The sequence below is a fragment of the Polyangium sp. y55x31 genome (assembly GCF_029946505.1).
Classification (GTDB): domain Bacteria; phylum Myxococcota_A; class Polyangia; order Polyangiales; family Polyangiaceae; genus Polyangium.
In genome coordinates this window covers 1-57,509 of sequence record NZ_JARZHG010000051.1, presented here as the reverse complement: position 1 = coordinate 57,509, position 57,509 = coordinate 1, and the positions used below count along the sequence as shown (strand labels likewise).

Here is a 57,509-nt window from a genome sequence, read left to right as displayed (position 1 = left end):
GCGGAGCATGCCACAGGCTTGACGCCGCGGAAACTACGCTGCCACGCTCCGTGCGGGGGTGCGTTCCGCGATCGCGACGGCGGGCGAGCCCGGCATCTGATCCACGAGGTTGCCTTGTCTTCTTCCGATCGCTTCGAGAGGCCCACCGGGCGCAGCTCCACGACGTTCGCGCCCCCCGCTCCCCCGGTGGGCACGCGGTTCTCCGTTTGTCAGGAGATCACCGTGCTCTGGGGTGATCTCGACGTGCTCGGGCACGTCAACAACACGCGCTACTTCGCCTGGTTCGAGGAGGCGCGGCTCGCCTACCTGCGCCTGATCGGCGTCGACATGTCGAGCGGCGCGCCGCAGAAGCCCGTGCTCGCCTCGACGACCGCCGACTTCCTCCGCCCCGTCTTCTGGCCCGACACGGTGCGCGTCGAGGGCAAGACGACCCGCCTCGGCCGCACGAGCCTGACCATGGATTACCGCGTGACCTCGACGTCCCAGCAGGCCGTCGTCGCGACCGGGAGCGCCGTCGTCGTGCTACTCGCCTCGAGCACGAACCGGCCGGCCCCGATCCCGGACGTGCTCCGCGACGCGATCCGCAGGATCGATCCGGACGCGCGCGACACGCTCTGATCGCTTGGTGCTCGGAAGGTTGGGCGTCCCAGGATCTCCCGTCCGACGATCAGAGGCACTTCCGGAACGGCATCCCCTCCACGTTCGGCGAAGCGCCCCCGGCGGCGGTGCACGTCGTTCCATTCGGACACACGCCGTCGGCCGTGCAATCGCGGCTGCATTTGCCGTTATTGCAATACCCGAACACACATTGCGTGTCGTTCGCGCAAGCCGCGCCCACCTCGCCCGAGCCCGCGGGCAGGCAGAGGCCGATGCGCCCGCCCTGGATGTTGCCCACGGCCGTACAGGAAAAACCAAAGCCGCAGCCGCCCTGGTACCGGCACGAATTCACGCACGCGTCCCCGGCCTGGCCCTGGAACGTGACGGACGAGGCGCAGTTCACGGCCGGAGGCGGCGGGATCGAGAACGCCTGGAAGTTCATGTGCTGGGCGTCGTTGCAGAGGTTCACGGCGTTGCCGAACGGATCACAATGCCACTCCGTGGGCGCGCTCCCGCCGGGCATCGGGCCGTACACGTCCGGCGGCCGCGTGCAGAGGCCATTCGAGCAGGTCCAGGGCGCGAGCAGCGAGGCCCGCTGCGGGCAATCGGCGTTCGTCGTGCACGCGAGCGTGCAGGCCCCGACGAGCAGCGAGCTCGTGTCACACGCGGCCGGAACGATACACGCGGACGTGTTGCCCGATTCGCAGTAGGCCTCGGCTTTCACGCAGACCTTCGTGGGCGGGCTGCCGACGGGCATGCACCCGTATCCGTTCGGGCAATCCGATCCGGTGGCGCATGCCACCGTGCAATACCCCGGGCCTTCGAGGCAGCCGAAATTGCAGGTCGCGGCATTCGCGCACGCCTTCCCGACGTCGCTCATCGCGCAATATTTCTCGGCGCCCGCCGCGCTGCAGCGCAATCCACTCGGGCAGCCCCCGTCCGAGACGCAGGCGCGCGTGCAGCGCTTCGGCCCGTTTTTCCACATCGGCTCGCACGTGAGCCCCGCCTCGCATTCGCCGTCGGCCGCGCAAAGATCGAGCTCGCCCTTCGTCGGCCCGCCGCCCCCGCCACCGGAGCCGCTCGAAGCGCTGCTGCTCGACGAAGCGCTGCTGCTCGACGAAGCGCTGCTGCTGCTCGACGAAGCGCTCGAGCTCGTCGCGCCGCCCATTCCGCCGATGCCGCCGGTCCCGCCCATGCCGCCGCTACCGCCCATGCCGCCTGCGCCGGGCCCGGCGCCGCCTTGGCCGTCGTCGGGCAAACACTGGCCGGCATAACACCGGAATCCGGGCTGGCAGTCGCGCTCGGAGTCGGCGCACTCGCGCTTGCACTCGCCGTCGACGCACGCGCCCTCGATGCAGTCGCTGTTGATCTCGCAGGGCGTCGCGCTGGCGCATCCGGACTCCGTGGTCGCGACCCCGAAGATCGAAGCGGCGAGCGTGAAGATGGACAGGAGGGCAAACGAGGTCGTCCGGGCGTGACGCATGATGGCCGACGTTATCACGAGACGAGCCCGTGCTACAAAGCGGGCATGCCGGATCTCCGAGGGCTCGCCCGCGTCGCGTTTGCCGCCCTCTTGCCGCTCGTGCTCCCCGCCTCCGCGTCCGCGGGCTTCGAGGATCTCGCGGGCACGAAGCCCGGAGAGCTCGGCCCGGGAAGCCTGTTCGAGGGGGCCGACGGCTGCGCGTTATGCCATGGCGGTGGTCACGAGGGCGACCGCACGTACCTCCCGCACGACGGGTGGGCCGGCACCATGATGGGAAACGCCGCGCGGGATCCCGTCTTTCGCGCGGCGCTCACGATTGCGAACCAGGACGAACCCGGCGTGGGCACGTTTTGCTTGCGTTGTCATTCGCCGATCGCGTTCGTCCGGGGACACGCGACCCCGCCCGACGGCAGCGCATTCGACGCCGTCGACATGCAAGGCGTCGGCTGCGACACCTGCCACCGCGCCGTGACCTCGGGTCCGCCCGACGCGCCGTATTACCGCGGTGATGCGCAGATCGTGTACGACGACGACCTCGACAAACGGGGCCCGTATGCCGACAGCGTGGCGCAGGTGCACGGGACGGCCGCGGCCGAGGCGCTCGCGAGCTCGGCATTTTGCGGGCAATGCCACCAGGTGACGAACCCCGGGAGGCGATTGCGTGACGCGGACGGCGTGGAGACGGCCCTCGCATTTCCGCTCGACACCACCTACGAAGAATGGGCGCAGAGCGCCTACGCCGAGGAGGGCGGGCAAAGCTGCGTCGATTGCCATACCCGCCGCAAGCCGGGACAATTCCCCGTCGCGACCGTCCCCGTCGCGCCGCTTCGCCCGGATCCACGTGATCACGTGTTTGCCGGCGGAAACCTTTTCGGCATCCGCGCCGTCATGGCCAAGGACCCCGCGCGCGCCGCGGCGTTCCCGGATGCCTTCGCGCTGGCCCTCGCGCGCACGGAGGAGACGCTCTCCGCGGCCGCGAAGATCGAAATCACGAGCGCGCCCGCCTCGGCTGCGCCCGGTGAGCCATTTACGATCACGGTGCGCGTGGAAAACCTCAGCGGGCACAAGTTCCCCACGGGGTATGCCGAGGGCCGGCGCGCGTGGATTGCGCTCGCGCTGATCGATTCGACGGGAGAAGAGACGTTTCTCGTGGGCGGGTACGACGCGGCGAAAGGCGAGATCGAGGCGTCGCCGCCGACGCGGGTGTACCGCGCGCAGCATGGACGCTGGAATGGAGCGGCGGCCGAGCCGGGAGAGGATCTCGCGCGGCACGACATGATCCTTTCGGATACACGGATCCCGCCGAAGGGGTTCGTCCCGACGACCACGACGCGTCCGACGGGGGAAATCGATTACGGGGACGGCGCAGGAGGCGTGCGCTCCTTTGACGAGGCGACGTTCACGGTGGCGGCGCCGGCGGGCGTGACGGGGGAGAGGACCGTTTCCGCGCGGGTCTTGTATCAACCGATCACACGGAAATACGTCGAGCATCTCGCGGCAGCCAACGTCACGGATTCGAGCGGGCAGGAGCTTCTCGCAATTTATGAATCGGTGGGCGCCTCGCCGCCGTTCGTCGTCGCGAAGGCCGAAGTCGTGATCGATTTCGGAGGCGGAAGCGGAAGCGGCGGCGGAGGCGGAGGCGGAAGCGGCGGCGGAAGCAGCAGCGGAAGCGGCGGCGGACGTGATCCCGGGGCAGGGGAGGGTTGCTCCTGTCGTCTGCCTGGACAAACCAGCGCATCGACCCTTCCGCCGGCCCTCGGTTTCCTCACGCTCCTCTTCCTTCGGCACCATCGCAGGAGAAACCCATGGCATCGCAGATCGAGCAGGCAGTCATCCTCGTAGGGCACGGCGCGGCGGCGAAGGATTGCCCGCGGGAGCTCGTCACGCGCTGGAAATCCCTCGAAGGTCGCAGGCACGCGACCGGCGGCCCGCCGTCCGCCGAGGAGATCGAGCTCGATCACCGCATCCGCACCTGGCCCCGCACGGATGCAAACGATCCCTACCGCAAGGGCCTTCTCTCCCTCGCCGAAGCCCTCCGGCCCCTCGTCGCGCCGGCCGCGTTGTTCGTCGCGTACAACGAGTTTTGTGCACCAACCATTGAAGATGCCGCGGACGAGGCCATTGCGGCCGGGGCGAAGATGCTCACGGTCGTGCCGTCCATGCTCACGCCGGGCGGCATTCATTCCGAGACCGAAATTCCCGAAGCCCTCGCGCGCGTCCGCGAGCGCCACCCGGGCGTCTCCGTCCTCTACGCCTGGCCTTACGATCTCCGCGCGATCGCAGCCATGCTCGCCGCCCATACGCGGCAGTTGATGGCGCGCCCACGACGCGAGAGCGGTTATTTCACCGCCGAGCGCGGCGAGGTGGATCGCTCCGGCGTAGTGGAACCAGGCGGTGTCGATCAGGGCTGGATAGACCGCGATCGGGAGCGCTGATTCGTCGTCCCGCCTCCGTGCGTCGGAGTGACGGTACGACAAACCCTCGCGAGACGTCAAGCCCACGGGCGCCGTCGTCCACGCGCGGTCGTGCTCACGGGCCCTTGCGCGCTGCTTCGAGCTTGTCCCGGAGCTCACCCAAAGACCTGAGCATGTCTCGGTAATACTTCGGGGTCAGGCCTGCCTGCATCGGGACTTCGCCCTTCGCCTGCGCCTCGCTCCGCCGCCGAAGCTCCGCTTCGAGCCCACGCTCGAGCTCCCCGATGAGGGGTTCGAGCACGGCGAGGCCCTCCTCGGGCTTGTGGGTGCGCAAGCAAGACTCCACGTGTGTCTCCGCCTTCAGGCATTGCTCCCAGAGGTCCGTGAAGCCCAGGCGGACCACCTCATTCCAGGCATCGCGGCAGACCTCGAAGGGCTGTTCGAGCTGAGAGGCTGCCCAGAGGAGGTCTCCGGCGATGCACCGCCGCATGCTGAGCACGAGGTCTACTGAGGCTTCGCCCTCGCCGGCGCGCGCCGTGAAATCCGCCTCAATCTGTTTGTAGTCGGCGGCGACGTCGGCGAAGCTCCGCTCCTGCGTCCTTGCAAAGGTCTTGACGACGGCGCTGCGCGCGTTGGAGAACTCGTCCCAGACCGCATCGCTCCTCTCCTCTTCCGGGGTGGGAGGGTGCGCCTCGTCGAGCCGCCGGGTACTTCGCTCCGGGTTGAGCTGGCCTCTTTGCTGGGCCAGGAGCGCGCCCCGAAGGTCGCCCAAGCGCTCGAGCTCCTGTTCGTAAAAGCCCGTGCGGCGCTTCGCCGCCTTGGCTTCCTCGAGCCCGCGCTCGAGCTCGGCGATGAGGGGTTCGAGCACGGCGAGCCCCTCTTCGGGCTTCTCGTCATACCGGCAGCACTCCGCGTAACACCAGGTCTTCATGCACCTGACGTGAATGTTCGTGAAGCCGAGGCGAACGAGCTCGTTCCACGCTTCGCGGCAGACCTCGAAGGGCGGATGTTTTTCGTTCGCGAGCAAGAGGATGGCCTCGGCAATGCGTCGCCTCGTCTCGAGCACGCCGAGCTCGCTGTCGCCTGCGCGCGCCACGAACTCCGCTTCGAGCCGGCGGTAGTCGTCGACGGCCTCGGCGAAGGTCCGGTTCCGCTCCAGCGATCGGACCAGGAGGGCGTCGTGCGCCTTCCCGAACTCCGAGAGGAGTTGAGCGATTGTTTCTACTTCCGTAACCATATCTGTCCTAATAGTACCATCTGATATGCGGGTAGATGCAGGACGCCCATGACTCATCCGTCAATTCGAATCCTTTGGGCCATGTTCCGCTGCCATTGCACAACTCAAAGCACGTGGCACACCTCTTATTGCCTTCGACATGCCCTGGCAAGTCTGCCTGAGGCCAGCGCAGGCAAGCGTTGAGATGGTCTTGACAGGACACCGGGCCTGACTTCTTTCGACCTACCTCCGCAATCTCCGACTTGCCAATCTCCACCGACGCGGCGATCACGACGACGATGGGGGCCGCCTCGATGATGAGGTCGGCGAGGGCGATCGCCACGACCACGAGCGCCGGGTGCCCGACGAGTCCACGCTCGGCCGACGGAGCGGGCGACGCGGACAGGCGCAACTTGCGCAGCCGGAGGAGGTCCTCCGGCACCGTCATGGCGCGCAGCGCGAGCCGCGTACACCCCGCGAGATCCGCGTGGGGCACGCCCTTCGACGCCACATCGACCACGCGGCCCTCTTCGTCGACCTTCACCGTGTAGTCGAACACGTAATATCCCCCGCGAAGATCGCTGCCGAACTCATCCACGCACGCTCGCAGCCGCTCGGCGGTGGCATCCGGCACACGCGGGCCCTCGCTCGCCGCGGGATAGGTGATCTTGGCCCCGCAGCCGAGCGGCACGAGCGATAACGTCGCGCAACCGAGGAGCCCCAAGGAGAGCATGGTTCGTATGCTCGGTAACGACATGCCCCCATGCGACCAGGAGTGCCGGTTTTCGTCAACGCACCGAGCCCACGACCCCCTCCGAACCCCTTCACGCCGCTCCTCGCTCCCTCCCTGCACCTACCCGGGCTCTTCACGACCCTCCTCCCCGCCTCCCTGACCCTCCTGCAACGCCCCGTCTGCCGCCTCTCCTCTGCCTTGACACCCCCTTTCCGCTTTCGTTAGCGTCCTTCCCGCCTCCCTGTTCGTTCTCCAACCTTCCCGGAGCCTCCTCCCCATGCGCCTGCCCAATGAGACAGCTTCCTCCTGGGTTCTCCTCACGTTTGCATCCTTCTCGTGGTCTTCCCTCTGCGCCTGGGCGGAGTTTCCGGACCTCAAGCCGACCGAGCGGGCCGAGATCGAGAAGCTCGCGCATTCCCTCAAGACCCATATCGACTCCCTCCTGAAGGAGGCGCGCGACACGCAGGAGGCCCAGCTCTTCGGCCGCCCCTCCGCGCAGGCCAAGCAGAATGCGACGCTCGTCTTGCTCAAGCGCAGAATCGACGAGGCGCTCGCGCTCGTCACGATTCGCCTCGGTGGGGGCTCGAAGAAGCACCCCGCCGTCCTCTCCTTCCTGCCGGGCCTGCTCACGGGCTTTTCGCGCGCGCCGATCGACCAGCGCCCCAAGCGCGCGAACGAGGCGGCCGCGCGCCTCGAAGCCGGCGAAGACTTTGGCGAACGCGCGGCCCTCGTGGGCAAGTTGAAGGACGCCGCCGAGCGCGCGCAACAAGCGATCCACGCCAATGACGGCGCGCAGATGGGCTGGTCGAAGGAGCGCTCCGAGGAGCTCGTCGCGAAGGGCCGATTGCGATTGGAGCTCGAGCGCGTGCACCGCTCGCTCGGCGCGCTGTTCCCGGGGCAACGGGACTTCGTGGAGTCGTTCTTCCTGAAGGGCGAGAAGCCGAGCGAAGGCACGAGCGAGGACGAAACGGCCGGGACGAACGAAGAGCCCTGAGCCGGGCGCACCACGCGAATCGCGGCTTCCTCGACTCGCCCGCCGCCCGCCGACTTCTCCGCATCCGGAAGATCGTTCGCCCCTCTCGTCCGTAAGAGGTCGGGCCGCCGCGCCCGAGGAGCTGGCCACTCCCGCGAGGCGCGCCCCCAACGAGGAGCCGACGATGCTACCGAAGGTGATTGCTTTGTTCACGGCCACCCTGCTCGCCGGGTGCGCCACCGCCGCCCCGCAAGCCCCCGCCGCGAGCCCGACGCACGAAAGTGATGCAGCGGCTGCGTCGAAGACGCCCGCGCAAACGACGCTCGTCATGGCCTCCGGAGGCGACGCCGCACAGGGACCCGCGAGCGACGCGCCTCGCGAAAATGCCTCGTGGATCGGCGCCGCGCCCGCGAGTGATTTCATTCTCCGCAGCCAGCGCGAGACCTTGCTCGGCGTGTGGGTCGACGTTCCCACAGCCGCCAAGATCGCCCGCGCCAAGAGCGCGCTCGCGCTCGTCATCGATACGTCCGGCTCCATGTCCGGCCCCAAGATCCAGCACGCGCGCGCCGCCGCGCATCGCATGGTCGACAGCCTGCCCGACGGCGACATCGTCTCGATCCAGGCCTTTTCGGACACCGCCGAGGACCGCATCGCGCCCTTCCCGCTCGACCCCGAGACGCGCAGGACCATGCACGCCGTCATCGATCACCTCAGCGCGGCGGGCGGGACGAACCTCTTCGACGGCCTGCGCCTCGCCGAGCTGCGCGTCGCCTCCGCGCCGTCTTCGCACCCCGTTCGCCGCGTCGTCGTCATCTCCGACGGCGTCGCCACCGTCGGCCCGACCTCGCCCGAATTGCTCGGCGCGATCGCGGAGACCGGCGCCGAGCGCGGCATCCAGGTCACGGCCCTCGGCGTCGGCCTCGACTACGATGAGCGCACCTTGAACACGCTCGCCGTTCGATCGAGCGGTCGCATGCACCACCTCGCCTCGCCCGAGGACATGGCGAACGTGCTCGCCGAGGAGACGCGCCTCTTCGCCGGCACGCGCGCCACCGACGCCGTCGTGGAAATCGTCCCCGCGCCGGGCGTCACCATCCTCTCCGTCGCCGGCGCCCGCGCCACGCCCGTCGCGGGCGGCGGCATGCGCGTGCCCCTCGGCGCCATGTTCGGCGGCCAGCACCGCGAAATGGCCGTGCGCGTGCGGGTCGACGATGCCGAGTCGACGCTTGGGGCTTCGGATCGCCTTCGGCGTCCTGCGCCCCAAACCCCCACCGCCAGCGGCGCGCGCCCCCTCGCCAGCGTGCGCCTGCACTTCCGCGACCCGGCGGAGCAGGGTTTGCCGCGGGTGCAGGAGGTCGTGGCCCGGTTCGATCTGACCGACGATCCCGCGGTCGTCGCGCGAACGGAAAATGCTCGCGCCCGCACGATCGCCGCCGTGCACGAGGCCGCGGAGATCTCCATCGCCGCCGCGCAGGACGTGAACGCGGGCCGCTTCGAGGACGCCTCGAAGGCCCTCGCCCAGGCCGAACAGCGGCTCAATGCGGTCGCCGCGACCGTCCGCGACGAGAAAGAAAAACAACGTGTCCTCGCCGCCGCGCGTAATGTGAGCGCCGCGCGCCAGAGCGCAGGCTCCGCCGCCGCCGCGCCCCCCGCGCCTGCCGCCCGCCGCGCCCGCGCCCTCGAGATCAACGCCGCCGCCATGCACGACGCCGGCTTCTGATCCTCCTCGTTTTGCACGGTCCGGACGAACGTTCCGTTCATCCAGAAATAGTGGATCGATGCGCGGAGCCGCGGGATCATGCGATCATGCGTATCCGAATCCTCGCTCTCCTCGTCGTCGCCGCGCTCTCGTCCGGATGCGGTGCAGAAGAGCCCCTCTGCCTCGGCGACGACGTCTTCTTTCGCGGCGCATGTGTCGATCCCGTGCGCCGTTACGAGCCGGCCGCGCAGCTCGACGCCGACAACGTCGTCGCCTACGGCGAGCCGCTCCAGGATCTGACGCTCCCGCCCCCGCCGAAGAGCGGCTTCCGGATCGTCGCCCCGCCGCGCACGCTCGCGCCCGGCGAGGAGATCTCGTTTTGCCTCTCGTGGCCCATCCCCGCGCTCAAGCACGACATCGTGCACGGCGGCCGCCTCTACACGACGCCGGGCCTGCACCACTCGAACATGGTCGCCAAGCCCGTCCAGCCCGACCTCGGCCCGAACCCCTATCCGAACTGCCATCCGGGCGCGGACGATCCCTTCTCGAACGTGGGCGCCGGCATCCCCGACGTGCTCTTCGCGAACTCGACGCAGGTGGTCGGCGAGGAGACCATCCAATTCCCCGAGGGAATGGGCTACGTGCTCGACACCACGCGCGAGATCTCGACGAGCATCCATTTCCTGAACACGAAAACCGAGCCGCAGCGGATCGAGCTCGCCTACGATTTCTTCACGATGCCGAAAGACGAGCTCACGCAGGAGGTCGCCCCGTTCGTCGTGCAGATCTCGGACTTCTCGATCCCGCCGCACACGACCGAGAGCGTCGGCACGACGTGCACCGTGTTCGGCGGCCACGTCGTCTCGTTCATGCCCCACACCCACGACCTCGCGCAGGAGTTCACGGTGGATTTCCTCACGGCGGACGGAGGCTCCCGCCGCGTCTACGAGGACGGCACCTACGATCTCGCGAGTGACATCCGAAACTACGATCCGCCGCTCGATCTCGAGGGCGTCACCGCGATCCGCCACGCGTGCCTGTTCGACAACACGCGCGACGTCGAGGTCCACTACGGCCTCGGGCTCAACGAAATGTGCATCCTGTTCGGGTACATTTATCCGCCCGTGAAGCAGTTCGCCGGCCTCGTCTCCCAGGACGGCAAGCCCTGTTCGTCCCTGCAGCTCGGCCTCTTTCGTTGACCCCCGCGCGGGGATCGGGCCATGATCCCCTGCGTGAAACGAGCGACCGCGGGGTTCGTCCTCGCCTTGATCCTGGCCTATGGCTGCGTCGCGCCGCCGACCGGCACCCTCGGTCCCACGCCCTCTGGCAATGGCGGCTCGGGCGCGGCCGGCGGGCCGCCGGACGATTACTTCACGGCGAAGGAGCTCTTCGACCTGAACGTTTACCCGATCTTCGCCAGCAAATGCACGCCGTGCCACACGCAAGGCGCGAACAGCGCGCCCATCTGGCTCGGCGCCGAGGAGAGCTCGTCGTACGCGAAGATCGAGGGGTACCCGAAGCCGCTCATCGCCCACCCCGACAACAGCCTGCTCCGCCTGAAAGGCGAACATACCGGCCCGGCCCTCGCCATCGAGGACGATACCCTCGTCACGGAATGGCTGATGAAGGAGGTCGACGAGCGAGGGCTCTTCGGTGATCCCACGTTCGAGCCGGATCCGGGCGCGGGCGGCGCAGGCGGCGAAGCAGGGGCGGGCGGCGCGGGCGGCGGCGGAGGCGCGGGCGGCGGCCCGACGAGTGATACGACGTTGCTCGAGGCGCTGGAAGCGTTCGGCGCGTGCATGCAGTGGAAGGACTGGGAGTCCACCGGAATGGTGAACCTGCCTAATCAGCCGACGGCGGCCGGCGCCTGCAAGACGTGCCATTTCGCGGGGATGGGCGGCAATTGGCTCTCGGGCGACGCCGCCGCGACGTTCGAGAAAAACCGGCTCTTTCCGTACATTCTGAAAATCGCCGTCGGCACCGTCGACGAGACCGGCGCGTTCCTGGATCTCGTGCCCGCGCGGCGCCACATCGACAAGGGCAAGGAGAGCCAGACGTGCGATCAGGAGCCCTGCCATCCGGCGTTCTTGCTGTCGCCGGAGATGGAGACCGCGGTCGAAAACTTCTTTTTGCTGTCGTACGCGCGATGGAAGCAAGGGCTCTGCGAGCCTTAGGCCGGAGGGCGTTCGTCCTCGCGTTCACCCTCGCCGCGCTCGTCGCCGCAGGCTGCAAGCGCGAGCCCGCGGAGGGAGGCGAGGAGGTGACGGTCGCCGCGGCGACGAGCCTGCGGAAGGTGTTCCCCAAGCTCCGCGAAGGCTTTGGCGCGACGCATCCAGGCGTCCGCGTGAGCGCGACGTACGGGGCCTCGGGCGAGCTCGCGCGGCAGATCGAGGGCGGCGCCGGGGTCGATCTGGTGATCGTCGCGGCGAGAGACCCGATCGACCGGCTCGCGGCCGGCGGGCACGTGGACGCCAAACGGGCGCGCGTGGTGGCGACGAACGAGCTCGTGCTCGTCGGGCCAAAGGGCGGGCCGAAGCTCACATTCCAGACGCTCGGGACGGCATTACCGCCCGGCGAGAAGATCGCGATCGGGGAGCCGGGCGCGGTGCCGGCGGGGCGCTACGCGCGCGAGGCGCTGGAGAAGCTCGGGTCCTGGAAGGCGCTCGAGGGGCGCGTGGTGCTCGGCGGGAACGTCGCGGCCGTGCTCGCCTACGTCGAGCGTGGCGAGGTCGCGGCGGCGATCGTTTATCGTACGGAGGTCCCCGGCGCGGCGGGGATCGAGGTGCTCGATGGCGGAAAGGGAGAATGGGCGCCGAAGCCCGAAGTCTGGGCTGCCGTCACCACGAAGGCTCGCTCGCGCGCCGATGCGGAGGCGCTGCTCGATTTCATCGCGGGCCCCGAGGGGCAGAGGATCCTCGCCTCGTACGGGTTTGGCCCGATTCCCTAGGGCCGTGGTTGCCCGGGCCGGCGGTCCGGATGCGCCGGACAAACACGCGATACCACAGAGGTGTCGGGGCGCCGACGCCGCGACCGGCGAGGGGACGCCGCGCGAGGCCTGCCTTGTCCCTACCCGCGCGGCTCGACCCCGTATAAGCTCGCCGTCGGTGCAGGAGGCGACGGACAAGGTACGGCGCGCGCGCAGAGGGATCGCGATCTACCTCGTCGTCCTTCTTCTCGTGAGCGCGCCGTTCCAGGTGGACATTGCGCTGCACGGCATGGTGCCGACGAGCTTCGTGCCATTCGTATGGGTCCCCTGCCTCGCGTCCGTGGTCGCGCGGTTCGTCCTGCGCGAGGGGTTTGGCGACGTATCATTCCGCCTCGACCGACGCGCGGCCTGGGCGATGATCCCCGCGCTGATCTATCCGGTGGTCGTGGCGTTGCCCGCGTATGGGCTCGCGTGGGGCACGGGCATCGCCGCGCTCGATCCGCCGAGCATGCATCCGCTCGGGTTCGCCATCCCCGGCAGCACGCCGGGAGAACGTTTGCTCGCGGGCGGCATCATCGCGCTGACGATCGGCCCGCTCGTGCTTTCGGTGCTCGCGCTCGGGGAGGAGATCGGCTGGCGTGGTTATCTCTTGCCGCGCCTCATCGACGCGCGCGTGCCGCATCCGGCGCTCGTGACCGGCCTCGTGTGGGGATTCTGGCACACGCCGCTCATCCTGAGCGGCCACTACAACCCGAGCCCGTCGCCGATCCTCTCGCTCCTGTTCTTCGTCGTGGCGTTATGTGGACAAAGTTATTACGCCGCGCGACTGCGCCTCGATACGGGGAGCGTCTGGCCGCCCGTCGTGCTCCACGCGGGGTGGAACGCGATCCTGGTCTCGTTTTTCGGGGCGTCGACCACGGGTGAGCATGCGGCGCTCTGGGCGAGCGAGGGCGGGCTTTTGGTCGCGCTGTCGAGCGCGGTCCTCACGTTCATCCTGCTGCGATGGCGGCGCGGCCAAGAGAGCGCGCCGAGCAGCCGTTCGTCCGCGCTCGGGACCGTTCGGCTCTGAACGATCAGCCCGTGTCGAGCGACGTCGCGTCGATGCCCCAGAGGATCGCGTCGATGAGCCTCTGGTTCGTGGTGCGCAGGCGCTTGGCGACCTCTTTCAGGAGGGCCAGCAAGAACTTCGAATACACGCGCGGGTTCGCCTCGAGCTCGCGGTAGAGCGTGTCGCGATCGATCGTGTAGAAGAGGCACTGCGTCTCGGTCTGCACGTTCGCCGAGGCCGACTGGTCGTCGATGACGTCGAGCTCGCCGAAGAAGTCGCCCGCGTGCAGGCGGCAGATCACGGTCTCGACGTCGCCCTTCAGCCGGCGCGACACGACGACGCTGCCCTCGGCGATGATGTAGAGCACGTCGCCGGCGTCGCCCTCCCAGAGCACGACCTCCTGCGCGGGGAAAGGCAGGAGCTGGACATGCGCGGCAAACTCCTCGATCTCGTCGGGCGACCAGGCCGCGAACAAGGTGACGCGCCGGAGCATGCGGGCGCAGTCCTTGATTTGGTCCTTGCGGAGGGGGCGCGGGGTGAACTTCATCGGTCTTGGCCTCGGGATCAACGCGTCAGTCGGTGCGCGAAGGCCGCCACGAGGACGGCGACGACCGCGACGACGCTGACGAGCGAAGTCACTCCATACAGGAAGTAGGCGCGTTCGTCGCTCGTCATGGGGCGCGTCTTCTTGCCGCGGAGCTGATCGCGGATCCTCTCGCGCAGGAAGCGGCGGCTGTTCTCGCGCAGCGCGGGGATGCGCACCCAATCGCTCAGGATGTGATAGCCGTCCGACTCGATGAAGAGGCAGGGGTAGAGATTGCCGAGCGCGAGCGCGACGATCGTGACCGCGACGAACCAGAAGAACGAGGAGGGGATGCCCGGAGGCAGGATCCACGCGACGATCGCGCTCACGCTGCCGATGAGCAGGCCCGAGAGCGGGCCGGCGAAGCTCACGGCCATGCGCGCCTTGCGGGTCGACATCCACATGTCGGTCACGTCGGCGTAGACGCTCGGCACGAGGCGGTTCATGAACGTGAAGCCGAACGCCTTCACTTCTCGGCCGAAGTGCTTGCACGCGAGCGCGTGCGAGAGCTCGTGCACCACGATCGTCGCGGCGTGGAGGATCAGGAACACGGGCAGGAGCAAGGCGTGGCCCATGTGCAACACCTCGGCGCCCGAGCCGCGGCCCGCTTGCTTGACGAGCGCCACGACGCCGACCGCGAGGACCGCGCCGTAGATCGCGAAAGCGGGGCGCGAGAAGAGCGGGCGCACGCGCTGGTAGAGCGCGGTGATGCGTTGATCGACGTTCGAGAGGCGCAGGTCGAGCCGATGCAGCCGCGTGAGCACCTGCGAGCGCAACGAGGTGGGCTCGTCGGACAAAGACCGCCGGACGAGGTCGGTCTGGGGGATGACGATGAGCTTGTTCTCGCGTGCGCGCGCGAGGAAGCGCTGGATCACGCGGAAGTCGAAGGAGCCGAACTTCAGGAAGTACGCCGTCGCGACGTCGCGCAGCGTGTGGAGCCCGTCCATCTTCTGCCAGAGGAAGTACTCTTCCTCGTTGAGGAAAAGATAGCGATCCCCTTCGAGCTGGCGGATCACGTAAAATAACTTGCGATCCTTCCTCGATTGGGCCTGGACCTCGTAGCTTTCCTCGGGGATGCGGCGCGGGCGCACGGTGAGCGCGACCTGGTTCGCGACGTATCGTTTCGTGACGAATCCGCCGCTCGATCCGTTCCCTGCATCTCCGGAACCAGGCCGAGATCGAATGAGGAGCTCGAGCTCGGGCTTCGACTTGTCGCTCATGAGCTCCTGCGCACGATCTCCCGCCCGGTTCACGTTATCATGCACGTCCCCCGAGGCAAAGATCCGTACGGCCTTCTCCTTGACAAGGAACGCGAGATCGCTGTATCCAGTGGCACGATCTCCTTGTCCGTAACATCGAGCGTCGGATCGCGGGTCGAACGAGAGGTGATGTCATGTCGAAGAAGAGCGTGGAAGAGCTCATTGGTCGCGCCCTGACGGATGCAAAGTTTCGGGAAAAGCTCCTCGCCTCCCCGGAGTCGACCCTCGTGGAGGAGGGATATGAAGTCGGGCCCGAGGTGATCGAAGCCATCAAGTCGACGAGCCCGGCCGAAGTCCAGGCCGTCGCGAAGGAGTTCGAGAGCCAGATCGCGCAGCGCAAAGCCGCGGCCTGATCCCGACGACGCACGTCGACGCGTCGCGTCCGGGCCCCTACTGCCCGGTAAATTCCTTGAACGATTTCTTTCTTTCCTGGGACAACACGCCCACCGAGCTGCTCCGGCGCGCCCGAGCCGAGCTCGAACCATTCTTCGATTCCGAGGCGCCCGCATGCATCGCGGCGCGGGCCCTCGGCGCGCTCCAGGGCGGCCATGCGGCCGCGGTCGCGCGAAGGCTCGTCCTCGTCGCCGCCGCCGTGCACGCAGCAGCACGTTTCCCCGCGCCACCCCCGGCCATCACGGAGGAGCGGCCCCGCGCCGCGCTTTCGGCCGCGGCGTGGCTGCTTCTGGCGGCGCGGGAGCGCGCGGGGAGCCGGTTGCCGAACGTGGTCGAGGTCGCGTTCGATGGGGCCATCGAAGCGCTTGGAGGTGCAATCATCGGGGAAGAGGCGCCCGAGGGGAGCGCGGAGGCGTACGGGCTCGAAATGGTCCTGCCGGCGCTTTGCGGGCACGAGGCGTCTCCGGTTTGCGAAGGCGCGGGGCTCGCTCTCGGGAAGCTCCTCCGCCTTGCGAGCGAGGTCCACGCGCTGTCACGGCCGCGCCTCGCAGGGCCCCGTCCCCGGCTGCTCGCGCGGCTCGCTGAAGGCGCGGGGCAAGCCGGGCCTTTCGCGCTGGCCCTCGCGCTCGCGCAGAGCCCATTGCCGGACCGTCTGCCGCTCCTCCGCACCCTGGGGCATCCCGCGACGGCAACACGCGTCAGGGGCCACGCAGAGGCGCTCGCGGCCGACGTTCCGCGCGGGGCCACGGGGCAGGCGGCCGAGGCCCTGGCCGCGCTCGCGGGCGCGCTCCTCGGCTCGATCTCGCGGGGGCTTTCGAGCGCGCGTTTTATTTCGTTGATGCCGAACGCGGCGCGGCCGGACGAGGAGCTCACGCGGGCGATCCGGCTCACGCGTGACGCGCTCGTGGCCGACACGGCGCTCCGCGAGGCGTGGGAGATCCAGCGCTGGGGAGGTTTTTGCGAGGAGCCGCGCCTCGCCCGGTTGTTCCCCGTGGGCGTGTGTTTGCTCGCGCTCGACGCCGCGGGCGTGGATGTGTCGGCGCGGATGATCCCGCTGCTCGGGCGTCGCGAGCCCGATGGATACCGCTACTACGAGGGATACACGGGCATCGCGCCGGACTCGGATCTGCTCGGGCTCGCGCTGCAGATGGCCGTGCGCTGCCCGGAGCGTGATCGGCTCGTCGCCGAGCTTTCGTGGCCCATCGAGGTCCTCGTGCGCAACGTCGGCGAGGACGGGTGCTTGCCGGTTTGGCTGGAACAACACCTGCGCGAGCCCTTGCCGGAGGGATCGCCGCGCTGGGAAGGGCACGTGTGCGTCGCCGTCGCGGTGAACGCGTGCCTCGGCCTCGTCGAGGCCGAAATCCCCCTGCCGGAGGGGTTTTTCGATCGGGTGCTCGCGTGGATCACGCGCACCTGGGACGCCGAAGGAATGCGGGCTGTGTACTTTTACGGCGCGCCGTACACGCGGCTCCTCTTCGCGCGGCTCGCGCGGGTGGTCGATCGTGTCCCCGGCGATCCGGCGCCGCGGAGGCAGCTCCACGCGATCGTCACGCGGATCGAGGCGGAGATCTCGAGCTCGGTCGCCGACGACGGAGGCTGGGGCAGCCCGCTCGCGACGGCCTGCCACCTCGAAGTGCTCGCGACGAGCCCTCGAAGGACGAACTTCGATCCGTTTCCGGCCGTCACGTACCTCGCGTCGAGGCAGGGGTATGACGGCTACTGGCCCTGGGAGCCGTTTTTCTGCTGTCCCGGCAAGGACGGCGCGCCGGCGGCGTTTGGCGCGCGGGCGGTCACCTCGGCCGTTTGTCTGGGCGCGCTCGTCCGGACGCACGCGCGCGCCACGCGCGGCTCATGAGCGCGCGCCGCCGAGGGCGCGGCGGAGCGACATCACCACGATCTGCCGGTCGAGGGCCTCGATCCAGGCGATCCGCTCCGCCGTGAACGCCTCGAACCCCGGCAGCGATAACACGCGCGCCGCCTCGGCCGCGCGCTCGTGCCACGCGACGGCCGTCTTCAAGGTGCGTCGAAGCAGTCCGCCCTCGTAGAGTTTTCCGCGCAGCGCCTCCGTGAGCTGCTCCCGGGCCGCGTCGCGCGAAGCTCCCTCGGGTTCGGCCGCGATGCGCGCGAGGCTCGCGTGGTCGAGGCCCGCCTCCGCGAGCAGGTACGTGCGCTGACCCGCGAGCAGATCCCGGGGCCAGCCGAGGACGTCGTTGGCGAGCCCGTACGCGACGCCGAGCCGATGCACGAGCCGAGAGATCTCGGGCTCGGCCGCGTCGAGCCGGTCCACGAGCGCCGCGACGGCGAGGAGCGGGACCCGGGCAAACGCCACCTTGTCGCAGTGCTCCTCGAAGAGCGCCTCCGGGTAGGGTTCGTCCGCGCGCACCACGCGTTGTTCGAGGGCCGTGAAGCGGGAGAACGTGACGAACGCCCGGTCGAACGCGTCCCAGAACCCGCGGTGATCGCCGACCGCGGCGCGGAGGAGCCCGAGCATGCCCGTGAAGCAGGCATTTCCGAGCAGGAGCAGCTCGCGATCCGCCCGCTCCGGGTCGTCGAGCACGTCGTCCTGGATGCGGACGTAGACGTAACCGAGCATCGTGCCGGCGAGGATCCGGGGAAGGGCGTCGTCGAGCGCGCCGGGGTCGCGGCCCGCGCCGACGAGCCCGTCCCGGAACCAGAGCGGCATGTAAAGCAGCGGCGGCGCGAGCGGGTTCTGGAAGTAGGCGCGATGGCGGACTTCGCCGGCAGAGACGGCGGCGAGGAAACGCGTCGCGAGGGCGTCGAGCGGGCTCGGGAGCGCGGCGAGGCGCGCCTCGACGATCGACCACGCGGCGTCGGTGTCCGCGCGCCGGGCCTGGTAGCTCGGGAAGGGCGTGTCGGAGACGTTCACGGGTACGAGGTGGAGGGCGGGAGGAGGGAGATACGCGTCGGCTCGGGCACGACGTCGGAGGGCAGAATCGCGAAGACCTCGACGGGCTCGGGCTTGCCGCGAATGCGCAGCGGACCGAGCTGACGCGTGCGGAAGAGCTTTTCGACCGCGTGGTGCACCGTGGCGGACACGAGGATCTGCGTGCGCGTCTCCTTGTTGAGCGCTTCGAGGCGCGCGGCGAGGTTCACGGTGTCGCCGATGACGGTGTACTCGTGGCGCTGCGAGGAGCCGATGTTGCCGGCGACGACCGGGCCCGCGTTGATGCCGACGCCGATGTCGAGCCGGAGCATGCCGCGCGCTTCGAGCTCGCGGTTCATGACCTGCAGGGCGTCGAGCATCTCCAGCGCGGTCCGGACGGCGCTCTCCTCGGGGTGCTCGATCGGATAGGGGACGCCGAAGAGGGCCATCAATCCGTCCCCGAGGAACTTGTCGAGCGTGCCGCCGTTCTTGAAGACGATGTCGACCATCGTCGAGAAGTAGCGGTTCAAAAGCTCCACGACCTCTTCGGGCTGCATCATCGTGGAGAGCTGCGTGAAGTTGCGGATGTCGGCGAAGAGCACGGTCGCCGTCATTCGCTGGCCGCCGAGGCCGATGCTCTCGGGGTTGTTCAGGACGAGGTCGACGACGTCCTTCGAGAAGTACTTGGCCAAACGATCGCGGTGCTGCTCGAGGCGCTCGCGCGCGAGGCTTTCGGTGGCGGCGCGCAGGATGAGGCGGCGGGAGTTGCCGGCGATGACGGCGGCGAATATGCCCGAGATCGCCGCGAAGACCACCGTGTACACGCAATCGTCGAGGTTCAGGCCTTCGCCGATGTACACGGCGTGCGGCAGCCACGGGACGGACAGCTCGAGCCGCACGTATGCGAGGAACGAGAACCCGAACAGCATGACGAGGAACGCCGAATACAAGCCGGCGAGGACGCTGTAGCGCAGGCCCGCCATCACGCCGAACGCCGACATCACGACCCAGGTGACGGCCGTCCGGTAGACCTCGTACACACCCGAATAATTGAGAAGGTTTCCGATCAATCCGACGTACAAAAGGGAAATGTCGACGGAGATGGAGAGGTACTTGAGCCAGCGGTGGTAGCGGTCGCGCCTGCGGAGCACGAGCCAGACCGCCACCGCGTAGGCGATCCAGGAGAAGCCGACGAGGCGAAAGATGAACGTGGACTTCTCGGTCTGCGCTTCCGGAGAGACGAACAGAGTGACGATGAGGGAGAACCCCGCGAAGACCGCGCGCACGTAGTTGACGAGCCGCTCGCCGGCCATTTCCTGATTCTGGAGGATGGCTCGGACCTCGTCTGGGAGCCGCTCACGGGAGAAAATTCGCTTCTTCAGGTTGTCGAGCACGGCTCTCTCGGACCAGTTCGAGGGGGGCCCGATGGGACAAGGAAGTGCTGCCCGCGTCAAGGGGCGAGTGACGCGCCGGGGCTCTTCGGGACAACCCCCGCGCTCGCCGAGACCGCTCCTGTGCGCGGCGATGTGCTCGCGGCGCACGGCAGCGTGTAGTTTGTCGGGCCCTCGTCGCCGCGGACGGACGCACCCCCAGGCGAGCGCCGCGGCGGATTTTCCGGGCCGCTGGGAAGGCGGACGGAGGCGGGCGTCCGGCGGGTACGTCGGCCCGTCCCGGGTCGAGCGTGTGAGCGGCCGAGCAGGCGGGCGACGTCGCTGCGGGCGGAAGGAGGGGTGGGGCGCAGTCCGTGCCTACATGGCCGCCAGCGCGGCGCGCGTGGGGCGCGCGCGTGATCTCCATACGACGAAGGGCGCGGTTTTTCGGGGGATGCTCGAAATGCCTGCGCGGCCCGGGGGGCTGCCATGGGACTCTGCTGCACCGTCGTCTCCGATATCGCCGAGCTCGAGGCAATGCAGGGGGCGTGGGAGGGTCTGCTCGAACGCAGCGATTGCAACGAGCCCACGCTTTCCCCGCTCTGGATTCTCGCCTGGTGGCGCGTGTTCGGCGGGACGGACGGGCGAGGCCTCCGCGCGCTCCGGATCACGGAAGGGGAGCGGCTCGTGGGCCTCTTGCCGCTCGTCGCGCGGCGCGTGTGGCATCGGGGGTTTCCGTTCCGGCGGCTCGAAGCGCTGCCGTCGGGGGAGGACGAGGCGGACGAAATCGTCTCCGAATACATCGGCATCGTGGTCGAGCGGGGCGCGGAGGACGTGGTCGCGGAGGCGGCCGCGCGGGCGCTCGCGGGGGGCCTTCTCGGGGGCTGGGACGAGGTCGTGCTCCCGGCGATGGATGGCAGCAAGCGCGCGCCTTTCGCGCTCGCGGACGCCCTCGGGCGCAGGGACCTGATGGTGACCCTGACGGAGCGCAGCCGGAGCCCGTACGTGACGTTGCCCGGATCGTTCGAGGCGTATCTCGCGGCGTTGCCTTCGTCGCGGCGGTACCTCGTGCGGCGATCGATGCGGGATCTGGAGAGCTTCGGGCGGGGCGAGCTCGTCCTCTCGGTCGCGCGGACGAAGGAGGAGCTCTCGCAGGCCCGCGCGACGCTCGTGTCGCTCCACGAGGCGCGCTGGCAAAAGGACGAGCAGAGCGGGCTGTTTTCCTCGGCGAAATTCACGGCATTTCACGACGCCGTGATGCCCGCGCTCCTCGAACGGGGTGCGCTCGAACTCTCGGTGCTCCGGGCCGGCGGTGAGCCGGTGGCGGCCCTGTACAACGTGGTCTGGAACGACAAGGTGTATTTCTATCAGAGCGGCCGGCGCGCCGATCTGCCGCCGAAGCTCCGCCCGGGGATCGCCGCGCACGCGCTCGCCATTCGAATGGCGATCGACGCGGGCCGGCGTGAATACGATTTTCTGGGAGGGGACGTGCGTTACAAGCTGGATCTCGCGCTCGATTCGCGGCCGCTCGTGGAGATCCGGGCGGCGCGGCGGACGATCCGGGAGGCTTTGCGTGATCACGCCGAGCGCGCCGCGCGCGAGATCGCGCGGCTCCGTGGGCACCCCGTCACGAAGCGGCGCCCGGTGGAGGCGTTCGCCGAAGAAGAACCTTGATTCGAAAAAAGGGAGGGAACAATGCCCGAAGAATCGCTTGTCCCGGCCGTGCTTTGCGGGGATCTCAACATGGTCCGGTGTTTTTCCGGACATGCGCCGGACGAGGCGGGCTTGCCCGGAAGGCGGATTCCGTTCGTCGTGGCCTCGACGCGCGCCGGGGATCCGACGTTCGGATCACGGCACGTGGAGCGGACCGCCGTGATCGCGGATCCCGCGATGAATCCGGATCAGACGGCCGAAGATCTCCGGATCGTGGCCGAGCGGACGGGCGGGCGGCCCGTGCTGTTTTACGGGACGGACGCCATGCTGCTCTGCGTCTCGCGGCATCGGGACATGCTCGCGCGGCATTATCGATTTTTGATGCCGCCGGCCGAGCGCATCGAGGACCTCGTCGACAAGGCGCGCTTCGCCAAGCTCGCGTGGTGCCTCGGCCTGCCCGTGCCCGAGACGGTGACGTCCGAGGAGGCGAAGACGCGCGAGGAGGTGCTCTCGCGCGTGCGTTTGCCTTGCGCGGTCAAGCCCGTGAACCACACGTCGTTCCGCAAATCCGCGGCTGTGCGCGAGGAGGGCGGTTTGCCGCGCAAGGCGCTCTTCGCGTTCACGCCGGAGGAGCTCGACAAGCGGCTCTCGCAGATGCAGCGGTCGGGCACGGCGTTCGTCGTGCAGCGATACGTGCGCGGCGGCGACGATCACATCACGAGCTTTCACGCGTGGATGAATGCGCGCGGCGAGCCGGTCGCGCATCACGTGGGCAAGAAGCTCCGGACGTATCCGTCGGGATCGGGGGAGAGCACGTTCATCGAGATCGTCGAGGATCCCGAGGTGACGCGGGTCGGGCTCGAGGTCGTGCGGGCGCTCGGGCTCGTGGGCGTGGTGAAGCTCGATTTCAAGCGAGACGCCGAGACGGGTGAGCTCTTTTTGCTGGAGGCGAATCCGCGGTTCAACCTGTGGAACCGGCTCGGCGCGGCGTCGGGCGTGAACCTGCCGCTTTTCGCGTATGCCGAGCTCGCGGGGCTTTCGATGCCGAGCCCCGGGCCGGTTCGTCCGGGCTTGCGCTGGGCCTCGGTCGAGGGTGATCTGCGGGCGTTTCTGCTCGATTACGGGCCCTCCGGGGCGGTGTCGCTCCGCGATTTCGTGGCCTCGTACCGCGGGCCGAAGGTGTTCGACGTGTTCGCCTGGGACGACCCCTGGCCGCTCGTGCTGACGCTGGCGAAACGTGTGGGCGAGCGGGCCCTGCGCGGGGTGGGGAAGGCTGGTCGGCCATGAAATACGCGGTCCTCTCGGACGTGCACGCGAACCTCGAAGCGCTGTCCGCGGTGCTCGCGGCGATCGACGTGGAGCGGGTCGATACGATCCTGTGCCTCGGCGACGTCGTGGGATATGGGGCCAATCCGAACGAATGCGCGCGTCTGCTCGCTTCGGCCGGGGCGAAGTGCGTCGTCGGCAATCACGATCGCGCCGCGCTCGGGCTCAGGGACACGGCGAATTTCGGCCGGAAGGCCGAGCAGGCGATGCGATGGACGAAGCGGATGCTCGGCGGGGCGGCGCACGATTGGCTCGCTTCGTTGCCGCTGCTCCGGAAGGCGTCGTCGGAGCTTTTGCTCTTCCACGCGGCGCTGCACCCGGTGCCGAACGACGATCTGCATCTCTCGAGTCTGTCGCGGCTGGAGAAGAGCCTACGCGCGCTCCAGGAGGGCGGGTACGGCGCGCGGATCGGGCTCTTCGGGCACACGCATCACGCGGGGGCCTGGCGCGCGCGAGGCGGCGCGTTCGGGCCGGCGCCGGGCGAGATGGTGAAGCTCGACGACGGGGCGCATTACCTGATCAACCCGGGGAGCGTGGGGCAATCGCGGGACGATGATCCACGCGCGGCGTTTGCGATCCTCGACATGGATCAGGGGGTCGTGTGGTTCCGGCGCGTCGAATACGATACGACGCTCTCGATGGCGAAGGTGGCGGCGCTGGAAGCGAAGCAGCGGGGCGGGATCGCGGCGTGGTTATCCGCTCGATTGCCGCTCGGCCTCTTCGCCGGGCAACGGAGGTAATGTCGCGGGATCGAGGCCGGGCGGGACGATCAGGATCTCGAAGGTCGGCGGATAGACGTCGGTCTTCTCCTCGACGCGCGCCCGGCCGTCGTCCGATTTCACGACGCGGGTCTTCTTGATCTGGTAGCCACGAATGCCCTTTTGCTTCAGGACGACGTGCCCCTCGGTCAAGTACGCGCTCTCCTCGATCTTGCGTTTGTACGGGGAGACGCCGATCGTCGCGCTCGACCACTCGACGTCGGCGGGCGCGCCGCTGCCGCGCATCTCCACCGTGAGAATGCCCTTCTGCGCGACGGCGTGCACGACGACGGGGAACGTGTAGGGGTTCTTGAGCTTGAGGTCGACGTGCGGATATACGACCGTGGCGTCGAGGCCCATCGGGATGTAGCCGCTCGGCCGGGAATGGTTGATCCGCTCGGTGATCTCGAACCCGCCGAGATACGCCGCCGCGTGCAGCGTGCTCGCGACCTGGCAGGTGCCGCCGCCGATGCCCTCGCGCATCTCGCCCTTGAAGATCTCGGGCGCCGTGGTGAAGCCATTTTCCTTCGTGCGGGCGCCGACCTCGGCGTTGAAGCTCTTGATCTCGCCCGGGAGGAGCACGACGCCATCGATGCCGGCCGCGGCGCGCGCGACGTTCTGCGCGCGGTTCGCCTGTCCGCCGAGATACCCGAAGCGGGTCTCGTATTTCGTGATCACGCGGGAGACGTCGATCGACGCGACGACCTCGCTCGACGCGTCGGGCAGGATTTCGAAGGTCGGGACGGGCACGCGGGTCTCGCCGTTCTGCGCGGCTCGCTCGATGGCCGAGGCGGCCGCATAAAGATCGAGGTACTGGCCGGCGACGTGCGGGGTGGGTTTTCCGGTGGCGAAATCGAGGCGCGCGCCGCGGGGCGGGGTGTCGGCTTCGTCCTTGCGTCGCTCCAGCGCGGCGGCGAGGGGCTCGATCGGGAGCGTGACGAAGACGGGGACCGAGACGTCGCCGCGCCGCGCGGAGAGCGCATCGGCGAGGCGCGTGAAGAGGTCCCCTTCGCGGCCCACGGATGAAAGCCGCGCCGCGAGCCGCTCCTCGTCGACGGTCGCGCCGAGCTCGGCGAGCGAGGTCTCGAGGGCGACCTCTTCGCCCATGACGAGCGTGACGCGTCGATCGAGCAAGGCGCGCGCCTGCCGCTCGGCGACCTCGCGCGGCGACCCCGAACCGGCGTCGACGCCGCCGATACGCACGCCCTTCGCGATCGCGTTTTCAGCGGGCAGGAGGGATCGACAAGCGGCGGAGGCCGAGAGCGCCCCGGCGCCGGCGACGAGCATCGCGAGGGCGCCGCGGAGCAGGAAGTTCCGGCGGGGGCGTCGCGTGGTGGACGAGGAGTGCGCGCTTGCGTGTGACATCGGCCCGAGAACGCCTCGGGCCCGAGCTTATCGTTCCAGGCGGCTCGATTTCCAGATCCGCGTGGAAAATCAGAGTCCGATGGCGCCGCGGTAGATCCAGCCGGTCTTGCCGTTGGTCTCGATCTTGAACCAATCGTTGCGGCGGCCGACGATCTTGACCTTCGTCCCGCGCACGAGCCGCACCACGACCTCGCCGTCCTTGGGATCCTTGCGGACGAGCGCCGTATCCCAGCTCACGGTGCCCGTGCCATTGGCCTCTGCCTCGCTCGTGGTGCTGCCGGCGGCGTCTTCGCCCTCGCCCGTGGCCGCGGCCTCGGCCTCCTCGGGCGCCTTTCCGGGCGGGTAGAACGTCAGGCCGTATTGCACCGTGTAATGGCGGTACTTGTTGGGGACGTCTTCGAGCGGGAGGTTCGCGAAGGCGCGCGAGGCGCACTGCACGATGCCGGTGACGGTCGAGGTCGGGATCGTCGTCTTGTCTTTCTTGTTCTTGACGACGTGGACTTCTTTTTTCTCGAAATCGATCTCGAGGCCGAGCGTGAGCTTGCCCGAGAGGCCGACCGCCGAGGGGCATTCGGCGAGGCCCTGGAGCTTGGGGACCGCGACGGGATCGAGCTGGAGGGCCCCGCAATCGGTGACCTTTTTGTTCTTCTTGTCCCAGCAACGGCTGATCTTGCCCGGGCCGACGACCACGGTCTGCTTGTTCGGCGGAGCCGCCGCGGCGGGCTCGGCCGTGGGGGCGGCCGTGGGCGGCGGCGCGGCGGGCGCGGCCTGGGCGGACGCCGTCGGGGGCGCGGTGACCTCGACCTGGGCCTTGAGATCCCCCGGCACGTTGGGGCCGACCTTCACGCCCGCGAGCTTGGGCCAGGCGACGCCCAGTACGAAGCCCACCGCTGCGACGATCCCGACCCGGGACCACGCGGGCCTTTCGTCGGCCGGCGAGGGCCTCTCGATCGTGACGGGGCGCGTTGACTTCGCCATGGGCCGTGCCGTAGCACAAGTTCCCGGGCTCTCAGCAAGTTTTGCGCGAGGCACGGGCCGCGAAACGCCCTCTCCGGGGCCCCCGCTTCCCGCTCGATCCGCGAGGGGTGGGGGGCAGAGGAAGGACTGTGACGTTCGACCTCACCCGCCTTTTCGCCGCATGGCGATACCGAGCCCGAGCAGGGTCACGAGCGCCGCCCAGCCCGCCGTGTCCCGATCCGACGCGCCGACCTCACATCCGGCGCAGCCCCCAGGGCTCGGCGGTTTGGCCGCGCCGGCGTCCGGCGGACGCGACGCGTCGGGGGTCTCGCTGGGCGCGGGGACGTCGGGGGTTTCGCTGGACGCGGGGACGGGCGGGGGCTCTTGGGCGTCCTCCTTCAGGACGGGATAACGCGGCGGATCTCCGCCCGGGATCGCCACATAAGGTGCTGGGACGGCGCTCGCCCGCACGGCTTTGGCGGCGGCGATCCGCTCGGCCTCGCGTTTTCGAGCGTCCTCGTCGGTGCACGTCGCGCGCTTCTCGCACTTGCTCCTTGGGAAGGCCGCGCAATCCGACGGGGTCTTGCACGTGCCGTGGGCGACGGAGTGGAGGACGCGGCGCGTCAGCACCTTTTCGATGCAAAACGAGAGCTCTTTGCAGAGGCCGTGCTCGCATTTTCCGCCGGCTGGCTCGCAGACCTCGTTCAGCGAGCACGAAGCCTCGTCCGGCCCCTTCGATTCCCAGTGCAGGCCGTCGGGGCAAGGCGCGGTGGGAGGCCGCTCGCAATAGGACGTCGTGCGGTAGACCTGCGGCTCGTACCCCGGCGGGCAATCCGCGCGCATCGGCGGAGCGCAATAGGGCCCGCTGTGGCCGATCTCCTTGTGGGTGCCCTTCGGGCAGTCGATCTGCACGTTGGGCACGACGTCGGCCGAGGCCGCGGTGGTGAACGCGACGGCGCCGAATCCGAGGGCAAACCTGATTGCAAGGCGCATGAGCACGCGTCGAGCCAAAGAGGGATGTCGTCTCAGGGCCGGCCGGAGCCCTCCGCGTCGGGTGGCGGTGCTCCGGTCTCGTAGCGCCGATTGCGGTGCCGGATGTCCTTGCCGGTGACCAGGAAAACCACGGTCTCGGCAATGTTCATCGCGTGATCGCCGATACGTTCGAGGTACTTCGCGATCGATTGGATACGCGTGGCCCGGTAAATCGTGGTCGGGTCCGACGTCATGAGCTCGAGCAGGCGCTTCCAGATCTCGCCGTAGTGCTCGTCGATGGCCTCGTCCCGCGTGAGCAGCTCCGTGGCGCGGTCGACGTCACGCTCGACGAGCGCGTCGAGCGCCTCGTGCACCACGAGCGTCGCTTCGTCGGCGAGGGCCACGAGGTCGAACGTGGCGCCGAGCGGCGGCTCCTCGTTGAGCTCCGCCACGCGGTCGCAGATGTTCACGCCGAGGTCGCCGATACGTTCGAGGTCGGTGACGATCTTCAGGGCCTTCGTGACGAAGCGCAGGTCCGAGGCGACGGGCTGGCGCATGGCGAGGATGCGCATGCAGAGGTCGTCGATCTCGCACTCCAGCCGGTTGATGCGCCGGTCCATCTTCATGGTCGAGCGCGCGAGGGCCGTGTCCCGCGTGGCGAGGGCCTGCATCGCCTTGCCGATCATCTCCTCGACGAGGCTGCCCATGAGGAGCAGCCGATCGCGCAGCGTGCGCAGCTCGTTCTCGTAGACGCGGCTCGTGTGCTGACCCTGGGGCATCGACCTCGAAAAATCCTTTCAGCTCAACCGAACTTCCCTGTGACGTAGTCCTCGGTTCGTTTCTCCCTCGGGTTCGTGAAGATCCGATCCGTGCGATCGAACTCTACCAGATCTCCCTCGTGGATGAAGGCCGTGTAGTCGCTGACGCGCGCGGCCTGCTGCATGTTGTGCGTGACGATGACCACGGCGACGTGCTCGCGCAATTCGTGGATGAGGTCCTCGATGCGGCTCGTCGCCACGGGGTCGAGCGCGCTCGTCGGCTCGTCCATGAGCAGGACCTCGGGTCCGAGCGCGAGCGCGCGCGCGATGCAGAGGCGCTGCTGCTGGCCACGCGAGAGGCTCGTGCCGGGGCGGGCGAGGTCGTCCGCGACCTCGTCCCAGAGCGCAGCCTGGCGAAGGGAGCGCTCGACGAGCTCGTCGGGGCGCTCGGCGAGAAGGCCGTTCAAGCGGAGGCCGGCGAGGACGTTGTCCCGCACGGACATGTGCGGGAACGGGTTCGGCTTCTTGAAGATCATGCCGACCCGGCGGCGGACCTCCGCGGGGCTCGTGCCGGGGGCGTAGATGTCGACGCCGTCGAGCAGCACGCGGCCCTCGACGCGGTTGCCCGGCGTGATCTCGTGCATGCGGTTCAAGCACCGGAGGAGCGGTGACTTGCCGCAGCCGGAGGGGCCCATCAGCGCCGTGACGCGCTTGTCCGCGATGCGCAGCGTGATGCCGCGGATCACCTCCTCGCTGCCAGACCACGCGCGTAAATCCTCGGCTTTCATCTTCACCGGGGGCTCGCTGTCGTGCGGGTGGTCGGAGGTCATACGGGTTTGTCCGTCGTTTCGCGGGCGTCAGGCCGCGCCGAGAAGTCTCCAGGGTAGCGCCGAGAGCGCGAGCGCGCCGATCCACGCGAGCGGCGCCGTCTCGACGGCCGCGCGGGCGAGCGAGCGGAGGGCGGCGCGCAAGATCCCGGGCATCGCGGCGGGGAGCACGACCTCGCCGAGCGTGCGCAGCCGATCGGCGCCGAGCGCGAGGCAGGCTTCCCGGAGCGACGCGGGCACCGCGCGGAGCGCCTCGCGGAAGGCCGTGGTCATCCGCGGCAAGAGGAGGAGCGCGAGCATCGCGGCGCCCGCGATCGTGCTCTCGCCCTGGCCGAGCACACGCACGAAGATCGCCAAGCCGAGCAGGCCGTAGACGATCGGCGGGGCTGCGGCGAGCTTGCGGGCGATCCGCTCGACGCGCGACATGAGCCGGCCACGAGGCGCGTACTCTTCGAGCCACACCGCGGCGCCGACCGAGGCGAGCACGGCCATCCCGAGGGCCAGGGCAACGAGGCCGAGGGCGCCCTCGATCGTGGCGGCGAGCGACGCGCGCGCGAGGTGGTTCGAGGCTTCGAGGACCCAGACGTCCCACCCGCCTTGCGGGGCATGGCCGGTGACGATCACGAGGATCATCACCTCACCGAGCGCCCGCGCGACGGCGAGCAAGAGCGCCGTGCCGATCCCGCCGAGCGCGGCCTTGAGGACGATGCGGTAGACCGTCGCGAGCTTGCCCGCGCCGAGCGCATACGCGCCCTCGCGCAGGTTGTGCGGGACGGCGGAGATCGCGCGCGCGCTCTGCGACGCGAAGTACGGCAGGATCATCACGCCGAGGGCGACGCCCGAGAGGAGCACGTGGTGCTCGGCGAGCGCCGGCCCGAGCAGGGTGATCGCGAGGTAGCCGAGGACGACCGTGGGCAGGCTCGCGAGCACGTCGAGCCCGAGCTCGAGGAGACGGCGCGCGCGTGGTCCGGCGAACTCGCTCAGGTAGACCGCGGCGACGAGGCCGAGCGGGAGCGCGACGAGGACGGCGACGAGCGTCGCGAGGACGGTGCCGACGAGGAGCGACGTGAGGCTGCCAGTGCCAGCCGCGGACGTGCCGAGGTTCTGGACGAACCCGAGGGCCTCGAAGGCGAGCAGGCCGGCGATCGCGAGCGTGGCGAGGACGCTGGAGAGCGCGCAGAGGAAGAAGAGCTTCGGGACGACAGCGTCCGCGAGCGAACGCGTGACGCGGGTGCCCACATGGCCGTCGTACCCGTGCTGTGTGACAGGACCGTGACAGAGGGGTGGAGCGGCGAAAAAAAGGCGTCTGCGGGAGTGGGAGCGGTTTTTTCGGGCTCGGACGCGAGAGGAGGGTCGCGTCGGAGCGAGAGGTGGTTCGCGTCCACGCGAGAGGTGGTTTGCGTCCACGCGAGAGGTGGTTTGCGTCGGAGCGAACGCCGAGGGCTCGGACGCGGGAGGGATTCGCGTCCACGCGAGAGAGGGTTCGCGTTCGAGCGAACGCCGAGGGCTCGGACGCGGGAGGGATTCGCGTCCACGCGAGAGGTGGTTCGCGTCGGAGCGAGCGCCGAGGGCTAGGACGCGAAAGGGATTCGCGTCCACGCGAGAGGTGGTTCGCGTCTACGCGAGAGGTGATTCGCGTCCACGCGGGAGGGATTCGCGTCGGAGCGAACGCCGAGGGCGAGGGAGCGGGAGGGGAGCGTGTTCGAGCGAACGCCGAAGGCTCGGACGCGAAGGGGATTTGCGTCCACGCGAGAGGTGGTTCGCGTTCACGTGAATGCCGAGGCCGAGGACGCGTACGCGACCGGCGGCTTTCCGGTTGTCAATGCCGGCCGAACGTCGCTGGATCGTCCGGTCATGGCCCGAATGGCCGCCCCGCTGATGGGGGTGAGGGTCGGTCCATTCCGGGGCGCAGGAAAAGGCAATGCAGAAGGCAATGCTGGGGTATGTCGCCCTGCTCGTCGTCCTGTCGTTCGTTTTGTCTGGATGCGCGTCCTCGCGCGACACGATGAGCCCGATCTTCGCGGCGCCGAACGTCGTCCGCGTCTGCGTACGCCCGCCGAATGTGCCCAAAAATGCGCGGTCCTGGGCGCTCACCGTCGACGGGACGCCCCTGACGGAGAGATGGGCAGAGGACGCGGCGAGACGTAATGGTCTCCCCGTCTACGTATTCGACTTGGACGCTCCTCCCGAGAGCGCGAAGCTCCTGCCGATTCCGTACAATCGGCTCGCGTGCCCGGCGAGGATCTTGCCGCCGCCGCAGCCCCGCGTCGTCGTCGCGGCGAAGGTCGCGGGCAAGAAGTAAGGAGGAGCGCCAGAAGGCCGAGCGGCGGAAGCCGCTGCCGCGACCGATCGTGAGGCCGCCGGAGTCGGGGGCGGTGCGCGGCGTATCGGGAGCGGAAGCGGAAGCGGGAGCGGGAGCGGGAGCGGAGGCGGTTCCGGGGGAGGGAGCTTGGCTCCCGCATGCGGCGAGGAGGGCAAGGAATGGGGCGGCGACAAGGGCGGTGAAGCGCATGCGCCGAGGCTATGGCAGCCGTCCGGGCCGCGCAGGCTGCGGTCTCCACCGCGGGGGCTTACCGGCCGAGCTTGTCGTGGGCTTCCGATTCGCAGCGATCGAGGCAGGCGTGATTGATCTCGACGCAACGATTCTCGCACGCGTTGTCGTGGCGACAGCGGTTCTGGCAGTACAGCCCTTCACGCTTGCAGTTCGCCGCGCACTGCTCCATGTCGCGCACGACGTGCTGCTCTTGCTTCTGGCGCTCGATGCGCGCGTTGTCCGCTTCGACCTGGGCACCCAGGCGGCGCGCATTCTCGTCCTGATACCAGGTGACCAGCTCGGGGCTCATCCACGCCATCTCGCCCTCGGGCGACAGCGCGTTCATGTTCTTCCGGCACATCGCGATCATCGCGAGCTTGTCGTCGTCGTTGTGCAACACCGGGACTGTCTTCGCGCACACCGGGCCGACGAGGTCCGGCCGGTTCTGCTGACCGTACGCTTCGACCAGCGCCTTGCCCGCGATCTCGTTGGGTCCCATCTCGAACGACCGGTTGTACTCGGCGTAGGCGTCCTGCCGCTTGCCGGAGTCGAGGAGCATCGTCGCGCGCCACGCGACGAGCGTCGGCGCGTCGACCCCGGCCGTCGGAATCGGCCACGCCGAGCCGAGCCTCGCGCTCGCGGCGTCGTGCGTGCTCATCGTGATCGGGGCGGCGGTGGCGACGCTGGGGGACGGCGGGCGGCGGGAGACCGACGCTAGAAGCCGGCGTGCAAGAATCTTCGAGCATCGCCTGACGGTTCGGCCGAGGGCTTCGTTTCGGCCATCAGGAGCGCACGGCGCTGCTGATCGACGGAGAGAAGCTGGATGAGTCGACATGTTTGGATGGTCGCAGGGATGATCGTTCTCACCGCTTGTGGTGGAACGGTCGAGGAGAACCCCTCGAGCTCGGCACAGGGAAGCGGAGGACAGGGCGGCACCGGCGGCGTGGGCGGCACGGGCGGCATGGACGCCACGGGCGGCACCGGCGGCGTGGGCGGCACGGGCGGCGAGGGGGGCGCGGGCGCTGCGGGTGGACAGGGCGGGAGCGGCGGGCAGGGGGGCGATGCATGCGAGCCTGGCCACGCCGATTGCGACGGGAATGCGGCGAATGGCTGCGAGGTCGACACGCAGGTCGATCCTGCCCACTGCGGGGCCTGCGGGGCGGCATGCACCGCCACGAACGGGACGCCTGGATGCAGCGCCGGGAGCTGCGTGATCGCTGCGTGTGATCCGGGCCGTTCCGATTGCGACGACGACCCCTCGAACGGCTGCGAGGTCGCGGGCTCGTGCATGGCCTTCCCGATCGCCAGCGGGCTCGGCAGGATCACGAACCTCGCGGTCGACGACACGTACGTTTACGTGCTCGGACACTACGACAACGACAGGATCACGAGGATCCAGAAGACGCCGCCGTACACGGCGACCACGCTCTACACGGCGTCCTCGTTCATGGTCGACATCCACGTGGTGGGCAGCGATCTCTACTGGACCGACTACAGCGCCGGCACGTTGAGCAAGGCGCCCCTCGCCGGCGGCGGCCCCATTCAGACCGTGGCGAGCGGGTTCACCAGCATCGGCGCAGTGCTGATCGAACCGACGCGTCACGTGTGGACCATCTACGCCGGGACGGGCGGTTTGAACTGGACCCCGATCGGCGGCGGCGCCACGACGACGCTCGGGACCATCCCGGGCAACTACAGCGGCGGCGTCCTCATGCTCCCGGGGGGCGATTACCTGATCACGAGCCAGTCGTCGCAGTACCTCTTCCGCATCCCGAGCGGCGGCGGAGCGGCGACCCAGGAGTACGACCTCGGCCCTGGCCGCGTCTCCACGCAGCTCGCGGAGGACACGAGCGCATTCTATACGGCGACGTACGGGTCCGAGGTGTTGCGTGTCGACAAGACCACCAAGGCCGTCACCGTGGTGGCGTCGGGTCAACCGCAGCCGGTGGGTGTCGCGGTCGACGCGAAACACGTCTACTGGGGCAATTACTTCGGCGGCGACGTCTGGGCCGTCCACAAGTAGGCGGCCGGCGACGCTGGGGGGAAGACGGGCGGCCGGACGACAGGATTGACCACCGCGCGAGGAGCCGCCACCTTAGCGCCGCCCGATGCGCCGTCCCGCCCAGTACCTCCTAGGCAGCTTCGCCATCTTGATGCTCGTCGCGATGGCCGGCGCGATGATCGTCGTGAGAACGAAACACGACACGTCCACGTCCGCGCCGTCCGCGTCCGCGTCCGCGTCGGTGGTCGACGTCCCGCCCCCCCCGATGCCGTTTCCCGCGGACCGGGTCGACCTCGTCCCGGAGCGCCGCCTCGGCCTCGTGGGCATCCGGCCCGCGCGCGACGAACGCCCCGCCGAACGAGGGACCGTCTGGGCCACGCCCTCGGGACGTGGATTCGGCCGCCACGTCGCCCGCTCGCTGCACCTCCTCGCCGATCCCGCGTGGCTCCTCGTCCAAGCTGACAGCGGCCTCTGGCTCCTGGAGGCGCAGACCCTGGCGCGGCGCGCGCGCCTCCGAACGGGCGCCCTCTCGGCCGTCGCCGTCTCGGCCGACGGACGCCGGATCGCCTACGCCGAGTCCACCCCGCGCCCTGCGCCCGACAGCCCCTCCGAAGCCGACAAGCAGGCCGAGCTCGTCGTCCTCGAGTTTCCGTCGCTCGTCGAGGTTCACCGCTCTCGCGTGGTGAAGCCCGCGCAGATCCGCTTCTCGCACGACGCGCGGGCCGTCGCCGCCGCCGCGGGAAACGGCGCGACCGTCATTCCCCTCGACGGAGGCGGCGCGCCGTGGACGGCGAAACGAGCGCCGAGCAAGGACAGCGAGGCGATCGCCGTCGTCCCGCTCGACGCGTCGCGCGTCGCGTACCTGACGAGCTCCGCGGCGCTCGTCGTCCAGGACCGCGACGCGGAGCGGTTCGAGCACCGGTACCCGAGGAAATCGACCGACCTCATCTTCTTCAGGCTGATGTACGCCTGGAGCGGCGGTCTGCTTTATCACGACGCTGCGCGTGATCGCGTGCTCAGCGTGAGGGACACCGAGGCCCTCGTGGTGGACGCGGCGAGCACGGAGTCTCCGCGCCTCGGCAATCCCATCGACATCGCCGCCGGGCCCGTGGACGCGATGCGCCCCTACGTGTTCATGCCTCTCCAGGATCTCGCGAAGCGCTTCGACGTGGCCCCGGACGTCCCCGTCCCCAGCGACCCCGTCTTTGCCGCGCTCGGCACGCGCGATGATGCCTACTTCATCTGGTCCGAGCACGTCGTCCGCCTCGGGCGCGGCCTCGCGTCCCGTTCGCCGGACTTCAGCTCCATCGACGAGGACTGGGAGCCGAGCCTCACCAAGCACGACGTCGTGTTCACGTCCTACAGCGCGCACGAAATGAAGGTCCGGCGCGTCTCGCTGGAGACACCGTCGCTCGACGTCACGCCGGAGCGCCTCGGGTCGTTCGAGGATCACACCCACCATTACCCCATCGTCTTCGACAGTGGGGATCGCGTCTTCGCGGTCGGGGACGCCGAGGAGCGTGGTGGTATCGTGCGCCTGCCCCGCGGAGGCACGCTCCAGCCGGTCGAATGGTTCGGCGTCAAGCAGATGCGCTTCCTCGACAGCCCGATCCGCAGCGAGGGACACGTCGCATTCGTGAACATCGACGAGGACGTCGTCGAGGTCGACCCCAAGGGCGCGCGTGTCGTCGGCCGGATCGAGTTCGGCGACAAGATCTCGTATAACGTGGAGAAGAAGTGCTGGCAGGCCGACGCGATCCGGCGGGAGCCGCGCCTTTTATGCGCGGCTCCCTGATCCGTCCTAGCCCGCGATGACGAGCGCGACCGACAGATTCGAATGCACGTTGCCCACGCCGGGCACGTGCCCCTGTTCGCCGAACGTGGCGCTTAGGGCAAATAACCAGCCAATTTCCCCCTCGAGCAGGAACCGTCGCCCCGCCGCCCCCGCCGCGGCCGTATCCCCGACTACGGCATGACGCCACCACGCGTGGGCCTCGCGCGGAAAGTCGAGCTCGTCATCGAATTCTCTGGCACTGCGGGTACACGTACGCATCGGCCACGCGCCGAGAGCCCCGCGGGCCAACCCTTCGCGAATCGCATCCGGTGTAAGCGCAACGTTTCGCCACCGCATCGTGCTCGCACACTTCGGACACGCTGTCACATCGATGGCGAACATCCCGACCATCGATCGCTGCTCCCGCGTGGACGTTGAAACCCATCACGACAGCTACACGCTCATCCTCACGTATTCGGCTCGGCTCCACCACGCGCAGCGCAGGCGCTCGCGCCGCCACGTCATAACAAGCCATAAGCGCAGGCTCGATATCGTCTCCCACTTCACGGCCAGATAGGCCTTCGATCGAGCGGCCCCGGTTCTTCAATATCGCCGCCACCCGCTTTGCGGTCCGCTCGGCGACATTCTGGACCTCACCCTCCGTCGGCGCTGACAGCCGCAGAAACGACAAGCATTCTCCATCCATACCCGCGCGCCGCACGTACACACCATCCAGCACGAGCGTATGCGCATGCACGTTCAGCCGCAGCGCCGAGTCGAATCGCTGGATGACTGTCACGGCTCCGGGAAACGCATCTTCAACGCTCGAAAGGCCAAACATACGCTTCGCGCGCCATCGATACGATCTCGATAGCTCCTCCGCGAACGCGCCCACCACCGCTGCACACCCCTGGGATGGTGCGCCTGGAGAGGCAGTGCCGGCGGGCCATGGACGCGAGAGAGCCTTGCAAACGATCTGCCGAGCTGTTTTCCAGACGTGCAGGTCGAGGTCGACAACGCAATCGAGGTGTCGATCGGCCCGTCCCCGAGCCGTCGGCTCTTGGGCATCCTCGACACACGACATCCACACTCGTCCCCGCCTGTTCTCCCCACCGACAACCGATGTCCCCGCCGGGGACCCCTGGCACGAAGCTGAACACGGGTCGTCGACGTCAGAACGCACTCGTCCCGCCGCCGAACACGGGGCAGGGCGCCTTCCCTGGGGAAGGTCGAGCCTCCAAACACGAACCACCGGCGGCGGATGGTCCTTGTCGAGCTGCCGAACACGGGCCGTCGACCGCCGACGGGCCTTGTTGCGCCCCAGGAACGACCTGCATCCGGGCGAGCGTCGCCGGGCGGGCGCCATGACACGCGCCCTCGCCCGGCGATGTCACCCGTCCGGCGGCAGAACACGCGGCGTCGACGACGGATGCCGCGTGTCAGGCCTTAACGGCGCCCGTGCATGTCGAGGCCTTTGACGCCACTGCGCGGAGGTGCTTTCGTTGGCTGGCAGATGCGTGATGCCTGGCGGATCGGGAAGGCTGCATGAGCCCCATCGGCGCCCGTGCCGCTCCGTTCACCGTGGTTTTCGCGCTGTGCGCCTGCGCGACGCCGAGCCCGCGCTCGGTGGCGGACTGCAATGATCAGACGGTGCGCGGCTTCTGGGAGAGCCTCCAGGGCGACACCGTCCTCCTGCGGCACTGGCACGGCTCCAAAGCCAGCAGCCGTTGCCGCGAGGGCGACGATGCAGCCTCCTGCGAGGCGCGGGCGCGTGCCGGGCTGGCTCGCCGGATCTCCGCCGGACGGCCTGTTCATGGCTGTATCAGCGAGCCGGGCGGCACCTGCCTGGTGGTGCGTCACGATGGGGAGGTGTCGACCGTGCGTCATGAGGGGGAAGGTTGGGACAACCTGGCCAGAGCTCTCTGGGGCCGCTGGGGCCGCGACGAGGTCGAGCTGCTCACCGTGGGCAGCGGAGAGGCGCGCACGGCGACCGCGTCCGCGCCGCGGGAGGAGGAGAGCGCGCGCTTCCGGCTCCTCTTGCGGGCTCCGTCCGCGACGCAGGCCAGGGCGGAGATCAAGCGAGCCGCGGGGGAATGGCCGGCGCTGCGGGTCAATATCTGGTCGTCGATGTCCGACCCCCCGGACTGGCTGGACGCGTCCGTCTCGTGCCGGCCCAAAGACAAGCCGCATCCGAGCACGCACACAGGGCCGTGGCATTGCCTCGCCGGGCCGTCCGACCCCAAGGAGTTGATCCCCAACGAGTGCTACCCGAGCGAGGAGGCCTGCGCCTCCGGCCGCGAGGACCTGATGGACGAGGTCCGCATTCGGGGGGGCCGCCCGGAAGAGATCGGGACTTGCTCGGCGGCCCCTCGGGTCCACTGCTACGCGATGAAGACGGATTACTCGAACCTGGGAGCATGGCAGTCGTACCGATCGTACTTCTGCTTCCCCACGCGCGAACGATGCGAGAAGCTCCGGCCGAAGCACCCCTGGCACGCGAGCGTCGAGTCGGCGTGCTTCGAGGCCGGGTCCGGGGTCAGCGGCGGCGGTTGACGGCGGTACGCGTGACCGTCACACCCACATCAGCGTCTCCGAATCCCACCGCTTCCACGCGCCGTCGATCTCCTTGAAAAGGTCGCTCCCGCCGGCCACCGTCTTGAAGCGCGTCTTGTGCATCTTGGCCACGAGTTCCGCCGTCTTGCCGGCATAATTCGTCGTGACCTCCTTGCCGGAGACCGAATGCATGGTGACCACGATCTCCGCGGCGCTCACCTCGGCGACGGCATACCCGTGCGTGTTGCTTTCGGCGTGGGCGAGGTGCGGGTTCACCTTCGTCTCGGTGTCGAGCACGAGGTCGTCGATCTGGAGCGCGAGCAGCGGCGCGGCGGGGATCTGGCTCAGGACGGGGTCGGATTTCACCTGCGAGCTGAGCTCGTCGCGGAAGGGCGTCGAGGAGACGCCGCCGGTCATGAACTCGACGATCTTCTTCGAGGAATCCTGCTCGGCCCAGGGCGTGCCCGCCATGAACGTGTGCAAGTCGCCGGTCAATGCGACGACATTGCCGAGCCCGCCGATCTTGCCGAGCAGCTCGTTTCGTTTGTCGCGGAAACCGTCCCAGCCCTCGACGCCCATGTAGAAGCGGCGCTGTACGTTCGCCGGAATGCCCACGACCTGCCGTAGATCGACCTGGACAGGGACGATGTTGAATTCGTTCGCCCAGACCTTCCACGTCTTCGTGGAGCCCGTGAGCGTCTCGAGGAACCAGGTCTCCTGCGCTTCGCCCATGACGTCTTGCGTTTTGGGATCGGCGGCATAACGGAGCGTGCTGAAGACGTCGAACGCGTCCTTGTGGACGAAATACCGCGTGCCGATCTGCGCGTAGAAGCTGACCTTGTTGAGGTCGAAATACGAGAGGCCTCGCGGCAGGCCCGCGGGATCGATGGGCGGGATGGCCGGCTCGTTGATCTGGGCGACGACGGCGTTGATGTAATCGACGCTGACGTTGCCCGTGACCTTCGTGGCGTCATAGTCCGCGGCCATCGCGGCCTGCGAGAGGACGCTCTTGTAGGGGGCATAAGAGGCGTCGTCGATGTTCACGTAAGGCGTGGCGATCGTGGGGCCAGGCAAGCCGCCCGGCGAGGCCGTGAGCGTGGCCTGGTCGAAGATGACCGCGCCGGGGAACGCGTCCTCGGGGATCAGGTGATCGGGTCGGTGGCTCCGGAGGTCGGTCACGACGAGGTGGACGTGCTTGCCGTACGTGAAGTCGCGATAGATGCGGATGTCGTTCGGGAAATCGGCGGCGGGGTCGTACTTGAAGTCGGGGTCGTCGGCGTAATCGACCGGCTGGTACTCGAACCAGGCCTGGTTCGCGGCCTTCCGGCGCGCGACGTCGAGCTCGCTCGCGCGGCCGCTCAGGTACGTGGCGTTCGCGCCCCAGCAGTCGTTCGAGAATTCGTGATCGTCCCAGGTCGGGATCATCGGGAATTTTTCGTGGATGGCCTGGAGCGCGGGGTCTCCGCGATAGGTCCGGTAGAGGTCGCGGTAGTTGTCGAGCGATTTCGCCGCGTAGAACTTCTCTTCGCCATTCGCCCCGAGCTCGATGGCCGAGGCCGGGTCGCGGAAGACGACCTTGCGCGCCTCGTCCGGCGTCTGGAACGAGGGGTCGCCCGTGGTCTCGTAAATGTAATCGCCGAGGTGCACCACGAAATCGAGGTCCTCGTCCCCCAGCGCGAGCAGCGTGTTGTAATACCGCCCGACGAAATCCTGGCAGGAGACGAAGGCGAAGCGCACCGGCACGTCCGCGTCCTCCGCGGGCGCCGTCTTCGTGCGGCCGACACGGGAGACGTAATAGATCCCGCCGCGCTCGTAGACGAATCGATAGTAATAGGTCGTGCCGGGGTCGCCGACGATGCGCGCCTTGACGCAGTTGTCGTAGGCGGCGAGGGCGCGGAGCTTGATGGGGCCGGAGACGGGCTTCGTGAATGCGGCGTCGAGCGCGACCTCGAGCTCGACGTCGAGGTCCCAGCCCGCCTTTTCGCCGTCGACGACGCGCGTCCAGACGACGACGCTCTCCGGGCGCGGATCCCCCGAGGCGACGGATTGCGGGAAATATCCCTTCCCCTCCACGAGCTCGCGATTGCCCGGGGTGTTCGAGGGATCGTCGCCGCATCCAGGGACGAAGGCGGCGCCTACGGTGACGACGGTTGCGCGAAGGAAGCTTCTACGGCTCAGCATGATCGAAATGTGCCAGAGCCGGGGCCCGCAGCAAAAGCCCGAACGGATTCTTTTTTTGGAAGTGAAGGCGAGAGCTCGCTACGCGCGGTCGCGAGACTGTCTTTCGCCCGTGGGCGGAAGCCGCACCGTGAACGTCGAGCCTTTTCCGAGCTCGCTCTCCACGTCGATCGTGCCGTTCATGAGCTCCACGAGGTGCTTGACGATACTGAGGCCGAGGCCCGTGCCCCCGAGGTCACGCGAGCGGCCCGCGTCGACGCGGTAGAAGCGCTCGAAAATGCGGCCGAGGTGCGCCGGCGGGATGCCAGGGCCGTCGTCCTTCACGCGGATCTCCACGCCGCCGCCGTCCTTCGGGCGCGCGGTGACGACGACGTGCGCGCCTTCGCCGGCGTACTTCGTGGCGTTGTCGCAAAGGTTCATGAGGACCTGCTCCATCGCGCGGCGATCGATACGCGCCGGCAGCGGGCCCTCGGGGCGCTCGATGCGAAGCTCGACCTTGCGGCGGCGCGCGGCCTCGTCGAGCAGACGCGTGACGTGCGTGACGGCAGGAATCACGTCCTGCTCGACGAGCTTCAAGCGGTAGTTTTTGCTCTCGATCTTCGAGAGATCGAGCAGGTCGTCGACGAGCTGGCGAAGGCGCTTGGCGTGACGATCGATGACGTCGACGAACTCGGCGGCCTCTTCGGGCTCGGCGAGCGCGCCGGCCAAAAGCGTCTCGGCCGCGGTGCTGATGGCCGTGACCGGCGTGCGGAGCTCGTGCGAGACGTTCGCAACGAAGTCGGTGCGGATCGTCTCCAGGCGCCTTAGGTCCGTGACGTCGTGGAAGACGGCGATGAGGCCACGATCGTTGGTGCTCTGACGATCACGATCCTTGCGGCTCGGGAGCTTGGAGACACGGACGAGGAGCTTGCGCGGGAGCAGGCCCGAGAGCTCGACCTCGCGCACGACGGCTTCGCTGCTCGCCGCGGCACGATCGAGCGCCTCCTGGAGCGAGGCGTTGCGGATGACCTCGATCACGCTCTTGCCGATGGTTCCTTCGCCGACGAGCGTCATGCCGCGGAGCGCGCGGTTCGCGAGGACGATCCGCGCGTCGCCGTCGGTGACGAGCACGCCTTCGTTCATGCCGTCGAGGATCGAGGCGAGGAGATCACGCTCGTCGCGGAGCTCTTCGATCGCGGCGAGCAGCTCGCTCGAGAGGCGGTTCAGGGCGCGGCCGAGCTGCGCGGTCTCGTCGGTGCCCTGCGCGGGCGCGTGGATCGCGAGGTTGCCGCCGGCCATCGCCAGCGCGGCCTCGGTCAAGCTGCGGACGGGGCGCGTGAGCAGGTACGTGCCGAACGCGCTCATCGCCACGGCCGCGGCGATCGCGACGGCGATGCCCACGAGCAAGAAGAGGCGCGCGCTCCCGATGGCGGCGTCGACGCCGGTGAGCGGCACGGCGATGCGCACGACGGAGACGCCTTGCTCGGGTTTCGGGTAGCGGCGCGCGGCGTAGATCATGCGCTGGCCGAGGGTGCCGCTGTAGCGGAACGCGCTGCCGGTGCCGGTCCCGAGCGCGGAAGCGACCTCCTCGCGCGAGGCGTGGTTCTCCGTGCGCGAGATCTCGTCCGGGGTGAGCTCGGAGTCGCCGAGCACGGCGCCGCCCGGCGCGATGAGCGTGATGCGTCCGCCGGCGAGCGTGCCGAGCTCGTCGGCGAGGGCGTCGAGCGTGTGGCCCTCGGCGCATGGCGACGCCTCGCAGCGGCGCCGGACGATGTCCTCGCAGAGGCGAAGCTCGCCCGTGAGCTGCACCGTCGTGCGTTCGATCATGAGCGCTTCGAGCGAGCGCGAGCCGAACCGCTCGATCGCGAAGCCCGCGACGAGCATGAGCACGACCGACGCGATGATGAGCTTCGCGCGGATGCCGAGGCGGCCGATCATTCGTCCGAAGGCGCGGAGAGCTCGCCGGGCTCGGCGCGGAAGCGATATCCGACGCCGCGCACGGTCTCGATGTAGTCACCGGCGAGGCCGAGTTTTTCGCGGACGCGCTTGACGTGCGTGTCGACGTTGCGGGCCGTGACGTCGACGTGCGAGCCCCAGACCTCGTCGAGCAGGACGTCGCGGGTCATGACGCGCCCGCGGCGATCGAAGAGCACGACGAGCAGCTTGAACTCGAGCGCGGTGAAGGCGATCTCCTCGCCGTTCACCCAGGCGCGGTGCGCGGCGCGATCGACACGGAGGACGCCGAAGTCGATCTTCGCGCCGTCGGGCGGGGTGCCCTCGGCGCGGCGCAAGATCGCGCGGGCTCGGAGGATGAGCTCGCGGACCGAGAAGGGTTTGACCACGTAGTCGTCGGCGCCGAGCTCGAAGCCGACCACGCGATCCACCTCTTCGCCCTTGGCCGTGACCATGATGACCGGGATGTTGGCCGTCTCCGGGCTCTGCTTGAGGCGCTTGCACACCTCGGTGCCCGGCATGTCGGGGAGCATCAGATCGAGGATCACGAGGTCGAACGGCTCTTCTTTGACCGCGCGGAGCGCAGTCTCGCCGTTCATCGCGGAGACGACGTCGAACCCCGCCTGCTTGAAGTTGTAGGACAGGACGCGCTGAAGGTCGCGCTCGTCCTCGACGATGAGAACGTTCGTCGGCATGCGTGGGCCCCACCTCTAGCAGCCTTGTGTGACAGGCGCGTGGCGTCGGGGCCAGCACGGGGGCGAGCCGAGCCGTATCGTGCCGAGCCATGCCGCGGAGGCAAGAACGACATGCCGGCGCGACCTTTTCTTGCGCGCCCGCCCTCTTTCTTCTAGTAGGGGCGCGTCATGGCTCTGGAGCGTACTCTTTCCATCGTCAAACCCGATGCGGTCGAGAAGAACCACACGGGTGCGATCATCGCCCGCCTCGAGCAGGAGGGCTTCATCATCCGCGCGATGAAGCGCGTTCACCTCAGCCGCGCCGAGGCCGAAGGCTTCTACGCGGAGCACCGTGGTCGCGGCTTCTTCGAGGAGCTCACCACGTTCATGTCCCGCAGCCCGATCGTCATCATGGCGCTCGAGCGCGAGGACGCGATCGCGAAGTACCGCGAGGTCATCGGCGCGACGAACCCCGCGAACGCCGCCGAGGGCACCATCCGCAAGCTGTACGCCGCGAGCGTCGGCGAGAACGCGGTGCACGGCTCGGACAAGCCCGAGTCCGCGGCCCGCGAGATCGCCTACTTCTTCGCCGGCTACGAGGTTTCGCCTCGCGCGTGACCGGGTCGGAGCGCGGAGAAACCCCGCTCGCCATCGCACGCGGCGAGGTCCGTGAGGGCCTCGCCGCGCTCGAAGGCTTTTCGGATCTGCTCGGCTCGCGCCGCATCGGGCCACGCGCCCTCGCGCAAGCGAGAGGCGAGATGGTCCCGGCCTGCGAGGCGCTCCGCGCGTCCTTTTCCGCGCTCGAACAAGCGTTCGTCGCGGCGTTCGCCTCCGACGCGGAGGCCCAGGATCAAGTCCGCACCCTCGGCGCACACGCAGGCGCGTGTGTCGCTGCTCTGTCGTCCGCCCTGTCCGATGGCGGTTCGCTCTCCGATGCGCGGCGGCGGCTCGCTCTCGAAGCCGCGGTTCGCAAGCATGGAGCGGAGCTTCGGGACGCGTTCGCGGTCGCGGAGCTGCTCGCGGCCGCGGTCGCGCCCACGCCCACGGAGCTCGATCTCGTCGACGTGCTGGAGCAACGGTTCGGCGCGAACCGGTCGGCCGAGGAAGGCGTGGTTCGGATCGCGGTGGATGCGCCGCGGCCGTCGTGGCTCGTGGCGGATCGGCACGTGCTCGGCGGGCTCGTGGAGCTGGCCGCGCCGATCGCGTCGCGGCGCGGGACGGTGACGGCGCGGCTCGGCGTCGCGCGTTCGTCCGGGGGAGGGCTGCTCGTTCGGTTGAGTCCGTCGCCGCGGAACGCCGCAGCGACGCGGATCGTGCTGTCCGTGACGGCGCGGGGCGAGGTGCCCGGCTCGCTCGGGATCGCCCGCGTGGCTGCACGTCGCGCGAAGCTCGGGCTCACGATCGACGTGGCCGCGGGGATCGTGTCGATGGAGAGCGAGCGCGAGGCGCCCTGAAATCCGTGCTAAGTCGGCCGGGATGAACCTCAAAGGCTCCCTCGCACCGCTCATCTCGGCGGCCTTCGCGGATCGTTCACTCCTGAAGGATCCCGAGCACGAGAGCGCCGTCCTCCAGACGATCGACGCGCTCGATCATGGCGTTCTCCGCGTCGCCGAGCCCGTCTCCGAAGGGAAGTGGGTGACGCATGCGTGGGTGAAGCAGGCCATCCTGCTCTACTTCGCCGTGCAGAAGATGTCGGTGATGGAGGCGGGGCCGCTCGAGTTCCACGACAAGATCCCGCTCAAGCGTGGCCTCGACGCCGCAGGCGTGCGCGTCGTGCCGCCGGGCGCGGTGCGCTACGGCGCGTTCCTCGAGCCGGGCGCGATCGTCATGCCGGGCTACGTGAACATCGGCGCGCGCGTGGGTGCGGGGACGATGGTCGACACGTGGGCGACCGTGGGATCGTGCGCGCAGATCGGCCGCGATGTTCACCTCGCGGGCGGCGTCGGGATCGGCGGCGTGCTCGAACCGCCGGGCGCGCAGCCCGTGATCATCGAGGACGGCGTGTTCGTCGGCTCGCGCGTGATCGTCGTCGAAGGCGTGATCGTCGAGCGCGAGGCCGTGCTCGGCGCGGGCGTCGTGCTCACGGCGTCGACTGCGATCCTCGACGTCACGGGCTCCGAGGTCGTCGAGCACCGCGGCCGCGTCCCCGCGCGCAGCGTCGTCATCCCCGGCATGCGGCCGAAGCGTTTTCCGGCGGGCGAGTTCGGCGTGCCTTGCGCGCTCATCATCGGAAAGCGGAGCGAGTCGACCGATCGCAAGGTCTCGCTCAACGCGGCGCTCCGGGACTTCTCGGTGGCGGTATGAGCGGGGTCGAGGCGCGGCTCGTCGAGACGCTTCTTTGGCTCTGCAACATTCCCTCGCCGACGGGGGAGGAGCGCCTGATCGCCGATGCGGTCATGGAACGCGTCTCCCGTTCCGCGCTCGCCGCGCCGCCGCGCCGTCACGGTGACTCGATCGTCGTGCCCGTCACGCGAGGCACGGGTGGTCCACGCGTCGCGCTCGCGGGGCACCTCGACGTCGTGCGGACGTCGCACGACGGTCCGCCGCGCGTCGAAGGCGACAAGCTCTACGGCCCCGGCGCTTCGGACATGAAGTCGGGCCTCGCGCTGATGTTCGATCTCCTTTCGCACGGGGCGCGCGAGATCGCGGGCACCGATCTCACGTTGATCTTCTACGCCCGCGAGGAAGGCCCCTACGCGGAGAACGAGCTCGGTCGCGTGCTCGCGGACGATCCCGAGGCGACGGCCGTGGATCTCGCCGTCTGTATGGAGCCGTCGGACAACAAGCTCAGCCTCGGCGCGTCGGGCTCGATCCACGCGCGCATCACGTTCGAGGGCCGCACCGCGCACAGCGCGCGGCCGTGGCAGGGCGAGAACGCGATCCACAAGGCCGGCCCGTTCCTCACGGAGCTCGGCGCGCGCGAGCCGCGCACGGTGATCCTCGACGGGCTCACGTACCGCACGGTCACGTCCTCGACCCTCGCCGAGGGCGGCCGCGGCCGGAACGTCGTTCCCGACGTGTTCACGCTCAACCTGAACCACCGCTTCTCGCCCGATACCTCGATCGCGGAAGCACAACGCGACATCGAAGCGCTCGTCGCGGGCCGCGCGAAGATCGAGTGGACCGACCTCTCCCCGTCCGCGCCGCCGCACGCGTCGCACCCGCTCGTGATCGCGCTCAAGGACGCGGGCGTGGCCGGCGTGGAGGCGAAACAAGCGTGGACCGACGTCGCGCGGTTCGCCGCGCTCTCCGTGCCCGCCGTGAACTGGGGGCCGGGCGTGAACGCGCAGGCGCACCAGCGGAACGAGTGGACGTCGATCCCGCTGCTCGTGGAAGGTCGCGCGATCCTCGGTCGGTTCTTCGAGGCGATCGGACGGCGGTAACTACCCGCCGACGTGCACGAGCGAGTACACGGCCGGCTGCGTGTTCTCGCTGTCGAGCCGCGATCGCCCCGCCAGGAAATCGAGCTCCACGACGAACGCGAACGCCGCGACGACGCCGCCCTGCCTACGCGCGAGCTCGGCCGCCGCGCTCGCCGTGCCGCCCGTGGCGAGCACGTCGTCGACGACGAGCACGCGCGCGCCTTTCGGGATCGAGTCCACGTGCATCTCGAGCTCGGCCTCGCCGTATTCGAGCGCGTACGTGAGCCGATCCGTCTTCCACGGCAGCTTGCCGAGCTTGCGCACCGGAACGAAGCCCGCGTTGAGCCGCGTCGCGACGGCGCCGCCGAAGATGAACCCGCGCGACTCGATGCCGACCACGAGGTCGATGCGCTCGCCGATGAAGCGCTCCGCGAGGAGATCGATCGTGATGTGCAGCGCCCGCGGATCCGCGAGCAGTGGCGTGATGTCCTTGAACAGGATGCCGGGCTTCGGGAAGTCGGGCACGTCCCGCAGCTTCGATTGCAGGTACGCGAGCGCATGCGCCCCGGGCAGCTTGTCGGGATCGAACGTGATCGTCATCGCGGGCAAGCCTAGCCTTCGCGTTCGCCGAGGGAAACGGCCGCGCACGTCGCGACGCAGAGGTCGCGGTGCTCCGGCGACGTGAGATCCAGCGTGAGCGGTGTGACGCCGACCGCGCCCTCGTCGAAGGCCTCGGTGTCCGAGCCGTGCACGTGATCGTGCCGCACGCCGCCGCCGCCGATCCACAGGTACTCCTGCCCGCGCGGATCCTCCCGGAAGATCACGCTCTCCGTGTAGAGCCGCGCGCCGAGCTTCGTGGGACGAACGGACCACGCATTCCCCGGCGGCACGTTCACGTTGAAGAGCGGGGCGCGCGCGCTCGGCGCGCGGCGGAAGGCAGCGAGCGTCTCCATCGCGATGCGCGCCCCGATCGCGGCGGCGGCGGCGCGATCGGCCTTCGCGTCGGCCGACACCGCGACCGCCGGCACCCCGCGCATCGCCGCCTCGCGCGCGGCCGCGACGGTGCCCGAATAGAACACGTCGACGCCGAGGTTGAGCCCGTGGTTCATCCCCGACACGACGAGATCGGGCTTCCGCGGCAAGACCCGGCCACTCGAGTGCATCGCCACGTAGACGCAGTCGGCCGGCGTCCCGTCGATGGCGAACACGTCCTCCGAGACGTTACGAAGCCGTAGGATCCTGTGCAGGCTGAGCGAGTGGCTCGTGGCGCTCTGGTTCACCTCGGGCGCGCACACGATCACGCGGCCGTAGGGGGCGAGCGCCGCGTGCATCGCGCGCAGGTTCTCCGCGGCGTAGCCGTCGTCGTTCGAGAGCAGGATCAGCGGGCGAGAGTCCTCCACGGGTCATCCTCCGAGCAGGCGCTTCGGCAGGGCAGAGACGAGCTCGAAGACCGCAGCGATGCGGCCGAACAAGCCCGCCCCTCCCCGGACGCGCGCCATCGCGAAAGCAATCTTGCGCAGAACCGGCGTGTACGGGTACCACCAGAGCTCGCGCGCGGCCTTGTTGCGATCCTCGAGGACGAACTGCGGGCGTGTCAGTTCGCCGAGGGCGTGCGGGCTGTTCGTGATGCCGTACCCGCTCTCGCCCGTGCCCGTCCAGGGCGCCGCGGCCACGGCCGCCGTGAACCCGTGGTTGTTGATCGTCACCACGCCCGTCTTGAGGCGCCGCGCGAGCTCGTGCGCCGCGCCCACGCGCCGCGTCCACACGCTCGTCGTCAGGCCGAACGTCGACGCATTCACCCGCGTGATCGCGTCCTCGGCGCCGTCCACGAGCACGATCGGCAGGATCGGCCCGAAGGTCTCTTCCCGGAGCAGCGGCGTGTCCTCGCGATCGAGCTTCACGACCGTGGGCGCGAACGCGAGTGATCCTGCCTCGGGCGCGCCGCCCGCGAGCACCTCGGCGCCCGCGGCCTCGGCCTCGGCGAGGTGACGCCGCACGATGTCGCATTGCCGCGACGTCGTGAGCACCGCCGTGTCGCGGCCCGGCTCGAGCTTCTTCGTCAGCTCCACGAGGCGCGGCACGAGCTTGTCCGCGATCTTCCGATCCACGTACACGCGCTCGATCGACGCGCAGTTCTGCCCGGCGTTCGTGAACGCACCCCACACGATGCCGTTCGCCGTCCGTTCGATCGGCGCATCCGCGAGCACGATGGCCGCGTCCTTGCCGCCGAGCTCGAGCGAGCACGGGATCAGCCGCTCCGCGCAGCGCATGGCCACGCGCCTGCCCGTCGCCACGCTGCCCGTGAACACCACGATGTCCGCCTCGTCGACGACCGCCGCGCCCACGTCCCCGCCGCCTTGCACGAGCGCGAGGAGCCCGTCCGGCAAGAGCCCCTCGAAGAGCGACGCCACGAGCGCGCCGGCCCGCGGCGTGATCTCGCTCGGCTTGAACAGCACCGCGTTGCCCGCGAGCAGCGCCGGCACGATCGTCCGGAGCGGGATCGCCACGGGGTAGTTCCACGGCGTGACGAGCCCGACGAGCCCACGCGGCGCCTTGTGGATCCGGCCGATCTTGCCGGGATACGAGAGCGGATCGAGCTCGACGGTCGTGCCTTCGAGCAGCTCCTCGATCGCGTCGGTCCAGTACTCGACGAGGTCCGCGTTCGGCAGCACCTCCGCGAGCGCCGCCTCCTCGACGGGCTTGCCGCACTCGCGGTGCACGAGGTCCGCGATCTCCTCGGCGCGCGCGAGGATGCGCTGCTTGACGGGCGCGATCACGCTCGCCCGCTCCCGCGCCGTCTTCGCGGCCCACGCCTTTTGCGCCTCACGCGCCTTGCGCGCGAGCGCCGGGACCTCGCTCGGCGACGTCGCCGTCACGGCCGGCAGGGCGGAACCATCGAGCGGGCTTTGCGTGGGGAAGGGGCCGTTCGCCCCGTCCGTCGCCGGCGTCGCTCGAGGCGCGCTCGTCGCTTGCGGCGCGCTCGCCTCGTTCGTGTCGTTCGTCTCCGCGGCGTCCGCCTGCGCCTCGGCCGCTTGCCCATCTTGCTGCACGTCCATGCGGCGCGGAGCCTACCATTCTGCTTGCGGCTACGCGCCACCCGCGTTCGAAACGAAGAAGCCCCGAGGCACGTGGACCTCGAGGCTTCCTCGATCGAGCGCCGCTCTCGCGGCTGCCTTCACGGCACGTTGATGGTCACGTTGTTCGCCTTCTGGCAGTTGATCACGGCCGATTGACCCGGCGTGAGCCACTTGGCCTTCGTCGGGTTCGTCTCGCCAGGCTCGGCGAGACGGACGAACTTCGGACCGCAGTCGACCTCGAGCGCCTCACCCGTGCCGCCGACCAGCTTGCCGGTCAGGAACACGAGCGCCGCCTTGTTCGAGGTGACGGTCAGGATCGCGCGCGTCGCCGGCAGCGTCGCCGGATCCTTCGCCGGCGGCGCTTCCGCGGTCGGCGCGGCGCTCGCCTCGGGACCGGCCGAAGCGCTGCCCGCAGGCGCGGCCGAAGCGCTGCCCGCAGGCGCGGCCGAGGCGCTGTCCGACGGCGCGGGCGCCGTCTCGGTGGTGGCCGGCGTCGGCGCAGCCTTCACCGTCTCCGTGGGCGTGGGCGTGGGCGGAGGCGTCACGGTGCCGCCCGTGTTTCCGGGCTGCGTGCCGCCGGGCAGGCCACCGATCCAGCCCTTCTGCATCGCGACGAACACACCCGCGCCGATGAGCAAGAGCGCGGCCGCGACGAGCAGCCACCCGGGCAAACCCTTCTTCGGCTCCGGCTCCGGCTTCGTCTCTTCCGGCTCCTTCGCCACGACGACCGGCTTCTTCTCGACCGGCGGCTTGGTCTCGGCGACGGGCTTCTTCTCGGTCTCGGGCTTCTTCGTCGGCAGCGGGGGCTTGGCGACGGGCTTCTTCTCCGGCTCCGGCTTCGGCTCGAGCTCCGCAGCGCCGAGCTCGATCGAGGCCTCCTCCGGCTCCGTCTCCGGCTTCTTGACCGGCGCGGGCTTCTTCTCGGATTCGGGCTTCTTCTCGGGCGCGGCAGCCTCGATCTCGATGGCGGCCTCGGGCGCGGGCTTCTTCTCGGGCTCGGGCTTCTTCTCGGGCGCAGCAGCCTCGATCTCGATGGCGGCCTCGGGCTCGGGCTTCTTCTCGGGCTCGGGCTTCGCTTCGAGGACGGGCTCCTTTTCGGGCTCCGGCTTCTTCTCGGGCTCGTCCGGCTTCACGAGCGCACCAAGGAGCGCTGCGCTCGGCTTCGACGTCGAAGCGGGCTCGAACAGCTTCGTCGGCTCGGCATCGTCGCCTTCGCCGTCGTCCTCGACCGCCGAGGGCAAACCCGTGCTCGTCGTCTCCGGCTTCTTCGCAGCCGCAGGATCGGTCCCGATGAGGGCCTCGATCTGCTCCGGCGCGAGCGCGAGCGGCGCGGTGATCGCGTCCGAGTCGAGCGGCGGCGGACGGGAATCGCCGGCCTCTTCGCCTTCGCCGACCCCGGGCAGCGTCCTCTTGAGCTCGTCGACCGGCTTCGCGGCCGGCTTCGTGGCGATGGGCGTCGCCGCCGGCGTCGTGAGCTTCGGCATCGCAGCCGCGACCGCAGCCTTGGCCGCAGGCGTCGCAGCCGGCGTCGTCGCGCCCGCCTTCGCAGCCGTGGTGACGGGCGCGATCGGCTTCGGACCCGGCACGGCCGCAGGTTTGGCGGCGGTCGGCGTGACGGCGGCAGGCTTGGCGCCCGTGGTCACCGGAGTGATCGGCTTCGGGCCCGGGATGGCGGCCGGTTTCGCAGCCGTGGTGACGGGCACGGGTTTGGCCGGGGCGGCCGGAGGCGTCTTCGGCGTGCCCTCCTTGGCGCCAGGCAGCGGAGAGGCGATGGCCACGGCCTTCGCGGGCGCCTCCTTCGCAGGCGCCTCGTCCCAGAGGTCGTCGCCGATGTCGGGCTTCTTGGTGACGATCGGCGTCGCAGCCTCGGCGATCGTGGGGATCGGAGCGCCGACCACGTCGTCCCCCGGCTTCACCGCGAGCGAGCCGATCCCGGCACGCTCGGGCCGGGGCAACGCGGCGTTCTTCTGGACCTTGTCGAGGAGCGCTTCCAGCGCCGCGATTCGTTGTTCGACGTTCACGCCTCGGGAGTCTACCCAATCACGCGGCGGCTGACGAGGATCCTACGGGATGCGCAAAAAACTTGCAGCGCCGCGCCGGGGTTTCACCCCGGACCCGACCAGGGGTTGTCCACCCCTGGACCCGGACCAGCGCAAGCGCTGGACCCGGGGCGACAGCGCGCAAAGCGCGCTGTCGACAGGGAAAACGTCCCCAGCACGTGGGGTAGCGCTGCTGTTTTGGGGGGCGAGGCCTCGTGGTCTTGCCACAGGCCCGTCCGAGAAACCGCGCATCGCGCGGTTTCTCGGCCTTCGGTCCAGGCCGTGCCTGGTCCGGGGTGGAGGGGGCGGACAGCCCCCTCCTGGGGTGCGGGGCAACGCCCCGCGCTCTCTCTCAGAGCGTCTCGAGGTACGCGACGAGGTCGTCGACCTGCGCCGGGGTCAGGTGCGACGTCACGCCGTGCTTGTCGCCGCCGCCGCAGGCCGGGTTGAAGCGGTCGCGCAGCGTCGGGGCGCAGCCGTCGTGCATGAAGGGTGCGCGGTCGGCGATGCCCATCAGCGTCGGCACCTGGAAGGCCTTGCCCGTGCCCACGTCGGCCCAGTCGTTGTTCGTCAGCTTCGCGCCGTTGTGGCAGGTCGCGCAGCCGACCTTCGCGTCGAAGTAGACCTCCTTGCCGCGCTCCACTGCCGTCGTGTCCGCGATCTCCGCCTTCGGCAGCACCGGCTGCGCGTCGATCCAGCGACCGACGAGGCGCGATTGACGCGGACCGAGCGGCTGGCCGCCCATCCGGTTCACGAACACCTCGCTCATGATGTGGCCGAGGTCTTCCATGTCGCCGTCCCAGTGGAGCGGCGCCGTCGCCAGGATGCCGCCGCGGATCGACTGCGTCCGGCGCGGACCGATCGGGTTGAAGTTCCAGGTCCGGGCGTCATCCATCGCCTCCGGGTGGCAGGACGCGCAGGCGAGCGAGTTGAAGCCGTTCGCGCTCTTGTGGAACACGTCGTGGCCCGTGTCGCGGCGGCTCTCGCCGGGCAGCGTGATCGTCACCTGCGTGTTCGGCAGGTAGATCGCCGCGGGCTCGCGGAGCTGCACGGCGAGGTCGCCGTTGCCCCAGTATTGCGCCGCGATCGGCTGGCCGGGCACCTGCTCGCCGAACGACGGATCGCAGCCAGTCGACTCGCTGTTCGCGATCGAGGTGCGCGTCGTCCGCAGGATCGCGTTGTTGCCGGCGGCGACGATCGTCACCTCGGTCTCGTTCGGGGAGACCGCGATGTCGACCGGCAGGGCCGAACCCGAGAGCGACGCGCCGCCGATCGGCGGGATCACGATGGGCACCGACTCGTCGCCCGGCTCCACCTCGGTCACCGTCGTCTGCACGATGCTCCCGTCGCAGCCGCCGCCGCTGCCGTAGCCGCCGGGCTGCTCGATCACCACTGCGTTCGCCGTCCCGCGCTGGTGCACCATGAGCGCGCCGCCGTTCGGCCGCGACACCATGCGCCACGCCACGGCCGGCTCGAAGCTCGACTCGCCGCCGGTGAACGGATCGAAGCCCTTCACCTTGGCCGGCGCCTCGCGCTGCCAGATCTTGCCGTCGATGCCCACGACGAGCACCTCGGCCGAGCGGAAGCGGCTCACGAGCAGCTTGTCGCCTTGCACGACCACATCGCGCAGATCGCGCTCGAGCTTCAGCACGCGCGTCGCCGCGCCGCCGCCTGCGGGCAGCGTCACGAGCTCACCCGTCTGACAGGCCACGTGGAGGCGGTCGTTTTCGGCCTCGTAGGCGATGCCGCGCGGCGTCGCGCAGACCTGACGACGCTCGATCAGCTTGCCGCCGGCCACGTCGATCGACGCCACGGCGCCGCCCGAGCGGAGGGCCACGTGGGCGCGGCCCTGGCCGTCGATGGCCACGCGCCCGGGCTCGTCGCCTTCTTCGAGGGCGACCTTGGCTTTCAGGGCGCCGGCTTCGAGGTCGACGATCCAGACCATGTCGCGGTCCGGGTCGGCGGCGACGGCGGTGCGACCGTCACCGGCGATGGCGAGGGTGCCACCGGAGATGGCAGGCGGCGAGACGGCGGCGACGGCGATGTCCGCGTTGGGGACGAAGGTGTCGTCGATGCCAGAGCATCCGGCGGCGATGCTGGCGCCGGCGAGGGAGACGAGGAGCAAGGCGAGCGGGCGTCGAAGATGGGTTCGCATGAGGCCTCCGCGCTCGGGCTTGGCAAATAAGAAGCCAAGCCCTGTCGAATTCTCGCCGCTTCCCGTTCGCGCGACAACTGCGCGTGGATGAAACGGAATCCCAATCGGCGTGCGGAGTTGCACTTCGGGGGGAGGCGCGTCCGCCCGTGAAGGAGGGTTCGCGCTCGGCGAGAAATGATGTGCCAGCCGGCGCCGCTATGACGCGGATGTCACACCAGCTCGAAGACCTGGTCGAAGGAGTCGCCCTCCATGTCGACGAAGATTCGTTGATCGGTGGCTTCGATGCCTTCGAGGCGCACGGAGAAGAGGAACTTGCTCGCGCTCAGGGTCTCGGCGCCGCGGAAGCACAGGGCGGCGCCGCCGTCGACGAGGCGGGCGTCTCCGGAGACGCGGGGGGCGATGCGGAGGTCGAATCGCTTGAGGGGGATGCGCAGCGCGGGGCCTTCGTTGAGGAAGCGCGTGGCCTCGCCCTCGCGTCGGAAGACGGCGTTGCCGCGGGCTTCGAGCTGCTTTCGGACCTCGGGCTTCAATCGATCGCCCGCGACGCTCTCGACGATCGAGAGGAGCGGCACCTCGCCTCCGTCCCGCACGGCGGGGACGAGGGTTTCGAGCAACTTCACGACGGATGCGCGTAGCTCCGGGCGCCGGTGGGACTGGACGGGCATCGATACCTCCAAGGCTTCGCTTCTCGATGTCGCCTGGTGAGCGAAAGCGCAAATAGAATCGCTCGTTGTGTCGAAGGCGGAAAAGGGGGCGCGCGAATACGCCGAAGAGGGGTCGGCGCGCTCCGGGTGGGCTTTGGCGATGCGCCGAAGAGAGGTCGGCGTGCCCGGCGTGGTCTTTGGGGGAGCGCCAAAGAGGGGTCGGCGCGTCGGGAGGGGTCTTTGGCGGTGCGCCAAGGAGAGGTCGGCGCGTCCGGAGAGGTCTTTGGCGGTGCGCCAAGGAGAGGTCGGCGCGTCCGGAGGGGGCTTTGGCGGTGCGCCAAGGAGAGGTCGGCGCGTCGGGCGTCGTTACATGGCGGAGCGCCAAAGCGAGGTCGGCGTAGTCCGGGGGGTCTTCGGCGGAGCGCCGCGGGGGAGGTGGGGGCGCCCGAAGGGTCTTTGGCGAAGCGCCGCGGAGAGAGCCGGGCAGCCGGAGGGGGCTTTGGCGCGCGGGCGGTGGGATTCCGCGCATTTTCCGCACGGTTCTCCCCCGCGCCGGGCGCGCTTCCCAGCGACGAATGCCGCGAGTGCCGGCAAAACGCGTCGCCCCGGTGGGGGCGCTTGCCAAAATAAAGCTGGATGATGGTAATGCGCGGCCCCACGGCGGTAAGCCGTTCCCATTAAAGATCTCGACGACGTCCCGGCTGGCTGTCATTCAATTGCCCATGACCGACACCGATTGACGCGCAGGCCCTCGTTCGGCCTCTCCAGCGCGCACGGGCATCCTTCGTTTGGCCTTCGTCCTCGCGGCGACCGCGTCGGCCCGGCTCGGCCATTCGCACACCTCCTTTGAAAGGCGCAAACATGCACCGTTATCATTCCAATTCTTGTATTTCTCTCCTAGCCCTCCTCCTCGCCGCCTCCACGGCCTCGTGTGTCGCCTCCGAAGGCGCCGCCCAGGAAGACGGGATCGAGGCCGCGGAGAGCGACGTCGATTCGTCGAGCGACAAGGCCGGCGACGAGGCGAGCGACGAGGGCGTCGCGGAAGATACCGTCGCGGCCGCCGAGACCGAAGAGACCGCGGAGAGCGACGAAGCCGAGAGCGCGCTCTCGTCGCCGCGCACCGAGACGGTGCGTCTCGTCCCCGCGCAGGGCCACACCGGCACCCAGCGCGTCAATTTCGCGATTCCCCTCGCCCCCGGCGAGCTCTTCGAGGAATCCATGATTCGCGTGGTCCACGCGGGTCGTGATCTCCCCGTCGCGCGCCGCGGCCTCGCCCGTCACGCCGACAATAGCCTCCGGAGCGTGCAGATCCAGGTCGAAGTGCCCGTCCCCGGAGAGACGGAGCTCAGCGTGATCGTGGGAGAGCGGTCGAAGGCAGGCGCGCTTTCGCTGGTCCCCGTGCAGCAGACGCTCGTGGACGCGAACGGGACGCTCGGGCCGCGCGTGTATGCGCTCCTCTCGCCCCAGAGGCTCGCGAAGAGCGGCGTGATGGGCACGATCGCACCCGAATCCGAGTCCGCGGGCTCGCCGTACGACGGCTGGGCGAAGGTCTGCGATTACGGGAAGCACGACGTCGACGCGTTCCTGCCGAAGAAGGGTGATCCCGCCGTCTGGCTCTACGATCGTGGGACGACGTTTTACCGGGGTCATGCGCGGCGGGGCGACGTCGAGACGCTGCGCACGGCCTACGCCGAGACCGCGCTTTATCGCGCGACGCTCTCCGGCAGCGGGAAGAACCTGCAGATCGGCATCCCCAAAAAGGCGAACGACCCGAAGTACCATTATAGCCAGAACCTCGCGATCCATTACCTCCTGACCGGCGACGACCGGTTCCGCGAGGCCGCCGAGGACGTGGCCGATCGAATGGCCTCGATCTGGAATCCCCGGTACAAGGGGAAGGACACGGGCCTCTGGACCGAGCGTCACGCGGGCTTCTTCCTGCTCGACATGACCTATGCAATGATGGTCTCCGACGATCGGAGCGCCCATTTCCAGGAGCTCGCCGACAACGCGGTCGACGCATACCTCGACGTGCAGGCGACGTATCCGCGCGGCTATGGCAATTCGAGCGCCCGCTGCTTCGCCCACCACGCCGGCGCGCACGGCGAGGACTACGGCTACTTCGGTTGCAGCCCCTGGATGAGCGCCATCCTCGCCGACGGTCTCGATCTCTACGCGACCGAGCGCGGCGGCCAGCGCGAGCAGCAGGTGCACGCGTCGATCGTGCAGCTCGGTCGCGCCATCGCGCGCGAAGGGATGGACAGGTCCGGCAAGCCCTACTACTTCATGGGCGAAGGCGGAACCGGTCGGGGCGAAGAAGACCCGGACAACGAGCACTGGGGTGAAGCCGCGTACGTCATGGCCATGGCCTACCACTACTCGCACGATGCCTCGCTGGCGAACGCAGTCGGCGGACTGGTGGCGAAGCTCAAGCAGCACGGTCGCGCGCCGCACATGCGGAGCTTCAACTGGCAGTGCCGCAGCGCCGTGGCCACGCCGGCATACATGCGCTGAGACGGCGTCACGACCCGGGGGTCACGAATCCACGTGACCCCCGTCCGATGCCGCGATTGTAAAGTCGTGCAAGGGCGCTTGACGGGAGAGGCGAGCGCCCATAAGTGACCGGCGGGTCAACATGACGTCCTCTGTCTCCCGCTTCGTCTCCTCACCCTCGCCCCGCAGAGCCAAGCACACCCTCACGGCGTGCACGCTCGCCCTGCTGCTCGGCGCCCCCGCCGCGGCCCTCGCGCAACCCGCGCCCGCGCCGCCCGCGCCCGCAGCCCCCGCAGCCGCACCCGCGCCGCCTCCCCCCGCAACAGATCGTATCGCCGAGGCCCTCGCACCCCAACCCGGAGGCCTGACCCCGGACGAAGCGGCGCGCATCGCGCTTCGCACCCGTCCGTCGCTCCGCGTCAAGCAGGCCGAGCTGCGCGCCGCCGCGGCGCGCGTCGATCAAGCACTCCTGAACTACCTGCCGCGCGTGACGGTCGCCGCAGGCTACACGCGGCTGTCCCGGGTCGAGAACGTGCTCGGCGCGCCGTCGACCGCCTACGTCGGAACGAACCTCGACCCCGCAAACCCGCAAGTGATCCCGGTGCAGGAAGGTCCGCTCGTGTCGAGGCCATGCCCGCCGCCGCTGTCGGGCAACTGCGTGACGGACATCGCAGGCACAGCGATCACCGCCGTGCAAGCGCCGGCCTTCTCGTTCCCCGTTCTCTTGAACTCGTACTCGCTGACGGCCTCGCTCGCAGTGCCGATCTCGGACTACGTGCTGCGCATCTCGCAGGGCTACGCATCCGCGTCGCACGCCGAGAGCGCAAAGCGGATCGAGCTCGAAGCCGAGGGGCTGACGGTCGCCGCCGACGCAAAGGTCGCATTCTTCAACTGGGTGCGCGCGAAGGGCAGCGCCGTCGTCGCAGCCGAAGCCGTGGCACAAGCCGAGGCGCACCTGAAGGACGCGCAGAACACCTTCGCAGCAGGTCTCATCTCGAAAGCCGACGTGCTGCGTCTCGAAGCGCAAGTAGCATCCGCGCAGCAGGTGCAAGCCGACGCAGACGCATTCGCATCCCTCGCAGAGGAGCAGATCCGAGTCTCCCTCGCGTTGCCAGCCGGAAAGCCGCTGGTGATCGGCGTGGACGTGCTGCATGCGTCGGTGGAGCCGAGCAACGTGCAGCTCGCAGCACTACAAGACGAGGCACTCGCAAAGCGGCTGGAGATCCGCGCACTCGACGAGACGGAGCACTCGCTGAAGAAGCAAGTGTCGCTGACACGCGCAGGCTACTTCCCGCGCATCGACGGGTTCGCCGAGGGGCAGTACCAGAACCCAAACCAGCGCGTCTTCCCGCAGACCGACGCGTTCCGGTTCACATGGAACGCAGGCGTGCGGCTCTCTTGGACCATCAACGATACGCTGACCACGATCCCCGCCGTGACCGAGGCAAAGTCACGCGTGGAGCAAATCGCCGCGCAGAAGGAGCAACTCCTCCAAGGTCTCAAAGTCGAGGTCGCCTCCGCCTACGCAGAGCTGAAGCGCGCCGAGGCAAACATCGACGCCGCCGATCGCGGACTCGCCGCAGCCGAAGAAGGAGTGCGCGTGCAGAACGAGCTCTTCCGCGCAGGTCGCGCGACAGGCGTGGCACTCGTCGACGCCGAGGCCGAGCTGACACGCGCACGCCTGCGCCGCGTAGAAGCACGCGTCGGGATCCTCGTCGCCCGCACACGGCTCGAGCACGCGACCGGCCGCGACGTGGAGAAGGCCTCCACGGCGCCGAAGCCCTGAGCGGGGCGTTGCCCCGCACCCCAGCAGGGGGCTGTCCGCCCCCTGCACCCCGGACCAGGCACGGCCTGGACCGAACGCGGAGAAACTGCGCGATGCGCAGTTTCTCCGACGGG

The 57,509-nt window shown here is 69.2% G+C and carries 47 protein-coding genes and 1 pseudogene; 24 read left to right on the top strand and 24 right to left on the bottom strand.

All coding sequences use genetic code 11. The annotated features are described in order from the left end of the window. Positions 1-114: 114 nt before the first annotated feature. Positions 115-618 carry a thioesterase family protein gene (locus QHF84_RS45485; protein WP_281319884.1) on the top strand — a complete coding sequence of 168 codons (504 nt, stop codon included), beginning with the start codon at positions 115-117 and terminating at the stop codon, positions 616-618. Between the two features lie 49 nt (positions 619-667). On the opposite strand, the gene QHF84_RS45480 is transcribed toward QHF84_RS45485, so the two are convergent. After that, a complete protein-coding gene (locus QHF84_RS45480) occupies positions 668-2,080 on the bottom strand; it encodes a hypothetical protein (protein WP_281319883.1) in 1,413 nt (470 codons plus the stop codon). 45 nt (positions 2,081-2,125) lie between these two features. Between QHF84_RS45480 and QHF84_RS45475 the strand changes: the two genes are divergently transcribed. Beyond that, entirely contained in the window at positions 2,126-3,922 is a 1,797-nt protein-coding gene (locus QHF84_RS45475) for a hypothetical protein (protein WP_281319882.1), read from the top strand. Next, positions 3,886-4,515, top strand: a complete 630-nt coding sequence (locus QHF84_RS45470; protein ID WP_281319881.1) for a CbiX/SirB N-terminal domain-containing protein — start codon at positions 3,886-3,888, stop codon at positions 4,513-4,515. The genes QHF84_RS45475 and QHF84_RS45470 overlap by 37 nt, the downstream gene beginning before the upstream one ends. Before the next feature lie 94 nt (positions 4,516-4,609). On the opposite strand, the gene QHF84_RS45465 is transcribed toward QHF84_RS45470, so the two are convergent. Both QHF84_RS45465 and QHF84_RS45460 read right to left on the bottom strand, forming a co-directional pair. Further along, positions 4,610-5,731, bottom strand: a complete 1,122-nt coding sequence (locus tag QHF84_RS45465; RefSeq protein WP_281319880.1) for a hypothetical protein — start codon at positions 5,729-5,731, stop codon at positions 4,610-4,612. Between the two features lie 7 nt (positions 5,732-5,738). Next, positions 5,739-6,443 (bottom strand): hypothetical protein, encoded by a 705-nt coding sequence (locus QHF84_RS45460; protein ID WP_281319879.1) that lies wholly within the window; start codon positions 6,441-6,443, stop codon positions 5,739-5,741. Positions 6,444-6,720: 277 nt separating this feature from the next. On the opposite strand from QHF84_RS45460, the gene QHF84_RS45455 reads away from it, so the two are divergent. The 6 genes from QHF84_RS45455 (at position 6,721) to QHF84_RS45430 (ending at position 13,110) form a co-directional block, all read left to right on the top strand. Beyond that, positions 6,721-7,437, top strand: a complete 717-nt coding sequence (locus tag QHF84_RS45455; RefSeq protein WP_281319878.1) for a hypothetical protein — start codon at positions 6,721-6,723, stop codon at positions 7,435-7,437. A 163-nt stretch (positions 7,438-7,600) separates the two neighbouring features. Beyond that, positions 7,601-9,136 carry a VWA domain-containing protein gene (locus QHF84_RS45450; RefSeq protein ID WP_281319877.1) on the top strand — a complete coding sequence of 512 codons (1,536 nt, stop codon included), beginning with the start codon at positions 7,601-7,603 and terminating at the stop codon, positions 9,134-9,136. 86 nt (positions 9,137-9,222) lie between these two features. Next, entirely contained in the window at positions 9,223-10,314 is a 1,092-nt protein-coding gene (locus tag QHF84_RS45445) for a hypothetical protein (protein WP_281319876.1), read from the top strand. Between the two features lie 33 nt (positions 10,315-10,347). After that, positions 10,348-11,289 (top strand): hypothetical protein, encoded by a 942-nt coding sequence (locus QHF84_RS45440; RefSeq protein ID WP_281319875.1) that lies wholly within the window; start codon positions 10,348-10,350, stop codon positions 11,287-11,289. Beyond that, positions 11,262-12,062 carry a molybdate ABC transporter substrate-binding protein gene (modA, locus tag QHF84_RS45435; protein WP_281319874.1) on the top strand — a complete coding sequence of 267 codons (801 nt, stop codon included), beginning with the start codon at positions 11,262-11,264 and terminating at the stop codon, positions 12,060-12,062. The genes QHF84_RS45440 and modA overlap by 28 nt, the downstream gene beginning before the upstream one ends. Before the next feature lie 157 nt (positions 12,063-12,219). After that, the gene (locus QHF84_RS45430; RefSeq protein WP_281319873.1) at positions 12,220-13,110 is read left to right on the top strand and encodes a CPBP family intramembrane glutamic endopeptidase; all 891 of its coding nucleotides are present in this window, start codon (positions 12,220-12,222) and stop codon (positions 13,108-13,110) included. Between the two features lie 4 nt (positions 13,111-13,114). On the opposite strand, the gene QHF84_RS45425 is transcribed toward QHF84_RS45430, so the two are convergent. After that, the gene (locus QHF84_RS45425; protein ID WP_281319872.1) at positions 13,115-13,636 is read right to left on the bottom strand and encodes a cyclic nucleotide-binding domain-containing protein; all 522 of its coding nucleotides are present in this window, start codon (positions 13,634-13,636) and stop codon (positions 13,115-13,117) included. Between the two features lie 17 nt (positions 13,637-13,653). Continuing rightward, a complete protein-coding gene (locus QHF84_RS45420; protein WP_281319871.1) occupies positions 13,654-14,925 on the bottom strand; it encodes a M50 family metallopeptidase in 1,272 nt (423 codons plus the stop codon). Between the two features lie 140 nt (positions 14,926-15,065). On the opposite strand from QHF84_RS45420, the gene QHF84_RS45415 reads away from it, so the two are divergent. Continuing rightward, complete coding sequence (locus QHF84_RS45415; RefSeq protein WP_281319870.1) at positions 15,066-15,284, top strand: Franean1_4349 family RiPP; 219 nt, start codon at positions 15,066-15,068, stop codon at positions 15,282-15,284. Positions 15,285-15,340: 56 nt separating this feature from the next. After that, on the top strand, positions 15,341-17,179 hold the full coding sequence (locus QHF84_RS45410) for a hypothetical protein (RefSeq protein ID WP_281319869.1): 1,839 nt from the start codon (positions 15,341-15,343) through the stop codon (positions 17,177-17,179). Here QHF84_RS45410 and QHF84_RS45405 read toward each other — a convergent pair. Further along, complete coding sequence (locus QHF84_RS45405) at positions 17,174-18,211, bottom strand: hypothetical protein (protein WP_281319868.1); 1,038 nt, start codon at positions 18,209-18,211, stop codon at positions 17,174-17,176. The two genes, QHF84_RS45410 and QHF84_RS45405, sit on opposite strands and share 6 nt — an antisense overlap. Further along, positions 18,208-19,602, bottom strand: a complete 1,395-nt coding sequence (locus tag QHF84_RS45400) for an adenylate/guanylate cyclase domain-containing protein (protein ID WP_281319867.1) — start codon at positions 19,600-19,602, stop codon at positions 18,208-18,210. Before QHF84_RS45400 ends, QHF84_RS45405 begins: the two co-directional genes overlap by 4 nt. Positions 19,603-20,067: 465 nt before the next feature. Between QHF84_RS45400 and QHF84_RS45395 the strand changes: the two genes are divergently transcribed. Genes QHF84_RS45395 through QHF84_RS45385 form a run of 3 tightly spaced genes read left to right on the top strand, consistent with a single transcriptional unit; the run spans position 20,068 to position 23,297 of the window. Next, positions 20,068-21,252 (top strand): GNAT family N-acetyltransferase, encoded by a 1,185-nt coding sequence (locus QHF84_RS45395; RefSeq protein WP_281319866.1) that lies wholly within the window; start codon positions 20,068-20,070, stop codon positions 21,250-21,252. A gap of 21 nt (positions 21,253-21,273) precedes the next feature. Next, positions 21,274-22,518, top strand: a complete 1,245-nt coding sequence (locus QHF84_RS45390; RefSeq protein ID WP_281319865.1) for an ATP-grasp domain-containing protein — start codon at positions 21,274-21,276, stop codon at positions 22,516-22,518. After that, complete coding sequence (locus tag QHF84_RS45385; protein WP_281319864.1) at positions 22,515-23,297, top strand: metallophosphoesterase family protein; 783 nt, start codon at positions 22,515-22,517, stop codon at positions 23,295-23,297. The genes QHF84_RS45390 and QHF84_RS45385 overlap by 4 nt, the downstream gene beginning before the upstream one ends. Here QHF84_RS45385 and QHF84_RS45380 read toward each other — a convergent pair. The 6 genes from QHF84_RS45380 to QHF84_RS45355 all read right to left on the bottom strand — a co-directional run bounded on the left by QHF84_RS45380 (position 23,250) and on the right by QHF84_RS45355 (position 29,433). Beyond that, positions 23,250-24,680, bottom strand: coding sequence for a VanW family protein (locus tag QHF84_RS45380; protein ID WP_281319863.1), 1,431 nt, complete (start codon positions 24,678-24,680; stop codon positions 23,250-23,252). The two genes, QHF84_RS45385 and QHF84_RS45380, sit on opposite strands and share 48 nt — an antisense overlap. A gap of 69 nt (positions 24,681-24,749) precedes the next feature. Further along, on the bottom strand, positions 24,750-25,658 hold the full coding sequence (locus QHF84_RS45375; protein ID WP_281319862.1) for an SH3 domain-containing protein: 909 nt from the start codon (positions 25,656-25,658) through the stop codon (positions 24,750-24,752). 141 nt (positions 25,659-25,799) lie between these two features. Next, a complete protein-coding gene (locus QHF84_RS45370; RefSeq protein ID WP_281319861.1) occupies positions 25,800-26,630 on the bottom strand; it encodes an MYXO-CTERM sorting domain-containing protein in 831 nt (276 codons plus the stop codon). A gap of 32 nt (positions 26,631-26,662) precedes the next feature. Then, positions 26,663-27,388, bottom strand: coding sequence for a phosphate signaling complex protein PhoU (gene phoU / locus QHF84_RS45365; RefSeq protein WP_281319860.1), 726 nt, complete (start codon positions 27,386-27,388; stop codon positions 26,663-26,665). A 23-nt stretch (positions 27,389-27,411) separates the two neighbouring features. Next, a complete protein-coding gene (locus QHF84_RS45360) occupies positions 27,412-28,155 on the bottom strand; it encodes a phosphate ABC transporter ATP-binding protein (protein WP_348652939.1) in 744 nt (247 codons plus the stop codon). A 69-nt stretch (positions 28,156-28,224) separates the two neighbouring features. Next, positions 28,225-29,433, bottom strand: a complete 1,209-nt coding sequence (locus QHF84_RS45355) for an ABC transporter permease subunit (RefSeq protein WP_281319858.1) — start codon at positions 29,431-29,433, stop codon at positions 28,225-28,227. 682 nt (positions 29,434-30,115) lie between these two features. Here QHF84_RS45355 and QHF84_RS45350 point away from each other — a divergent pair. Continuing rightward, entirely contained in the window at positions 30,116-30,496 is a 381-nt protein-coding gene (locus QHF84_RS45350) for a hypothetical protein (RefSeq protein ID WP_281319857.1), read from the top strand. 268 nt (positions 30,497-30,764) lie between these two features. Here QHF84_RS45350 and QHF84_RS45345 read toward each other — a convergent pair whose 3' ends face one another. After that, positions 30,765-31,385, bottom strand: a complete 621-nt coding sequence (locus QHF84_RS45345; protein WP_281319856.1) for a hypothetical protein — start codon at positions 31,383-31,385, stop codon at positions 30,765-30,767. 165 nt (positions 31,386-31,550) lie between these two features. Between QHF84_RS45345 and QHF84_RS45340 the strand changes: the two genes are divergently transcribed. Both QHF84_RS45340 and QHF84_RS45335 read left to right on the top strand, forming a co-directional pair. Further along, positions 31,551-32,750, top strand: coding sequence for a hypothetical protein (locus QHF84_RS45340; RefSeq protein ID WP_281319855.1), 1,200 nt, complete (start codon positions 31,551-31,553; stop codon positions 32,748-32,750). An 85-nt stretch (positions 32,751-32,835) separates the two neighbouring features. Beyond that, a complete protein-coding gene (locus tag QHF84_RS45335) occupies positions 32,836-34,524 on the top strand; it encodes a hypothetical protein (RefSeq protein ID WP_281319854.1) in 1,689 nt (562 codons plus the stop codon). A 220-nt stretch (positions 34,525-34,744) separates the two neighbouring features. Here the strand turns inward: QHF84_RS45335 and QHF84_RS45330 are convergent. Further along, positions 34,745-35,308: pseudogene (locus tag QHF84_RS45330) on the bottom strand (transposase); the annotation flags it as partial. A 740-nt stretch (positions 35,309-36,048) separates the two neighbouring features. On the opposite strand from QHF84_RS45330, the gene QHF84_RS45325 reads away from it, so the two are divergent. Further along, positions 36,049-37,056: a hypothetical protein gene (locus tag QHF84_RS45325; RefSeq protein ID WP_281319853.1), complete on the top strand. Its 1,008-nt coding sequence runs from the start codon at positions 36,049-36,051 to the stop codon at positions 37,054-37,056. A gap of 18 nt (positions 37,057-37,074) precedes the next feature. Here QHF84_RS45325 and QHF84_RS45320 read toward each other — a convergent pair whose 3' ends face one another. The 3 genes from QHF84_RS45320 to QHF84_RS45310 all read right to left on the bottom strand — a co-directional run bounded on the left by QHF84_RS45320 (position 37,075) and on the right by QHF84_RS45310 (position 41,861). Continuing rightward, a complete protein-coding gene (locus QHF84_RS45320; RefSeq protein ID WP_281319852.1) occupies positions 37,075-39,237 on the bottom strand; it encodes an alkaline phosphatase D family protein in 2,163 nt (720 codons plus the stop codon). Positions 39,238-39,315: 78 nt separating this feature from the next. Next, on the bottom strand, positions 39,316-41,151 hold the full coding sequence (locus tag QHF84_RS45315) for an ATP-binding protein (protein WP_281319851.1): 1,836 nt from the start codon (positions 41,149-41,151) through the stop codon (positions 39,316-39,318). Beyond that, on the bottom strand, positions 41,148-41,861 hold the full coding sequence (locus QHF84_RS45310; RefSeq protein WP_281319850.1) for a response regulator: 714 nt from the start codon (positions 41,859-41,861) through the stop codon (positions 41,148-41,150). The genes QHF84_RS45315 and QHF84_RS45310 overlap by 4 nt, the downstream gene beginning before the upstream one ends. A 168-nt stretch (positions 41,862-42,029) precedes the next feature. On the opposite strand from QHF84_RS45310, the gene ndk reads away from it, so the two are divergent. From ndk to dapE, 4 genes are read left to right on the top strand one after another with little or no spacing between them, the layout of a single operon-like run. Next, entirely contained in the window at positions 42,030-42,458 is a 429-nt protein-coding gene (gene ndk / locus QHF84_RS45305) for a nucleoside-diphosphate kinase (protein ID WP_348652938.1), read from the top strand. Beyond that, positions 42,455-43,294, top strand: coding sequence for a hypothetical protein (locus QHF84_RS45300; RefSeq protein WP_281319849.1), 840 nt, complete (start codon positions 42,455-42,457; stop codon positions 43,292-43,294). The genes ndk and QHF84_RS45300 overlap by 4 nt, the downstream gene beginning before the upstream one ends. 22 nt (positions 43,295-43,316) lie before the next feature. Then, complete coding sequence (locus QHF84_RS45295) at positions 43,317-44,144, top strand: 2,3,4,5-tetrahydropyridine-2,6-dicarboxylate N-succinyltransferase (protein ID WP_281319848.1); 828 nt, start codon at positions 43,317-43,319, stop codon at positions 44,142-44,144. Next, a complete protein-coding gene (gene dapE / locus QHF84_RS45290) occupies positions 44,141-45,223 on the top strand; it encodes a succinyl-diaminopimelate desuccinylase (RefSeq protein ID WP_281319847.1) in 1,083 nt (360 codons plus the stop codon). The genes QHF84_RS45295 and dapE overlap by 4 nt, the downstream gene beginning before the upstream one ends. Here the strand turns inward: dapE and QHF84_RS45285 are convergent, their stop codons facing one another. The 6 genes from QHF84_RS45285 to QHF84_RS45260 all read right to left on the bottom strand — a co-directional run bounded on the left by QHF84_RS45285 (position 45,224) and on the right by QHF84_RS45260 (position 53,138). Beyond that, complete coding sequence (locus QHF84_RS45285; RefSeq protein WP_281319846.1) at positions 45,224-45,802, bottom strand: adenine phosphoribosyltransferase; 579 nt, start codon at positions 45,800-45,802, stop codon at positions 45,224-45,226. An 11-nt stretch (positions 45,803-45,813) separates the two neighbouring features. Then, positions 45,814-46,602, bottom strand: coding sequence for a 5'/3'-nucleotidase SurE (gene surE / locus QHF84_RS45280; protein ID WP_281319845.1), 789 nt, complete (start codon positions 46,600-46,602; stop codon positions 45,814-45,816). A 3-nt stretch (positions 46,603-46,605) separates the two neighbouring features. Next, positions 46,606-48,258, bottom strand: coding sequence for an aldehyde dehydrogenase family protein (locus tag QHF84_RS45275; RefSeq protein WP_281319844.1), 1,653 nt, complete (start codon positions 48,256-48,258; stop codon positions 46,606-46,608). A 119-nt stretch (positions 48,259-48,377) separates the two neighbouring features. Continuing rightward, complete coding sequence (locus QHF84_RS45270; RefSeq protein WP_281319843.1) at positions 48,378-50,300, bottom strand: hypothetical protein; 1,923 nt, start codon at positions 50,298-50,300, stop codon at positions 48,378-48,380. A 370-nt stretch (positions 50,301-50,670) separates the two neighbouring features. Continuing rightward, entirely contained in the window at positions 50,671-52,473 is a 1,803-nt protein-coding gene (locus QHF84_RS45265) for a c-type cytochrome (protein WP_281319842.1), read from the bottom strand. Positions 52,474-52,682: 209 nt separating this feature from the next. Beyond that, entirely contained in the window at positions 52,683-53,138 is a 456-nt protein-coding gene (locus QHF84_RS45260) for a hypothetical protein (RefSeq protein ID WP_281319841.1), read from the bottom strand. Positions 53,139-53,978: 840 nt separating this feature from the next. Between QHF84_RS45260 and QHF84_RS45255 the strand changes: the two genes are divergently transcribed. Both QHF84_RS45255 and QHF84_RS45250 read left to right on the top strand, forming a co-directional pair. After that, a complete protein-coding gene (locus tag QHF84_RS45255; protein WP_281319840.1) occupies positions 53,979-55,631 on the top strand; it encodes a hypothetical protein in 1,653 nt (550 codons plus the stop codon). Between the two features lie 121 nt (positions 55,632-55,752). Next, positions 55,753-57,396: a TolC family protein gene (locus QHF84_RS45250; protein ID WP_281319839.1), complete on the top strand. Its 1,644-nt coding sequence runs from the start codon at positions 55,753-55,755 to the stop codon at positions 57,394-57,396. Positions 57,397-57,509: the final 113 nt, after the last annotated feature.

Coding starts and splice junctions, on each gene's coding strand:
- QHF84_RS45480 (WP_281319883.1), bottom strand. CDS start 2,080: ATGCGTCACGCCCGGACGACCTCGTTTGCCCTCCTGTCCATCTTCACG.
- QHF84_RS45475 (WP_281319882.1), top strand. CDS start 2,126: ATGCCGGATCTCCGAGGGCTCGCCCGCGTCGCGTTTGCCGCCCTCTTG.
- QHF84_RS45470 (WP_281319881.1), top strand. CDS start 3,886: ATGGCATCGCAGATCGAGCAGGCAGTCATCCTCGTAGGGCACGGCGCG.
- QHF84_RS45465 (WP_281319880.1), bottom strand. CDS start 5,731: ATGGTTACGGAAGTAGAAACAATCGCTCAACTCCTCTCGGAGTTCGGG.
- QHF84_RS45460 (WP_281319879.1), bottom strand. CDS start 6,443: ATGCTCTCCTTGGGGCTCCTCGGTTGCGCGACGTTATCGCTCGTGCCG.
- QHF84_RS45455 (WP_281319878.1), top strand. CDS start 6,721: ATGCGCCTGCCCAATGAGACAGCTTCCTCCTGGGTTCTCCTCACGTTT.
- QHF84_RS45450 (WP_281319877.1), top strand. CDS start 7,601: ATGCTACCGAAGGTGATTGCTTTGTTCACGGCCACCCTGCTCGCCGGG.
- QHF84_RS45445 (WP_281319876.1), top strand. CDS start 9,223: ATGCGTATCCGAATCCTCGCTCTCCTCGTCGTCGCCGCGCTCTCGTCC.
- modA (WP_281319874.1), top strand. CDS start 11,262: ATGGAAGCAAGGGCTCTGCGAGCCTTAGGCCGGAGGGCGTTCGTCCTC.
- QHF84_RS45425 (WP_281319872.1), bottom strand. CDS start 13,636: ATGAAGTTCACCCCGCGCCCCCTCCGCAAGGACCAAATCAAGGACTGC.
- QHF84_RS45415 (WP_281319870.1), top strand. CDS start 15,066: ATGTCGAAGAAGAGCGTGGAAGAGCTCATTGGTCGCGCCCTGACGGAT.
- QHF84_RS45395 (WP_281319866.1), top strand. CDS start 20,068: ATGGGACTCTGCTGCACCGTCGTCTCCGATATCGCCGAGCTCGAGGCA.
- QHF84_RS45390 (WP_281319865.1), top strand. CDS start 21,274: ATGCCCGAAGAATCGCTTGTCCCGGCCGTGCTTTGCGGGGATCTCAAC.
- QHF84_RS45385 (WP_281319864.1), top strand. CDS start 22,515: ATGAAATACGCGGTCCTCTCGGACGTGCACGCGAACCTCGAAGCGCTG.
- QHF84_RS45380 (WP_281319863.1), bottom strand. CDS start 24,680: ATGTCACACGCAAGCGCGCACTCCTCGTCCACCACGCGACGCCCCCGC.
- QHF84_RS45375 (WP_281319862.1), bottom strand. CDS start 25,658: ATGGCGAAGTCAACGCGCCCCGTCACGATCGAGAGGCCCTCGCCGGCC.
- QHF84_RS45370 (WP_281319861.1), bottom strand. CDS start 26,630: ATGCGCCTTGCAATCAGGTTTGCCCTCGGATTCGGCGCCGTCGCGTTC.
- phoU (WP_281319860.1), bottom strand. CDS start 27,388: ATGCCCCAGGGTCAGCACACGAGCCGCGTCTACGAGAACGAGCTGCGC.
- QHF84_RS45360 (WP_348652939.1), bottom strand. CDS start 28,155: ATGAAAGCCGAGGATTTACGCGCGTGGTCTGGCAGCGAGGAGGTGATC.
- QHF84_RS45350 (WP_281319857.1), top strand. CDS start 30,116: ATGCAGAAGGCAATGCTGGGGTATGTCGCCCTGCTCGTCGTCCTGTCG.
- QHF84_RS45345 (WP_281319856.1), bottom strand. CDS start 31,385: ATGAGCACGCACGACGCCGCGAGCGCGAGGCTCGGCTCGGCGTGGCCG.
- QHF84_RS45340 (WP_281319855.1), top strand. CDS start 31,551: ATGAGTCGACATGTTTGGATGGTCGCAGGGATGATCGTTCTCACCGCT.
- QHF84_RS45335 (WP_281319854.1), top strand. CDS start 32,836: ATGCGCCGTCCCGCCCAGTACCTCCTAGGCAGCTTCGCCATCTTGATG.
- QHF84_RS45325 (WP_281319853.1), top strand. CDS start 36,049: ATGAGCCCCATCGGCGCCCGTGCCGCTCCGTTCACCGTGGTTTTCGCG.
- QHF84_RS45320 (WP_281319852.1), bottom strand. CDS start 39,237: ATGCTGAGCCGTAGAAGCTTCCTTCGCGCAACCGTCGTCACCGTAGGC.
- QHF84_RS45315 (WP_281319851.1), bottom strand. CDS start 41,151: ATGATCGGCCGCCTCGGCATCCGCGCGAAGCTCATCATCGCGTCGGTC.
- QHF84_RS45310 (WP_281319850.1), bottom strand. CDS start 41,861: ATGCCGACGAACGTTCTCATCGTCGAGGACGAGCGCGACCTTCAGCGC.
- ndk (WP_348652938.1), top strand. CDS start 42,030: ATGGCTCTGGAGCGTACTCTTTCCATCGTCAAACCCGATGCGGTCGAG.
- QHF84_RS45295 (WP_281319848.1), top strand. CDS start 43,317: ATGAACCTCAAAGGCTCCCTCGCACCGCTCATCTCGGCGGCCTTCGCG.
- dapE (WP_281319847.1), top strand. CDS start 44,141: ATGAGCGGGGTCGAGGCGCGGCTCGTCGAGACGCTTCTTTGGCTCTGC.
- QHF84_RS45285 (WP_281319846.1), bottom strand. CDS start 45,802: ATGACGATCACGTTCGATCCCGACAAGCTGCCCGGGGCGCATGCGCTC.
- QHF84_RS45275 (WP_281319844.1), bottom strand. CDS start 48,258: ATGGACGTGCAGCAAGATGGGCAAGCGGCCGAGGCGCAGGCGGACGCC.
- QHF84_RS45265 (WP_281319842.1), bottom strand. CDS start 52,473: ATGCGAACCCATCTTCGACGCCCGCTCGCCTTGCTCCTCGTCTCCCTC.
- QHF84_RS45260 (WP_281319841.1), bottom strand. CDS start 53,138: ATGCCCGTCCAGTCCCACCGGCGCCCGGAGCTACGCGCATCCGTCGTG.
- QHF84_RS45255 (WP_281319840.1), top strand. CDS start 53,979: ATGCACCGTTATCATTCCAATTCTTGTATTTCTCTCCTAGCCCTCCTC.
- QHF84_RS45250 (WP_281319839.1), top strand. CDS start 55,753: ATGACGTCCTCTGTCTCCCGCTTCGTCTCCTCACCCTCGCCCCGCAGA.